The organism is Litorisediminicola beolgyonensis (assembly GCF_042679605.1).
Classification (GTDB): Bacteria; Pseudomonadota; Alphaproteobacteria; order Rhodobacterales; family Rhodobacteraceae; genus Litorisediminicola; species Litorisediminicola beolgyonensis.
The window spans coordinates 1-56696 of record NZ_JBHTMU010000013.1 but is presented as its reverse complement, the minus strand read 5'-3'; the positions used below and the strand labels follow the sequence as shown (position 1 = coordinate 56696).

The following is a 56696-nucleotide window of genomic DNA, read 5'->3' as shown; positions in this document are numbered from 1 at the left end:
GGCGGCGCGCTTGGCGCGTATCAGGCAGGGACGTTCTCGGCGCTCGACGAGACCAAGCTGTCCTTTTCCTGGGTCGCCGGAATTTCCATCGGCGCGATCAACGCGGCGCTGATCTGCGGCAACCGCGCCGAGGACCGCATCCCCGCGCTCGAAGCCTTCTGGAACCGGATCACCGCGAACGTGACCATGTCGGCGCCGTTCTGGACCTCGGCCGGACGCCGCGCGTTCTCGGAGGTGGCGGCGGCCGAGGTGACCCTGGCCGGAGCGCCGGGGTTCTTCCGGCCGCGGATGCCCACGGAGTTCTGGCCCTTCGGCTCTGCTCCGAGCCTCAGTTTCTACGACACCGCCCCCCTCAAGGCGACGCTGGAGGAGCTTGTCGATTTCGATCTGCTCAATTCGGGCGGGCCGCGGCTCTGCGTCGGGGCCACCGACGTGGAGACCGGCAATTTCGTCTATTTCGACAGTCGGAAGACACGGATCGACGCGCGGCACATCATGGCCAGCGGCGCCCTGCCCCCGGGCTTTCCGCCGGTCGAGATCGACGGGCGCCACTACTGGGACGGCGGCCTCGTGTCCAACACGCCGCTGCAATACGTCATGGAAGAGGCCGAGGGCGACCAGCCGCTCTGCGTTTTCCAGGTCGATCTCTTCAACGCGCGCGGCGGTCTGCCGACGGATGTCATCGACGTCCAGCAGCGCGAGAAGGACATCCGCTATTCGAGCCGCACGCGACTGACCACGGACCGTTACCGCGATCTGCACGCGCTGCACCTCGCCGCCGAGCGGCTGGCCGCGAAACTGCCCGATGACCTGAGGGACGATCCGGACCTGGCGCAGCTGCGGCGCGGCACCGGCCCGTCCTGCCCGGTCACGCTGGTGCATCTCATCCACCGCAAACAGGGCTTCGAGGGCAGCGGCAAGGACTACGAGTTCTCGCGCCAGTCGATGGCCGATCACTGGAGCGCGGGCCGCAACGACGTGGCCCGGACGCTGTCTCACACCTCCTGGGGCGCGCGCCAGGTGGGCCGCGACGGCCTGCAGATCTTCGATCTTGGAACACAGGACACACAAGGAGCTACCCGATGAAAATGTCCGATCTCGCCGCTACCGCCTTTGCGATGCCGGTAACCAGCCCGTCCTATCCCAAGGGCCCCTACCGCTTCGTCAATCGCGAGTTCCTGACGATCACCTACCGCACCGACATGGAGGCGCTGCGCGCCGTCGTGCCGGAGCCCCTGGAGATCGCGGAGCCCCTGGTGAAATACGAGTTCATCTGCATGCCCGACAGCACCGGGTTCGGCGACTACACCGAAAGCGGCCAGGTGATCCCGGTGACGCTCGACGGCGTCGCGGGCGGCTATGTCCACTCGATGTTCCTGAACGACGACGCCCCGATCGCGGGCGGCCGCGAGATCTGGGGCTTCCCCAAGAAACTCGCCGATCCCGCGCTCCGGGTCGAGAAGGACACGCTGGTCGGCACGCTCGACGTGGGCTCGGTCCGGGTCGCCACCGGGACGATGGGCTACAAGCACCGCGAACTCGATCACGACACGGTCCTGAAGGGCTTCGACGCGCCGAACTTCATGCTGAAGGTCATCCCGCATGTCGATTGCACCCCGCGGATCTGCGAACTCGTCCGCTACTACACGACCGACGTGACGCTGAAAGGCGCCTGGGGGGGACCGGCTGGTCTGGAACTCCACCAGCATGCGCTGGCCCCGGTCGCCGACCTGCCCGTGCGCGAGGTCGTCTCTGCCGTTCACCTGATGACCGACCTGACCCTGGGTCTGGGCGAGGTCGTCCACGACTACCTCACACCGAAAGGATAACCGGTCATGATCGCTGCATCCCACCCCACCCCGACCGACCCCACTACAGATCACACCCTCTCGACGCGGCTCGTCCATGCCGGACTGGCGCTCGCGGTCGTAACCCAGCTGGTGACGAGCCTCGTTCTCGAACCCGCCGAGGACGGTCATGCCGGGAACCTCTGGTTCGAGGTCCACGAATATGCCGGCCTCAGTGCCTTCGCGCTGATCGTGCTCTTCTGGATCGTCCTGACCGCCCGCAAGCGCGGCACCCCGGCGGGCCTGCTATTCCCGTGGTTCTCTGGCGCGCGCCTCTCGGCCCTCTGGTCCGACATCAAGCGCCATGCCGGGGCGCTCCGGCATCTGCGCCTGCCCGCGCATGAGGGTGAAAGCCCGCTCGCCAGCGCGGTTCACGGTCTGGGCATCCTGCTGATCACGGCGATGGCCGCGTCCGGCACGCTTTACTACCTCATCGGCGACGGAAACCCCGACGCGGGCGGGCTCGTGGGCGTCGCCATGTTTGTCCACCGCGCGCTGGCCAACCTCGCCTGGGCCTACCTCATCGGCCACGTAAGCATGGCCGTGCTCCAGCACCTCTTCACCGATTTCAACCTGCGCCAGATGTGGTCCCTCCACTCGGCGCCCAAGAAGGACATCTCGAAATGACCCTCAAGGACAAAGTCTGCATCATCACCGGCGCGGCCAGCGGCATCGGCCACGGCATCGCCAAACGCTACGTCGCCGACGGCGCGAAGGTCGTCATCGCCGACCTGAAGCTCGACGCGGCCCGGAAAGCGGCGGAGGAACTGACCGCCTAAGGTCCGGGCGAGGCCATGGCCGTCGAGATGAACGTCACCGACGAGGCGCAGGTCAATGACGGTATCGCCAAGGTCGTCGACGCCTGGGGCCGGATCGACGTCCTGGTCTCGAACGCCGGTGTGCAGATCGTCCACCCGCTCGAGCACTTCCCCTTCGACGAGTGGAAAAAGCTGCTCTCGATCCATCTCGATGGCGCGTTCCTGACCTCCAAGGCCGTGATGCCGCACATGCAGAAGGCGGGCTCGGGCGCGATCATCTTCATGGGCTCGGTCCATTCCAAGGAAGCGAGCCCGCTGAAATCCGCCTATGTGACCGCGAAACACGGGCTTCTGGGCCTTGCGCGCGTCATCTCGAAGGAGGGGGCCAAGCACGGCATCCGTGCCAACGTGATCTGTCCCGGCTTCGTCAAGACGCCCCTGGTCGAGAAGCAGATCCCCGAGCAGGCCCGCGATCTCGGCATCTCCGAGGAGGAGGTCGTCAACAAGATCATGCTGGGCGAGACGGTCGACCAGGAGTTCACGACCATCGAGGACGTGGCCGAGGTCGCCCGTGTCTTCGCCGCCTTCCCGACCAATGCGCTGACCGGTCAGTCGCTGGTGGTGAGCCACGGCTGGTACATGAACTGACGCCACCCGCCGAATGTCCAGCCCGACCCGGAAAGGAGACTGAAATGTCCGTCCAGATGTTTTCCCGTCAAACGACCGCCCCGGCGCGCGCCGACCGGTCGACCCGCGAGGAGGCCGGCGCTCAGGCGCCGGGCCGCGCATGACCTCGGTCCTGATGGTCCAGCCGCTCCTGGCGCTGATCGCGGGCATCGTGATCCTGATCGTCCCGCGCATCCTGAACTACGTCATCGCCGCCTACCTGATCCTGATCGGCCTGGCAGGGCTCTTCCCGCATCTCTTCGGGGGCTGACCGCCCCAGACACACGGCGGCGGAGCCCGGACATGCGGCTCCGCCCCGGCAACCAAGGTCCTGCCATGAGACTTCTGAAACCCCTCCTTCTCGTCGCTGCCGTCGCCGCCATCGGAGGCGGATTGTGGCTCTGGTGGCAGCACTAACGCATCCACCCCTCGACCGACGACGCGTATCTCGAGGCCAATGTCCTGACGATCGCCCCGCAAGTCGGAGGCGCGATCGAGACCGTCGCGGTGTCCGAGAACCAGCATGTCGCCGCGGGCGATCTCTTGTTCCAGATCGACACTGCGGATCTGCGCGCCTCCCTCGATGCCGCTCAGGCGCGCTACGACGATGCGGTGCAACAAACCGGCGCGGCGATCACCGACCTGTCGTCGCTCGAGGCACAGGTGACGAGCGCCCGCGCCGCCCTGACCGACGCAGAGGACGCGTTCGAGCGGACCGACAAGCTCTTCTCGCTCGGAGACGTCGCGCAAGCCGCTCTGGACCAGGCGACGGCGGCGCGGGACCAAGCGAGGGCCGCGCTCGACACCGCGCAATCCGAACTGGCCGCCGCGCGCGAGCGCGCAGGCCGTCCCGGCGACGACAACCCGGCCGTGCGCGCGGCACGGGCCGAGCTGACCCTCGCGGAGATCGCGCTCGACAGGACCCGGGTCACGGCGCCGGTCTCGGGCTGGGTCGCCAATCTCGACCTGCGTCCGGGCGCGCTCGTCTCGCCGGACATGCCGGTCTTTTCGCTGGTCGAGGACGGCGATTGGTGGGTCGACGCGAATTTCAAGGAAACCGACCTCGCGCGGCTGCGCCCCGGACAACCGGTCGATATCGCGGTCGACATGTATCCCGGCCTGACGCTCAGCGGCTCGGTGAAAAGCCTCGGCGCGGGCTCGGGAGCGGTGTTCTCGCTCCTGCCGCCGCAGAACGCGAGCGGCAACTGGGTCAAGGTCACCCAGCGCTTTCCCGTGCGCATCAGCCTCGACAGCCGTCCCGACGATGCCGCCATGCAGCTTCGCGTCGGAGCGAGCACGCGCGTCACGGTCGATACCTTTGCCCTGGATACGGACAAATGAGCGTCGCCGCCGCCAGCGAAATCCCGGCGAGGGATGGCGTGCGCTGGACCATCGCTCTGGCCGTCGTCCTGACCGCGGTGCTCGAGGTTCTCGACAGCACCATCGTCAACGTGGCGCTGCCGCAGATCCAGGCCGCTTTCGGCATCACCAACGACCAGACGGTCTGGATTCTGACGAGCTACATCGTCGCCTCGATCGTGGTCATGCCGCTGACCGGCTTCTTCGTGCGCCGGGTCGGGCGGCGGCGGCTGGTCATTTCGGCCATCCTGGGCTTCGCGACCTTCTCGGCGCTCTGCGGCCTGTCCTGGAGCGTCGAAGTCATGGTCGCCTGCCGCTTGGGACAGGGCATCTTCGGCGCTTTCCTGATCCCGCTGTCGCAATCCATCCTCTTCGACAGCTTCCCCAAGGAAAAGCGCGGCCAGGCGATGGCCTTCTTCGGCCTCGGAGTGGTGGTCGCGCCGGTCCTCGGACCCACCATCGGCGCGCTGCTGACCGAGTATTTCTCGTGGCGGGCCGTCTTCTACGTCAACCTGCCCATCGCGGCCTTCGCTCTGACCATGATATCGGGCGAGCTGGCATCCGAGGACACCCGCGCCATCAAGGTCGACTGGACGGGCCTTGCCCTGATGGTGGGCGCAATCGCGTCGCTGCAGCTGATGCTCGATCTCGGCGAAAGCCGGGACTGGTTCGCGTCGAAGCTCATCCAGGTGGCCGCGATCACGCTGATCGCCTGCGGCACCGCCTTCGTGCTGCGCGGGCGCGGCAAGGCGGACAACATCATCGACTTCTCGCTCTTCCGCGACCGGAGCTTTGCCGGGGCGAACGTGGCGATCCTCGGCTTCGGCGTGGCGATGTTCGGCTCCATCGCGATCCTGCCGCTTTTCGTGCAGGGGCTTCTGGGATACCCCGTGCTCGACGCGGGCTTTCTGTTCATCCCGCGCGGCATCGCGGCGGGCGTGTCGATGGTGCTGACAGGCTCGGTTCTGGTCGCGCGGTTCGATCCGCGCAAGCTCTTGATCTGCGGGCTGATCCTGACGGGGACCGGGAACGTCCTTTTGGGCCAGTTGAACCTCAATGCCGGGTTCTGGGATCTCGCCTGGCCCGGCGTGGTGTCGGGTCTCGGAATGGGGCTTTTCTTCGTGCCAATGTCGACGCTCGCCTTCCAGAATATCGGCTCGGACAGGCAGGACGAGGCCTCGGGCATCTACGGCGTGACGCGGTCGCTCGGCTCGTCGGTCGGGATCGCGCTCGTGGGCTGGCAGGTCGCGAGCAGGCTGCAGTTCCACTACGCGACGCTGGCTTCGGGCATCACGCCCTTCGACGCGGCGGCGCGGGACTACCTTGCGCCGCTGGGTCTCACGCCCGGCTCGCCCGAGGGCGCGGTCTATATCGCCGGGCAGATCCAGCAGCAGGCCAGTCTTCTGGCGTTCCAGGATGCCTTCTGGCTGACCGGGATCGCGGCCTTCGCGATGCTGCCGGTGGTGCTGGTCCTGCAACGCCCGTCAGGCCGCTCCGCTCCGGCGGTGGCGCATTGAGCGGGGCGCGTGACGAGGGCTAACCCCGGCGAGGATTTTCACCGCCGAGCAGGCCCGACCGCTGAATGGAAAAGCCGATCACAAGGGCGATGGCATGCCCGAGATCGGCCAGCGGATCCGGCGAGGCGGCATATTTCAGACCGATCAGGGCAAGCACGGCCGCAAGCCACCACCCGGCCCTCGCCCGCGTGCCGATCAGGACTCCGATCAGACCGAAGCCGCCCATCGACATGCCGAGATCCGTCGTGGCGGCCAATGTCGCTAGGACTGGGAGGACGGCGACGGCGGCCAAAAGAACGAGCGTCGCCGTCACGTCGAGCGCGAAGAAGAGCCCAGCCGCGCGCCAGCTGCCGAACCGCCATTCCACAGCACCGATCACGCTGGCCGCAAAGACCAGCTGGCGCAGCGCCATCGACAGATCGTGCGACAGGAAAACCGCCGTCACGAAGCGGAGGAGCTTGCCGTCTTTCAACGCCTCGACGCCAATGCCCCAGTTTGCCAGCAACTCCGGGTCGATATGGCCGGACAACGTGCCCGCCAGGGCGTTGGCCGCAAGCATGAGGCAGAGAAAGACGAGCGTGACCGGCACGCGGCGAAGACACGCGCCCACGGCGCCCGGATCAGGGCGCGACATGGACCGCGAAACTTCCCAGAAGGGCGAAGAGCGCCAGCACGAGCAGCACCAGAAGCACATCGGGCAGCCGGTCCTGACGGTCGATCCGCTTGCGCACATGACGCATCCGCAACCACGCCAGGATCGTTACCGCGCCGCCGGCCGCGAAGAGGAGCCAGGTCGACCAGAACGGCACCGCCCGCTCGCCCAGGCGCGCGGCAGCGAGGCCGAAGCCCACGATGGCGACAGCGGTCCGCACCCAGGCAAGGAACACCTGCTCGTTCGAGGGATGGGAGCCGAAATTGACGATCATCGGTCTCTCCTCATCACGTCATCAGCCCGCGCAGGCCGCCCGAGACAAGCACGTTGACCTCGTAGAGGATCTGCGGCGCCGCCAGTCCGCCCGGGCAGGCCAGGTAGTTGGGCGACCAGACCGGATCGAACTTCTCCTTGAAGGCGCGCAGGCCCTCGAAATGGTAGAAATGCTCGCCATGCTCGTAGATGAATCCGCCGATGCGGTTCCAGAGCGGTGCGAGCTCGCGGTTTTCGACGCCCGCGAAGGGCGCGGCGCCGAGCGAGAACCAGTGGTAACCACTCTCGGACCCCCAGAGCAGCAGCTCGCCGAAAAGCGCGTCCATCGCGAAATGCGGTGCATCGGGGCGGTAGCGCATCAGGTCCATCGACAGCTCCTGCAGGTTCGCGCCCCGGAACAGGTTGGCGAAGGCGACGATCCGCCCCTCGGGGTCGCGCAGCACCGCGGTGTCGAAATTGCGCAGATAGGCGTCAGAGAACGCGCCGAGCGAGAAGCCTTTCTCCTCGCCCTGTTTCTGCGCGAGCCAGGCGTCCGAGACCTCGCGCAGCTCGGGAAGGACCGTGTCAATCTCGGCCGCCGGGATCACCGCGAAGCCGAAGCCGTCGCGCGCCGCGCGGTTGCGCGACTGGCGGAGGCCCTTGCGCTTGGAGCCGTCGAGGGTGAAGCCCCGCAGGTCGACACGCGCGACCTCGCCGATCTTCAGGACCGACAACCCGAGGTCGAGATAGGCGGGCAGAAACGCGGGCGAGACCGAGTAGAACACCACGCGCTTGCCCGCGCGGTAGGCCTGTTCCCGGAGCGCCCAGATCAGCGCCTGCCCGGCCTTGGGATCGCCAATGGGGTCGCCGTTGGCGATGAGCGATTTCCCGGTGTCGGCATAGGCGATGACGGCGGTTTCGTCCTCGGAGACGAGGAACAGCTTGTCGCCGGTCAGGGCGATATTCGCCTCGGCGGTGTCGCTTTCTGCCACCAGACGTCGGACGACCTCGGGGATCGCTTGCGCGTGGCGCTGCGCGGGGCGGTGGCTGATCAGCGAATTGACGAGGACCGCGGCGAGGACGATGGCGCCGACAAGGCTCGCCCTCAGGAACCGCGAAGCGTCGCCGTTCCAGCTGAACTGCCACCAGAGCGCGTTGCGATACGCGACATGATCGTAGGCGAAGAGCCCGATCCAGAAGATCGCCGCGCTCAGAACGAGGATGCTGAGGATCCAGCGCCGGTCGAGCCGGAAGAGAGAGATCTCCTCGGCCCGGTAGAAGGCCGGCCGCAGCAGGCCGAGCGTCACCAGCGTCGCGGCCATGACCCCGGCCTCGACCAGGTCGAGCCCGCGCATCAGCGAGAAAACAAAACCGACGGCAAGAAGCGCGGTCGCCAGAAGCCACGCGCGGTAGAGCTTGCGGTAAAGACCCGCGGCCAGCACGATCAGCAGCGTCCCGATAAGGCTGCCCGCCAGGTGCGACGCCTCGACGACGCCGAGGGGAAAGATTTCGCGCAGGAGCTCGAGTCGGGTGCCCTCTCCGGGCAGGTTGCCGGAGACCAGCAGCACGATCCCGGCGAACATCGCGAGCGCCGCCGCAAGGAGCGGGACCAGGGGCTTCAGAGCGCGCCACAGGAGGCCCGAGGTGGCCCTGAGCCGCACGCGCGACGCCCGCGCCGCGACGATAGCCAGTCCGAGCGCCGCAACCGCGAAAGGCAGAAGCGTGTAGATCAGGCGGTAGAGAAGCAGCGATGCCAGCACGTCCGGACGCCCAGAGGCCCCGAGACCGGCGATGATCGTCGCTTCGAACACGCCCAGCCCGCCCGGCGCGTGGCTGAGGATGCCGAGCCAGACCGCCGCGATGAAGACGGTCGCGAAGAAGGGCACGTTCGGCACGATATCGGGCGGCAACAAGACGTAGAGCGTCAGGGCGGCGCCGGACACGTCCAGAAGGCCCGCCCATGTAAGGCTGGCGGCCTCGGCGGGTCTCGGCAGCGGCACGGAATGGCCGCGGGAGGTCAGGCGCCGCTGGCCCGAGGCCAACCAGAGCATGTAGCCGCCCCACCCGACGAGCATGGCAGCGCCAAGCGCGGTCTCGAGCGCGGGCGCGATGTCGATCACGGCGCTCAGGCCGGTCGGATGCACCGTCAGAAGCACGCCGAAGCCAAGGATGAGCGCCGAGGCGAAGCCCGACCAGGCGATGGCGACGATCCCGGTCACCGAGACCAGGTCGAGACCGAAGGCCGAATAGACCCTGTAGCGCACGGCGGTTCCGGTCAGATAGGACACGCCCAGAAGGCCCGAGATCGCATATCCCGCGGCCCCCGTGACCACCGGCACCAGCGCGGGCATCTTGCCCGACGCGACGACGCGGGCCGCGATCAGATCGTAGAGCGAGATGCCCGCGAAGCTTGCCAAGGTGCAGGCGAGGGCCGCCAGAAGAAGCGCAGGTCGCGCCGTGGCGAGGTCCGCCTTCACGTCCGGCCAGGCCACGTGGCTGGCCATCCTGTGCAGCACGAAGACCGCGAGGGCACCGATGAGAACCGGGATCGCGGTCTTCACGACCGGATGTTCGATCACCTTCAATCCGCGCGACAGGACTGTCGGCAGGCTAGACATGGGCATGGAGGCCGTCCTCGAAAGTCTGAAGTTCGTTTGGCAGCGTCAGGGCCTCTCGCGTGATCGCGGCGAGAGGCGGAGTGGCAAGAACCGGCGAGGCGCTGCGCCCGCCGGTCTTTCGGGCATCCGCGCCGGTCAGTCGGAGAGCTTCGCCGAATTGGCCAGCATCACGAGCGACAGGCCCGTCGAGATCAGGTTCAGCCCCATCATCAGGCCCAGCGTCCAGCTTGCCGTCCAGGGCCAGCCGAAGAGGATCACGAGGCCCGCCGCGAAGGAACAGAGCCCGCTGAAGACGAGCCATCCCCAGTTCGAGACATGGTCGCTGCTGCGGAGGGCGAAGAGGATCGACACGATCCCCTCCACCAGGAAGGACAGCATCATCAGCACCGTCAGCGCGGCGATACCCGCGACCGGGAAGAGGACGAGCGCCACACCAGCGACGAAGAACATTCCGAAGGCCGCAAATCCCAGACGCCATTCCGGCACCGGCCGGATCGACCAGGAGAACCAGAGGCCGACTGCCCCCCAGAGCGTCAGCATCCAGGCCACCAGAAGCTCGGCCCCTATGGTCGCGACATGCGGCAGCAGGGTGGCGAGCGCACCGATCGCGATCAGGAAAACTCCGATCCGCCTCAGATGCGTGCTGCTCGTCCGAACGGCATCCGGGCGTGCGCTGCGTTTGAGAGAGGTGAGATACGTCTGCATGGGAGGCCCTCCGTCAGGTCCGGTCGGCAAGACCGGTCACAGGGGGAACCTAGGCATCCGCATTCGCCCGGGTTTCGCGCGAACCTTACTTCTGTGCAAAGAAAGCTGTTTCGCTGGCAAGGCGTCGGCGTTTCTCCTTAGATAGCGGCAAGGAGGTGGAGCCGATGAAGATCCTGCTCGCCGAAGACGACGCCAAGATCGCCGACTACATCGTCGCCGGCTTGACTGAACACGGCCATTCCGTTGATCACGTCGCCGACGGGCGCGACGCGCTCAGCTTCTGTCTCTACAACGAATGCGACCTCGCGATCCTCGACCGGATGTTGCCGGGGATGGACGGGCTGTCGGTGCTGAAAGCGCTCAGGGCGTCGAAGAAATCGCTGCCGGTTCTGTTTCTGACCGCGCTCGGTCAGGTCGAGGACCGGGTCGAGGGGCTGGCCGCGGGCAGCGACGACTACCTGACGAAGCCCTTCCACTTCTCCGAGCTTGTCGCCCGCATCGACGCCATCGTCCGCCGGAAGAGCGAGACGACCGTCGAGCCGACCCTGACCGTGCATGACCTGACGCTCGACCTTCTGTCGCGGACGGCGCGGCGCCAGGGCAGCGTGATCGAGCTTCACGCCAAGGAGTTCAGCATCCTCGAGATCCTGATGCGCAATTCGGGCCGGGTCGTGACGCGCACGCTGCTGCTCGAGCGGGTCTGGAACTTCAACTTCGAGCCGAGCACCACCGTCGTCGAGACCCATATGAGCCGCCTGCGGGCCAAGGTCGACAAACCCTTCGACACGCCCCTGATCCACACGATCCGAAATACCGGGTACTCGATGCATGGACCGCGGTGACGTCCTTTCGGGCGCCGCGTTCTCCGCCGTCCTGCGATCCGCCTTCGTCTTCATCTTCGTGCTGGTGATCTTCGGCTGGATCACGCTCGCCTATGTCGAGCGCAGCCTGATCGCCGAGCTGGGCGACGACGTGCAGCAGAGGTGGAGCATCCTCGCCACCGATCACGAGAACCAGGGCCACGAGCATGTCGACCGGACCGTCGCCAGTCTCGCGAACCTCGCGGCGGGCGGGCATCATGCGGTGGCGCTGTTCGGAGCGGACCAGGGACGGATCGCCGGAAACATCCTGAGCCGCCCCGCGGGAACGGGCCTGCAGGTCGGTCCGCTGGAGCATGCGGCCGCCTCTCCCGACGATCTGACCCGCGATTATGTCTATGTCTCGGGTCCGCTGGACGACAGCACGCTGGTGGTCGGACAGCGGCTCGACCTGCTCTATCACACCCAGATCCTCGTCTTCCGCGCCCTGACCCTGAGCGGCTTCCTCGTGGTCCTGACGATGCTTTCGGTCGGTTACTACCTGAGCGCCAAGAGCTTGCGGCGCCTCAGGGATATCGAGTTCGCGCTCTCGCAGACCAGCGAAGGCGACACCGAGGTCCGGATCACCGAGAACGGCGGCACGACGCAGATCGACCGGATCGCGCGGCAGATGAACCTGCATCTCGACCGGCTGTCTCGGATGATCGCCACGACCCGCAACACCGCCGCCGCCGCCGCGCATGACCTGAAATCGCCGCTCGGCCGAGCCTACCTGTCGCTCGGCAAGGCGATGGAGCAGGTCGAGGCGGGGCAGGATCCGGTCGAGGCGATGGCGGACACGCAGGACGAGCTCGAGAACATGCGCGTCATCTTCGACGCCTATCTGAGCCTTTCGAGGATCGAGGCGGCTGGAGACGTGCACCTGACCGACCGGGTCGACCTGGCCGAGCTGGTGGCGGATCTGGCCGAGACCTTCGCCCTGATCGCCGAGGATGAGGGGCAGTCCTTGAGCTTCGATGTCGGCGATGATGCGGAGCTGACCGTCGCGGGCGATGCCCAGATGCTGCAGCAGATGGTGGTGAACCTGCTTCAGAACGCCGTGAACCACGGCTCCGCCGGCAATGTCACGCGGGTGACGCTGAGCCGGTCGGGCGCCGATATCCGTCTGTCGGTGGCGGATACCGGCCCGGGCATCCCCGAGGCCTCCCGCGAGCGCGTCTTCGAGCCGTTCCACCGGCTCGATCCCAGCCGGTCGAAGCCGGGAGCGGGCCTCGGCTTGGCTCTGGTGCGCGCGATTGCCGAGAAACATTCGGGCCGGATCGTGCTCAGGGACAATGATCCGGGGCTGGTGGTTGAGGTGACCCTGCCTGCGCCGAGCGGGTCGGCCTGACCTAGGCCGCGAACGCCGTCAGGGGGGGTCCTTCTGCACGGTGTCGTCTTCGTCGCCGTCTTCCGGCGCATCCTGACCGCCATAGTCGAAATCGCTGGGATCGAAGCTCTCTTCGCCCTCGGCAATGCCGGTGACATGCGTGGTCCCGGTCTCCTCGTCGTAGACCAGCCCGTATGTCGCGCTCCCTTCGGACTTGTAGCGCCGGTACTCGTGGATCGCGGCGTAGATGAAGACACCGATGGCCGGTAGCAAGAGCAGGAGAGCGAGCAGTTCGACTCTCATATGACATTCCCTTCGGACGTTTGGACCGAGACATGCCTCAAGCCGCGCAACGAAGACGCGCTGTCGGGCAGGATGATCTGAGCGGATCTCGCACGCGCTGGCGGTTTCGCGCGCCGAGCGTATCACGCGGGCGGGCCGCATGGGAAAGACGTGGACCCGAAGCGCTTCGTGTTCAAGAGCCTGCGCCGGGCAGATCGCCGGTCACGGGGGGCTGAGCGGTTGTCCGAGGGATCCTCTCGGGGTGGTCCATGCAGTGCCGCGACGTCTGAGACCGGTGACAGCCGCCACGCTCCACCCGCCCAAAGAAAAGGCAGCCCGGCGGGACCGGGCTGCGCGTTGGTGTCGGACTGTGCCGAGCTTACTCGGCCGGGATCGGCCGGAACTCGTCGGCGCCTTGGGTCACGGTACTGACGACGAAGATCGACAGCATCGAGATCAGGAAGCCGGGGATGATCTCGTAGACGCCCGGGCCACCGAGGAAGCTGCTGTTCCAGCCGAGGCTGATCCAGAGGATCACGGTCACCGCACCGCTCACAAGACCCGCGACGGCACCTGCGCCGGTCATGCGCGACCAGGTCAGCGACAGGATGATCAGCGGTCCGAAGGCGGCACCGAAGCCCGCCCAGGCGTTCGACACGAGACCGAGCACCTTGCTGTCGGGATCGCCCGCGATGAAGGCGGCGACCACACCGACCGCGACGACCGCGATACGGCCAACGGTCACGAGCGCGCTGCCACTGGCGTCCTTGTTCACGAAGAGCTTGTAGAAGTCTTCGGCAAGCGACGAGGACGAGACCAGAAGCTGGCTCGACACCGTCGACATGATCGCGGCCAGAAGTGCTGCGTAAAGGAAGCCGGTGATCAGCGCCGGGAAGAGGCTCTCGGCGAGGAAGATGAAGATCGTCTCCGAGTCACCGATCGAGATGCCGTTCCGTTCGACATAGGCGCGACCGAAGATACCGACACCGACGGCGCCGATCAGCGAGATCGCCATCCAGACCATCGCGATGTTGCGCGCGGTGGCCACGGCCTCGACCGAGCGGACGGCCATGAAGCGCACGATGATGTGCGGCTGGCCGAAATAGCCGAGACCCCAGGCCATCAGCGACAGCCAGCCGATGAGCGTCATGTCCGGCGTCCACCATCCAAGGGTGAAGCCGTCGACATTGCTCAGCGTCTCACCGGCTTGGGCGAACCCGCCGCCTTCGCCCGCGTAGAGAACGATGGCCGGCATGATGATCAGCGCGAGCATCATGATCACGCCCTGGACGAAATCCGTCAGGCTCACGGCAAGGAAGCCGCCGATCACCGTGTAGGTCAGCACAATACCCAGGGTCAGCCAGACGCCGACCGAGTAGCTGCCGTCAAAGGCCGACGAGAAGAGCTTGCCGCCCGCCACGAGGCCCGACGCGGTGTAGACCGCGAAGAAGACGACAATGATCACCGCCGATACCATCCGGAGCGTTGTCGCCTGGCTCGGGAACCGGTTGGCGAGGAAGGCCGGGATGGTCAGCGCGTTGTCGTAGCGCTCGGTCTGCTCGCGCAGACGCGGGGCCACGACGATCCAGTTGATCAGAGCACCGATGAAGAGACCGATACCGATCCAGGCCTCGACGAGACCCGCGGCGTAGAGCGCGCCGGGAAGGCCCAGAAGGAGCCAGCCGGACATGTCCGAGGCCCCCGCCGAGAGGGCGGCGACCGCCGGTGGCAGGTTGCGCCCGCCGAGCACGTAATCCTCTGAGTTCGAAGTCGATTTTCGCCAAGCGTAAAAGCCGATGCCCAGCATGAGGGCGAAATAGGCAAGGAGACTGATCCATATGCCGATAGCCATGAAGTCCTATCCTTTCTGAAACGAGTCTTGAAAGTGATCGCGTCTGCCGCCGGTCAGGCGACGTCGGCCAGAAGGCTGGCGTTGCCGCCAGCTGCGGTCGTGTCGATACAGACGTGCCGTTCGGCGTAGTATCGCGCGGGCGCGATCACCTCGGTTTCGAGCTGGACGATACGGCCATCCCGCGCGGCGAGAGCCACGCGCAGGCTGCGGGTCCAGTCCGTCGCCCCCGCGGCGGCGACTGTGACAAGCGGGTCGATCTGCGACAGGTCGCCCGGTGCGACGGTGCCGTCGATGCCCTTGATCGGCGCTCCGGCCTTGGCGAGGTCCTTGACCGCCTCCTCGGCTCCGGGTGCGACGACCACGACGGGACATCCCGCCGCCAGGGCCTGAACGGCCTGGGCGAGCGCGGTCTCCGTCTCCGGCCCGAGGCACAGGATCGTGCCCTTGGGCGGCATCGACAGGCGGTTCGATTCGCCCGTCGGTCCGGGAAGATCGAAGGGGCCGTTATCGCAGGCGGCCGCGGCATTGATCGCGCGCCGCACCACGCCGCCCGAGCCTTGCGTCGCCCGGCGCAGAACCTGCACGCGGTCCACCCGCGCGGCCCAGCCGGTCGCGTCGAAGGATTGCAGAGCCTTGCTGACGGCACCCGCATCGACGGTCTTGGCGTCCGGCGCCGGGTGTTCGCTCGGGTCTTCGGTCCGGCGGAAACGGTTGACGTAGTTCGGGCCACCCGCCTTCGGGCCGGTGCCCGAGAGGCCTTCGCCGCCGAAGGGCTGGCTGCCGACGATGGCGCCGATCTGGTTGCGGTTCACATAGGTGTTGCCGACCTTGATGCGGTCGACGATGTGCTGGACCCGGTCGTCGATCCGCGTGTGCACGCCGAAGGTCAGACCGAAGCCCTTGTCGTTGATCGCGTCGATGGTCTTGTCGAGATCCTTGGCCTTGAAGGTCGCGACATGCAGCACCGGGCCGAACACCTCGCGCTCGAGATCCTCGATCCCGTCGAGCTCGACCAGCGCGGCGCCGACGAACTGGCCGCCCTCGGGCGCGTCGATCTGCTTGAGAAGACGACCTTTCTTCTTCTGCTCCTCGACATAGCCGGCGATGTCGGCCTTGGCGTCCGCGTCGATGACGGGCGCCACGTCGGTGTCGACCGACCACGGATCGCCGGTCACCAGCGCATCCATCGCGCCCTTGATCATCTCGACCACGCGGTCGCGCGTGTCTTCCTGGATGTAGAGCATCCGCAGTGCCGAGCAGCGCTGGCCCGCCGACTGGAAGGACGAGGCGACGATGTCATCCACGGCCTGCTCGGGCAGCGCCGTCGAATCCATGATCATCGCGTTGAGACCGCCCGTCTCGGCGATCAGGATCGCGTCCGGACCGGCGTTCTCCGACAGCGCCTTGTTGATGCGCTGCGCGGTCTCGGTCGAGCCGGTGAAACAGACACCGGCGATGCGCGGATCGGAGGTCAGCGGACCGCCGACGGTCGGGCCGTCACCCGGCAGGAGCTGGAAGGCGGCCTTGGGCACGCCTGCCTCCCGGAAGAGCTCGGCGGCGCGGGTGGCGATGAGCGAGGTCTGCTCGGCGGGCTTGGCGAGAACCGCGTTCCCGGCCGCCAGCGCGGCGGCAATCTGGCCGGTGAAGATCGCCAGCGGGAAGTTCCACGGGCTGATGCAGACGAAGACACCGCGGCCCGGAGCCGGGTCGGCATCGTCGAGACGCTCGGCCTCGGCGGCGTAGTAGCGCAGGAAGTCGACCGCCTCGCGGACCTCGGCGATGCCGTCGAGCAGGATCTTCCCGGCCTCGCGGCTGGCGATCGCGCAGAACTCGGCGATGTGGTCCTCGTAGAGATCGGCGATCCGGCGCAGGATGTCCGCGCGCTCGGAGACCGGCATGGCGTTCCATTCCTCGAAGCCCGCCTGGGCCGCGTCCTGGGCGCGGGCGACCTCGTCCTCGGTGGCGTCATGGGCGGTGCCCACGACGGAGCCATCGGCGGGCGAGAGCACGTCCTTGGCCGGACCGCTGGGCGCGGCGTCGTCGGCTGTCACGGGGCGCGCGGTCCACTTGGTCTCGGCGAAGGCGTCGCGCGCCTTCAGGAGCGGGCCGACGCTGGCGGGCTCTTCCATGCGGAAGCCCTTGGAGTTCTTCCGGCGCGGCGCGAAGAGATCGCCGGGCAGACGGATATCGGGGTTCTGGATCGGATCGTTGACCAGCGCGCGCGACACCGGATCTGCCGCGATCGCTTCGGCCGAGATCTCCTCGTCGACGATCTGGTTCACGAAGCTGGAGTTGGCGCCGTTTTCCAGAAGACGCCGCACCAGATAGGCCAGCAGGTCCTTGTGCGGACCGCAGGGCGCGTAGATGCGGCAGCGGGTGCCCGCGGATTTGCGCACGATCTCGTGGAGGGATTCCCCCATGCCGTGCAGGCGCTGGAACTCGAAGCTGTCGCGGTCATTGCCCGCGAGGTCCAGCACGGTCGCGCAGGTATGCGCGTTATGCGTCGCAAACTGCGGGTAGATCCGGTCGCGCATGTCGAGCAGCATCTTCGCGCAGGCCATGTAGCTCACGTCGGTGTTCACCTTGCGGGTGAAGACCGGGAAGTTCGCGACGCCAAGCTCCTGCGCCAGCTTGATCTCGGTGTCCCAGTAGGCACCTTTCACCAGGCGCACCATGATCTTGCGGTCGAGCCGTTCGGCCATGTCGTAGAGGTGGCGCAGCACGAAAGGCGCGCGTTTGCCATAGGCCTGCACGACGATGCCGAACCCGTCCCAGCCCTTGAGGCTCTCGTCGCTCAGAACCGCTTCGATGACGTCGAGCGACAGGTCCAGGCGGTCCTGTTCCTCGGCGTCGATGTTGAAACCGACCTGCGCCTTCGCGGCCATCTGCGCCAGCTCGAGACAGCGCGGCACGACCTGTTCGGCCACCGCCTTGCGATGGGTCGACTGGTAGCGCGGCGACAAGGCCGAGAGCTTGACCGAGATGCCCGGATTGTCGCGCACGTCACCCTTCGCGACACCGGCGATCTTCTTGATCGCATGCGCGTAGCTGTTGAAGAAATGCTCGGCATCGGCGTTGGTTCGCGCGGCCTCGCCCAGCATGTCGTAGGAGTAGGTGTAGCCCTTCTTCCTCAGGCTTTCGGCCTTGCGCAGGCCTTCCTCGATGGATTCGCCCAGCACAAACTGCTGGCCCATGATCTTCATCGCCTGGCCGACGGCGCGGCGCACGACCGGCTCGCCCAGGCGCTTGATCAGGCGGCGGGCACGGGCGGCGGGTTGCGAGGGATCGTCCTTGAGAACGCGGCCGGTCAGCATCAGCGCCCAGGTCGACGCGTTGACCATCGGCGACGAGGAACGTCCGAGATGCGAGCTCCAGTCCGAGGGTGCGATCTTGTCTTCGATCAGGTCATCGATGGTCTCGGCGTCGGGAACGCGCAGCAGCGCTTCGGCGAGACACATGAGGCCGACGCCTTCGTCGGTCGACAGACCGTATTCGTCGAGAAAGGATTCCATCATCGTCGGATCGGCGTCGTTGCGGACCCGGGTGATGATCTGCGCGGCTTCGGAGGTAATGGCCTGGCGGCGATCTTCGGGAAGTTCGAGGGAGTCGATCAGCGAATGGACGGTCTCCGCCTCGTCGATCGTATATGCGTCGCGGATCGCAATGCGGGTTTCGGATTGCGCGTCCTGGAATTGCTGTTTTTCGAACGTCATTTTCCCTCCAACGAAGTCTGTTGTAGCGTTTTTGTCACTGTTCGGGCTGATGCCGACTTACAAATGGAACAACTCCGCGCCGTTATCGTTCCGAACAGTTTCCGAGATCCGGCGATGTGTAGATGTGAGTCCGTCGTTGCGCTGAGCGGTCTGGCCAGAGCCTGTCGAGACATCGAATCATCGTGATCAAACAGATTTGTTTCCCTTGCGGCAAGGCGATGATGCCGGCGAAATCAACGATGTTTCACCAGCGTTTTCTCGACAATATCTTTCTGTCGCGCTAGGGTTTCCCTATGGAAAACACACGAAAACGGCGCATCGTCTCGTCCCGTCATCTTGCCGAAGGCGAGGGCTGGGAAGCCTCGGAGTTCGAATACGGATTGATCATCGCCTTCAACGCCTTTTCGCGCTGGATGGTGAAATGCATGGCCGCCGTCGGCCATACCGAGATGAGCCCGCTCGAAATCCTGGTGCTCCACAACGTCAATCACCGCGACCGCGAAAAACGGCTGAGCGACATCTGCTTTCTTCTCAATATCGAAGACATGCACACGGTGAATTACGCCCTCCGCAAGCTCTCGAAAGCGGGCCTCGTCGCATCCGAGAAACGCGGCAAGGAGGTGTTCTACCGCACCTCGCCAGAGGGCGCGGATCTCTGCCAGGCCTATCGCGAGGTGCGGCAGGGCTGCCTGCTCGAAGGGCTCGCGCGGATGGACCTGTCGGGCGAGGATCTGCGCGAGATCGGGGCGCATCTCCGGGCGCTCTCCGGGCAATACGACCAGGCCAGCCGCGCGGCCTCGTCGCTCTGAGGGACGGCCCTCATCCGCTCATCGCGTCCGGCAGGAAGGTCACGAGCCCCGGGAAGAGGGTGATCAGCACCACCGCGAGGAGCAGCAGGAAGAAGAACGGCAGCGCCGCCTTGGCGATCCGCAGGATGTCGATCCCGGTCAGCCCCTGGATAACGAAAAGGTTGAAGCCCACGGGCGGGGTGATCTGGCTCATCTCCACCACCAGGACGAGGTAGATGCCGAACCAGATCGGGTCGATCCCGACCGCCATCACCATCGGCATGATGATCGAGGTGGTCAGCACCACCACCGAGATCCCGTCGAGAAACAGCCCCAACACGATGAAGAAGAGTGTCAGCACGATCAGGAGCACGGTGGGCGACAGACCCATCTCGCCGATCCAGGCGGCCAGGTTGCGAGGCAGGCCGGTGAAGCCCATCGCCACGGCAAGAAACGCCGCCCCGAGCAGGATGAAGGCAATCATGCAGGAGGTCCGCGCCGCCGACAGCAGCGCATCGAGGAAATCGCGGCGCGAGAAGCTGCCCGAGAGGACCGCGAGCAGGATCGACAGGAGAACGCCCAGCGCCGCCGCGTCGGTCGGCGACGCGATCCCGGTATAGATCGCCCCGATCACCCCGACGATCAGGAGCGCGACCGGGATCAGGCCCCGCGCCTCCCAGAGCTTCTCTTTCAGAGACATCGCCATGTCGGGTTTCGGGATCAATCCGGGGTTCATCCAGGCCCGGACCGCGACATAGCCGCCGAAGAGCCCGACCAGGAGGATGCCGGGCACGAGCCCCGCGATGAAGAGCCGCGCGATGGATTGCTCGGTCGCGACGCCGTAGACGATCAGGATGATCGACGGCGGGATCAGGAGGCCGAGCGTCGCCGACCCGGCCAGCGTGCCGAGGATCAGGCTCTCGGGATAGCCGCGCGATTTGAGCTCGGGGATCGACATCTTGCCGATGGTCGCAGCTGTCGCCGCCGACGAGCCCGAGACCGCCGCGAAGATCGCGCAGCCCAGCACGTTGACGTGCAACAGCCGCCCCGGCAGGCGTCCGAGCCACGGCGCGAGACCGTTGAACATGTCCTCGCTCAGGCGCGAGCGCAGCAGGATCTCCCCCATCAGGATGAAGAGCGGCAGCGCGGTCAGGGACCAGGAATGGCTGTGCCCCCAGAAGGTCGTGGCCATCACGAGGCCGACGGGCGCATTGGAAAATAGCGTCAGCGCGACGACCGCCACGCCCGCGAGGGCCAAGGCGATCCAGAGCCCTCCGGCGAGAAAGACGAAGAGAACCGCGAGCAGGAAAAGACCGGTGACGGGATCGGACATCTCAGGCCTCCTCGGACGCGGCGATCACCGGCGTGCCTTGCCGGTAGGTCTGGACGAGACTGTCGACGATGGCGACGAGCAACAGGATCAGGCCAAACGCCATGACCGATTGCGGCAGCCAGAGCGGGATCGGCACGATCCCGGGCGACACGTCGTTGTAGTGCCAGCTCTCCAGAACCAGCGCGACGGTGAAGTAGCAGGCGAAGCCGACCAGCGCCGCCGCGACGGCCAGGGCGCAAAGCTCGGCCCAGAGCTGCCAGCGCAGCGACAGGCGCGACGTGATCAGCGAGACCTTGATATGCCCGCCCGAGCGGAAGGTGTAGGGCATCGCGAGAAAGGTCGCCGCCGCGAGCATGAAGCCCGAGAAATCCGCGTAGGAGGGGATGGTCGAGGGCAGCGGCAGGCCCAGCACGCGCGTCGTGAAGTTCAGGAGAACCTGCGCGCTGACGAGGACGGCGATGGCGAGGATCACGAATGCGGCGATCCAGCCCGCGCCCAGATAGATCCGGTCGAGGAGATCTCTCATCGGAAACCCTTTCGATGTCGAACGGTTGATCAGGCCGCGCGCGGCCGACGGTCTTGGGGATGTCGGTGCAGCGGCGCCCTTGTCCGGACGCCACTGCCGGGAGCCATCACTCCTGGTAGGTGCTCATCACCGAGAGCGCCGCGTCCGACGCGCTCTCGCGCCATGTCGCCAGCATCTCCTCGCCGATGGCCTCGAGACCGGCTTTCAGCTCGTCGCTCGGCTCGTAGATGGTCATGCCGTTCTCGGCCAGAACCGCGGTCTGTGCCTCGGCCTCGGCCTTCGACATCTCCCAGCCGCGCGCCTCGGCGGCCTCGGCGGCCTCCATCACGGCGGTCTGGACCTCTTCGGGCAGACGGCGGAAGGAGCGCTCGTTCACCACGACGATGTTCTTCGGCACCCAGGCGTTGATCGGGCTGTAATGGGTGACGAAATCCCAGGCGGTAGAGTTCGCGCCCGTCGAGGGCGAGGTGATCATCGCCTCGACCTGTCCGGTCGCGAAGGCCTGCGGGATGTCCGGGGCTTCGACCTGCACCGGCGCGGCGCCCGCCAGCGCGGCGAATTCCTCGAGCGCGGCGTTATAGGCACGGAAGCGCAGACCCGAGAGGTCCTCGACCGTCTTGATCTCACCATTGGTGTAGAGCCCCTGCGCCGGCCACGGCACCGAGAAGAGCGGCACGAGACCCTGCTCGGCCAGAAGCTCGGTCACGACCGGCTCCTGCGCCTCCCAGAGCTTGGCGGCATCCTCGTAGCTGGTGGCGACGAAGGGCTGGCTGTCGAGCCCGTAGGCCGCGTCCTCGTTCACAAGGCGCGACAGGAAGAACTCGCCGATCGGCACCTGGTCGGAGCGCACGGTGTTCTTGATCTCCGCATGCGGAAAGAGCGAGCCGGCCGAATGCACCGTGATCTCGAGCGCGCCATCGGTGGCCGCGGCCACCTCTTCGGCGAACTGCGCGATATTCTGGGTGTGGAAGGTCGCGTCGCCATAGGGCGTCGGCATGTCCCAGGACTCGGCGGATACCGAGCCCGCGACACCGGCGGTCATGAGAGCGGCAAGCGCAAACTGTTTCATCTCTGTCATCTCCTCTGTTGAACTGCGACCGCCGCACCCTGAGATGCGACGGGACAGGCGTTTATGATTTTACGCTTACAATTTGTCAGCGTTTTACGCACAAATCAACCGATTCATCGACGCGGCCTCTGACCATGCCGAGGCGCGCCCGATTCTGAGGCAGGTGCGATGGCCCGTGATGCGGCCGCCGACGCGCGCCGAGGAGAGCTTTAGGGAAAGGATGTGCGTCGGGAGTGGAGAAAATCCACTCCCCTGCCCCGGGCGCGCCTTTGACGCGGCGCGAGGGCGATCCGCTCAAGGGTGATCGTCGTGCCGGTCGGAGAGCGCGCGGGCCTGGTCGCCCGCCGGGTCGTCGTATTGTCCGCTCCGCAGCGTCCAGACGAAACCCGCGAGGCCCAGAAGGCCCAAGGTCACGGAGACCGGGATCAGGAAGACGAGGACGTTCATGTCGACCTCCGCGCGGCATTGAGCGAGACGGTGAGCGACGAGGCCGACATCGCAAGCGCCGCCAGAAGCGGCGTAGCGAACCCCGCCAGCGCGACCGGGATCGAGATGGCGTTGTAGAGCGCCGCGAGACCCAGGTTCTGCCGCATCCGCGCGACCGCGGTGCGGGCCGAACGCAGGGCCAGGGGCACGCCAGTCAGATCGCCCGACAAGAGCACCACATCCGCCGCGCTGCGCGCCGCGTCGAGCGCGGTGCCCGGGGCGATCCCGGCATGGGCGACAGACAGGCACCCCGTGTCGTTCAACCCGTCGCCGACCATCAGAACGTGGCGCCCCTCGGCCTGGCGCGCTTCGACCCAGGCGACCTTGTCCTCGGGGCGGAGACCGGCTTCGGCGCGGTCGATACCCAGCGCGCTTGCGATATGCGCCACCGCCTCGGAGGTGTCTCCGGAGAGGAGCGCGACCTCGTAGCCCGCTGCTCGCAACTGAGCGATGGTATCAGCGGCCTCCGGCCTCAGGGTTTCCTGCAGCTCGAACCGGAGCGGCGGTTCGCCCTCGCAAGAAAGCCACGTGCCGCCGGTCTCGCCCGGCACCGCCCAAGGCGCGCGTCCGAGACGCAGGCGCGCGCCGTCATGATAGCCCTCGATCCCCAGACCGGCGACCTCGGTCACGGCCTCGACCGGCAGGGGTGCGATGCCGCGCGCGACGGCGGCGTCCCGGATCGCGGTGGCAACCGGATGGCGGGAGGCCGAGGCGAGACCCGCGGCAAGGGCGAGCGCATGGTCGGGGGGTGTCCCGGCCAGCGTGGCGCGGCTCGATGTCAGCGTCCCGGTCTTGTCGAAGACCACGATGTCGATCTCGGCCAGACGCTCGAGCGCGGTGCGCGAGGTCACGAGTAGCCCCGCCCGGAAGAGCCGCGCCGTGGTCACGGTCGAGACCGCGGGGATCGCGAGACCGAGCGCGCAAGGGCAGGTGATCACCAGAACCGAGATCGCGACGTCGAGCGCCCGCCAACCATCGCCGGTGAGCCACAGCCAGCCGAGAAACGCCGCAGCGCCCAAAAGATGCACCACCGGCGCGTAGAGCCGCGCGGCGCGGTCGGCGAGGCTCTTGTGGCGGAACTTCTGGCTTTCCGCCGTGGCCACAAGCGCCGCCATGCGCGCCAGCCCCGTATCCTCGCCCGCGCGCAGGACGCGCACGGTGAGAGTGCCGGTGAGGCAGGTCTCGCCCGCCGACACGGACTCGCCCGGACCCGCGGCTTCGGGACGGCTCTCGCCTGTGAGCGCGGAGCGGTCGAGATCGGTCAGGCCGGTCTCGATGATGCCATCGGCGGGCAGCCGGTCGCCCGGGCGCACCCGGATCAGGTCGCCCGCGCGTAAGTTAGCCGCGTCCACGACGGTCTCGGTGCCACCGTCCAGTCGCACCGCTTGCGGCGCTTCGAGCGCCGCCAACTCCGCCGCCGCCGAGCGCGCGGCCCGGCGTCCGGCCTGATCGAGATACCGCCCGACCAGCAGGAAGAAGGTCAGCGCCAGCGCCGCGTCGAACCAGCCCTCCTCGGCTCCGAGACCGAAGGCGGTTGCGGTCGAACTGGCGGCGGCAAGGGCGATGGCCAGCGAGATCGGCACGTCCATGTTGAGCGCGCCCGCGCCGAGGGCCCGAAACGCCGAGACGAAGAACGGCCGCGCCGAGAACGCGATGGCGGGCACGGCGATGGCGGCGGAGACCAGGTGGAAGAGCTGCGCCGTCGTCTCCATCGCGCCGGACCAGACCGCGACCGACAGGAGCATCACGTTCATCATCGCGAACCCGGCCACGCCGATCCGCGTCAGGAGATCGCGCTGGCCCTCCTCTTGCGACCCGAGCCGTCCGGCGTCGAGGCGCTGCGCCCGCTGCCCGACCGACGCGAGCGCGTCGATCAGGGTCGCATCAGCGACGCCCGGGGCGTCAATCTGCACGCGCTTCAGTGTCAGGTTCACACGCGCCGACCGCACTCCGGGAAGCGCGCCCAGCGCGTCCTCGACCTTGGCGATGCAGGCGGCGCAGTGGATATCCGGCAGATGCAGCGCGCGGCTCGGGCCAGTGGCGGTCTCCGGGGACACCTCGGCCTCGGGGAGACCGGCGCAGGCGGGACAGGCGGCGGTCATCGCGGCACCTCGATCACGGCGCGATATTCGAAGGGCGTGCCGTCGCGTGCCTCGGCGGTCACGTCGAGCCGCCAGAGCCCCGGCGCGAGATCGAGCATCGCCGAGCGGTCGGGACCAAGCGCGACAGGCAGATCGTCGCGCTCTTCGGTGGGGCGCCCGACATGCAGCTCCAGCCGTTCGACCGGCGCGAGCTGTCCCGAGCGGTCGGTCAGGGCCAGCGTCAGGCGCCCGTCGCGATACTCGGCCGCGACGCTCCAGCCCAGGGCCTCCTGCGCCTCGCGGCGGGCGTCGAACTCCTGCGAGGCGATGTAGGAGTTCGGCACCTCCAGCCCCGGGAAGGTCGAGACCGCGTTGACCGCCAGCGCGATGTTGACCGCGATGATGATGCCGAACCCGAAAACGAAGACGGCGGCGACATGGCGTCCGGTGAGCTCGGTCATTTGTTGGCCTTTCCGTTGAAGGTGGTGTCGACATAGGCGCGCTCGCCGCTCTCCAGGTCCTCGACCCAGAGCCGCAGCTCGGTCCTCTCGGCCGCCGCCGCCGGGTTGTCCGGATCGGCGGTCAGGTAGACGCGGTTCAGGTGCTGCGTGTCGGCGGGCACCGGCACGATCTGGCCCGACTGCCCCTCGACCTCAAGCGCGAGACCCGCGGCGAGCGAGGTCGACAGAAGGAAGCTCCGCGCCTCGCCATGCTTGTTCCGGAGCCGCACGTCATAGGCGTTGCGCACCGAGCCGTCGGAGAGCGTGATGAAGGTCGGATTACGCACCGGCGCGACGGTCATGTCGATCTCGGGCCGGATGAAGAGCGCGAAGACCAGCGCCAGACCGATCGCGGACCAGAGCCCGAGATAGATCAGGTTCCGCAACCGCATCGCATGTTTCCACGCCGGGATCGGCGCGCCGCCCGCGGCCTCGCGCGGGGCGTCCGACAGCGCGACATAGTCGATGAGCCCGCGCGGGCGGTCGATCTTCTCCATCACCTGATCGCAGGCGTCGATGCAGAGCGCGCAAGTGATGCAGGCCAGCTGCTGCCCGTCGCGGATGTCGATGCCCATCGGGCAGACATTGACGCAGGCATTGCAGTCGATGCAGTCGCCCGGGCCTTCGCTCCGCATGCCGGTGGTGGTGTCGGGCACGCCCGGCATGGCGATCCTGGGCGCGCGGCCGCCGATCTGAGGCCCCGCGACCCTGAGCTCCGCGACGTCCTCGCGGCGCTTGAGACCCTTGCCGCGCGGCTCGCCCCGCCAGTCGCGATAGGCGACGGTCAGGGTGCCGTCATCCATCATCGCGCCCTGGATGCGCGGCCAGGGGCACATGTAGATGCAGACCTGTTCGCGCATGAAGCCGCCGAAGATGAAGGTCGTCATGGTGAGGACGAAGATCGTCGCATAGGCGACGCCCGGCGCCGAGGCCGTCACCAGATCCCGCGCCAGGGTCGGCGCATCGGTGAAATAGAAGACCCACGCGCCGCCGGTTGCGACCGAGATCGCGAGCCACGCAGCCCAGGTCGTGAGTTTCAGGCGGATCTTGTGGGCGGACCACGGCGCCTGATGCAGCCGCAGCCGGGCGTTCCTGTCGCCCTGAACCTTGCGCTCGACCAGGAGAAACAGATCGGTCCAGACCGTCTGCGGGCAGGCATAGCCGCACCAGACCCGTCCGAGCGCGGCGGTGAAAAGAAAGAGCCCGAGCCCCGCCATGATCAGGAGACCCGCGACGAAGTAGAACTCGTGCGGCCAGATCTCGATCCAGAAGAAATAGAAGCGCCGGTTGGCGAGATCGACGAGAACCGCCTGGTCGGGCAGGTTCGGACCCCGATCCCAGCGGATCCACGGGGTCAGATAATAGACCGCGAGCGTGACCGCCATGATCGCCCATTTGAGGCGGCGGTACCAGCCGGAGACCCGACGCGGAAAGATCGGGACGCGCGCGGCGTAAAGGGAAGGAGAGGTATCGGACATAGCACACCGGACAGAGAGGTCTGGGCTCGTGATGCCGCATCGCGGCGTCGGATGCCTTGACGTGGATCAACCGGTCCGCGCACAGGCACGGCGACCGGAACGGAGTGGCCCGCGCGCATGACTGGCCCAGCGCGCGGGCCTTGGGGGGAACGGGCGGCGGCTGTCCCTTCCGCCACCCGCCGAGGCCTGAGGCCTCACTCCCCGGCGGCGGTCTCCTCTCCGCCACCGAGCCCGTGCACATAGGTCGCGAGCGCGCGCACCTCCGGCTCGCCCAACCGCGCGCCCCAGGGCGGCATGACGCCGTAGGGGCCTTCGGAAATGGTCTTCACGAGCCGTGCGTCGGAATTGCCGTAGAGCCAGATCGCGTCGGTCAGGTTCGGCGCGCCCATGCTGCGGTCGCCCTTGGCATCATCGCCATGACAGGAGGCGCAGTTATTGGCGAAGATCTCTCCGCCCGGACCGGACAGCGGGTCGACCCCGTCGGGCAGCGCCTGGACATGGGAGACCAGCGTGGCGATCTCCTCGCGACCGAGGATCTCTCCGAAGCCCGGCATCTGCGAGAAACGCGCATCCGGATCCTCTTCGTTCCGGATGCCGTGGCGGATCGTGTAGGCGATCTCCTCGATCGAACCGCCCCAGAGCCATTCATCATCGAGGAGGTTCGGATAGCCGACCGCGCCTGCCGCCCCGGAGCCGTGGCATTGCGAGCAATTCGTGCGGAAGAGCGCGGCGCCCGCGTTGACCGCGAAGCCCTGCAGGTCCGGCGCGGCGGAGATCTCGGTCAGCGGCGTCTCTTCGAGCGCGGTCCAGAGCGGTGCCTGCGCGGCCTCGACCTGGGCGATCTCTTCGGCGACATCGCCGCGCTGGGACCAGCCGAGCACGCCGCCCGTGGCCGAGTTGACCAGCGGCCAGGCCGGGTAGAGCAGCACGTAGACCAGCGCGAAGACGATGGTCGCGTAGAAGGTCCAGAGCCACCAGCGCGGCAGCGGGTTGTTCAGTTCCTCGATCCCGTCCCAGACATGGCCGGTGGTCTCGGTTCCCGTGACGGGGTCGATGCGGCGGTCGCTCATCGCGCATCCTCCTTGGAAAATGTGTCGCGCCCGGTCTCGGGCTCTTCGCGGAAGATCGCGCGCGCGGCGTCCTCGTGCAGCGACCGTGCGCCGGGGCGGAAGACCCAGAGGCAGGTGGCCACGAAGAATGTCGTCAGCGCCAGGAGCACCCAGCTGTCCGCGAACTCGCGCAGTATGGTGTAGGTATCGTGCATGACGGCCCCCTCAGCGGCTGGCTTCGGCGGTGAAGGTCGAGAAATCGACCAGCGTGCCGAGCATCTGGAGATAGGCGATGAGCGCATCCATTTCGGTCAGCTCGGGCTGGCCGTCGAAATTGCGCACCACCGCGCCGGGATAGCGTTCGAGCAGACCGTCGGTGTCTCCGAAGGGATCGACTTGGACCTCGATGTCCGAGCGCGCGACCGAGATCATCTCGTCGGTATAGGGCACGCCGACCATCGCGTTGGTCTCGAGGAGATCGCCGATATGCTCGGTCTTGAGCTTGGTCCGCAGCAGGTAGTCGTATTTCGGCATGACGCTTTCGGGCACCACCGATTGCGGGTTGATGAAGTGATCGACATGCCATTCGTCCGAGTAGCGCCCGCCGACCCGGGCGAGGTCCGGCCCGGTCCGCTTGGAACCCCACTGGAACGGATGGTCGTACATCGACTCGGCCGCGAGGCTGTAATGGCCGTAGCGCTCCACCTCGTCGCGCATCGGGCGGATCATCTGGCTGTGACAGACATAGCAGCCTTCGCGGATGTAGATGTTGCGGCCCTCGAGCTCGAGCGGAGAGTAGGGGCGCACGCCCTCGACCTCTTCGATGGTGTTCTCGAGCCAGAACAGCGGGGCGATCTCGATGATGCCGCCGATGGTCACCACCAGGAACGAGGAGACCAGGAGGAGCGTGGCGTTGCGTTCGAGGATGGCGTGACGGTCGAGGAGTTTCTTGGTTTTCGTCGTCATGGGATCACTCCGCGGGAACGTGGGCGGCGCTGACGCGGGACTGCGGCGACCGGATGGTCATCCACATGTTCCACACCATGATCAGCGCGCCGGAGAGGTAGAGGACACCGCCGAGGCCGCGCACCACGTACATCGGGAACTTGGCGGCAACGGTGTCGGCGAAGGAATTCACGAGGAAGCCCTGCGCGTCGACTTCGCGCCACATCAGCCCCTCCATGATCCCGGTCACCCACATCGAGGCGGCGTAGAGAACGATGCCGAGCGTCGCGAGCCAGAAGTGCCAGTTGATCGCGGCCATCGAGTGCATCTGCGTCCGGCCCCAGAGCTTCGGGACGAGGAAGTAGAGGCAGCCGAAGGTGATCAGGCCGTTCCAGCCGAGCGCGCCGGAATGCACGTGGCCGATGGTCCAGTCGGTGTAATGCGAGAGCGAGTTGACCGCGCGGATCGACATCATCGGGCCTTCGAAGGTCGACATGCCGTAGAAGGCGAGGCTCGCGACGAACATCCGGATGATCGGGTCGGTGCGGATCTTGTCCCAGGCGCCCTCGAGCGTCATCAGGCCGTTGATCATCCCGCCCCAGCTGGGCATCCAGAGCATGATCGAGAACACCATCCCGAGCGTCGACGCCCAGTCGGGCAGCGCGGTGTAGTGCAGGTGGTGCGGACCGGCCCAGATATAGAGGAAGATCAGCGCCCAGAAGTGGATGATCGACAGCTTGTAGCTGTAGACCGGGCGCCCGGCCTGCTTGGGCACGAAGTAATACATCATGCCGAGGAAGCCCGCGGTCAGGAAGAAGCCCACGGCGTTATGGCCGTACCACCACTGGGTCATCGCGTCCTGCACGCCCGCGAAGAGCTGCACCGATTTCGAGCCCCAGATCGAGACCGGTATGGCGAGGTTGTTGACCACGTGCAGCATCGCCACGGTGACGATGAAGGCGAGGAAGAACCAGTTGGCGACGTAGATATGCTTCTCGCGCCGCTTCAGGATCGTGCCGAGGAACACCGCGAGATAGACGACCCAGACGATGGTCAGCCAGATATCCACGTACCATTCCGGCTCGGCATATTCCTTGGATTGCGTGGCCCCCAAAAGGTAGCCGGTCGCCGCCAGCACGATGAAGAGCTGGTAGCCCCAGAACACGAACCATCCCGCGTTGCCGCCCCAGAGCCGCGCGGCGGAGGTCCGCTGCACCACGTAGAAGGAGGTCGCGATCAGCGCGTTGCCCCCGAAGGCGAAGATCACCGCCGAGGTGTGCAGGGGCCTCAGCCGTCCGAAATTCGCATAACCCTCGGACCAGTCGAAATTCAGCTCCGGAAAAGCGAGTTGGAAGGCGATGAAGGTGCCGACGAGGAACCCGGCGACGCCCCAGAAGGCGGTTGCGATGACGCCCGCGCGGATTGGCCCGTCGAGATACTCGTTCGGGTCGGCGAGCGCGCGCGGCTCGTCGAGACGTCGAAGCTCCCAGATGAAAAGACCGGCGGCGATGATCATCACCAGCGCGGCGTGAACCGAATAAGCGAGATCGCGCCCCCAATCGGCGGCGATCGCCGCGATCAGGGCGATCAGCGCGAACGCGATGAGCCTGACATAACCCATAATGCCTCCTGCGAATCAGTCATGGCCCGGACTGGGCCTCGACCGCGTCTCTCACGCGCGCTCCGCAGTCGCCTTGACATGGATCAAGCGACAGGCGGTTCGGAGCTTTTCCGAACCGGGTGAAACGTCAGGAAAATCAGGGGCTTGCTCGCACGCCTCCGCGGCACCTCGCCGCAGTGCAGCAGAGCGACTCCGTCAGAGGTGAAAAGCGATCAGGCGATCAGGCCGCCATCGTCGTCATCCGCGGCCTCGAGCGCGAGCGCTTCGAAATCGGGGATGCGAATCTCCCGGTTGGACGGGGTTTCGATCAGCCCGTCTCGGCGCAGAGCGGTCATCTGGCGGCTCGTCGTCTCGATCGTGAGGCCCAGGTGATCGGCCATCGCCTCGCGCGAGAGCGGCAGGTGCAGGACCGTGGCACCCTGCGGCACCATCTTGCCTGACGACACGGCCTGCCGACGAGCCAGGCTGACGAGGAAAGCGGCGACCTTCTCGCGCGCGGTCAGGCGGCCCAGCACCACCGCCCAGTCGCGCGCGGCGTCGAGCTCGTCGAGCGTCATCGACAAGAGACGCGTCGCGATATGGGGCGTGCTGGCGACCAGCGTCTCGAAGGTCTGGCGCTCGAACCGGCAGATCGTGACCTCGCTCAGGGTCTCGATATCGAAGACCGAGGTCGCGCGGCCGGGACGGCCGATGAAATCCGAGGGCAGGAGGATGCCGACGGTCTGCCTGCGCCCGTCCTCGAGCGTGCGGGACATGGTCGCACAGCCCGACACGATGGAGGAGAGGTGGGTCAACGGCTGTCCCGCTTCCGCGAGCAAGGCGCCGGCAGCGACTGTGCGGTAGGACTTGACCTTTTCCAGCATCGCCAGCTCTGCCGCATCGCAGGTGGCGCAGACCGCATTGTGCCGGATCGGACAGTCGCCGCAGGAGAGGAGGGTCGGCGATTTGATCATGCCGCGATTTTAGACGCGCGCTTGATTTCGATCAATGCGATTGCGCGGCGCTGCGGCAAGGTGGCGACATGAGACAGAACGCCCTCCGCAGCGCCCTCCTGACCGAGCGCGTGCCCCGCTACACAAGTTACCCTCCGGCCAACCGCTTCACCGCTGCGGTGGGGCCGGAATTGAGCGCTCAGTGGATGGAGGCGCTTCCGCCCGGCAGCGAGATCTCGCTCTATGCGCATGTCCCGTTTTGCCGGAGGCTCTGCTGGTTCTGCGCCTGCCGCACGCAAGGCACGAGCAGCCTCGCGCCGCTCGACCGCTATCTCGACACGCTCGAGATCGAGATCGACGCACTGCGCGGGCGGCTCCCCTCGGACCTGCATGTCAGCAGCCTGCACCTGGGCGGCGGCACGCCGACGCTCCTGCCCGCCGACCGGATCGACCGGCTGTCGGAGATGCTGCGCCGGGCCTTCGCCATCGACCACCGCACCGAGGTCTCGGTCGAGATCGACCCGACCGAATGCGACGAGCGGCGGATCGAGGCGCTCCTGCGCTTGGGCCTCACCCGTGCCTCCATCGGCGTGCAGGATTTCGACCCGATGGTGCAGGACGCGATCGGGCGCCGCCAGGACGAAGAGGAGACCGCGTCCGTCGTCCGTGCGCTCCGCGCACGCTTCGTGGACAGCGTCAATCTCGACCTGCTCTACGGGCTGCCCTACCAGACCCTGCCCCGGCTGCGGCGCACGCTCGATGCGGTGCTGCGGCTGCGCCCCGACCGGATCGCGCTTTACGGCTACGCGCATGTTCCGTGGATGGCCAAGCGCCAGACCCTGATTTCGGAAAGCGCCCTGCCCTCGCCCGAGGACCGGCTGGCTCTCTCGGCCTTTGCCGCAGAACGCCTGCAAGAGGCCGGATACACCGCCATCGGCATCGACCATTTCGCGCTCCCGAGCGACAGCATGGCACGGGCCGCGCGCGAGCGGCGGCTCAAGCGAAACTTCCAGGGCTATACCACCGACCGCGCCCCGGTGCTGATCGCGCTCGGGCCCTCGTCGATCTCGCGGTACCCGCAGGGCTTTGCCCAGAACGCGTCGAGCACGGCGGAATGGCAGAAGGCGGTGGCCGAGGGACGGCCCGCCACGCGGCGCGGCTACGCGCTGACCGAGGCCGACCAGGCCGTATCCCGGATCGTCGAGGACCTCATGTGCTACGGCGAGACCGATCTGGCGACAATCCCCGATCCCGGTATGCGCGGCGAAATGCGGCTGCGCGCCGCCGATGCGATCCTCGCCCTGCCGGAGCTCGCAACGCTCGAGGGCGATCACCTGAAGCTCCTCGATCCGCGTCTGGCGCGTCTTCTGGCGGCGCGGCTCGACCCGGATCTGCAGACCGGCGAGAGGCAGTTCAGCCAGGCCAGCTAGGCGTCCACCGGCACCACGTCGACGCTATGCGTGCTGTCATGCCCGCCCGCCGAACGCAGCGTGCCCTTGATCGGCGAAACATCGGCGTAGTCGCGCCCGTAGGCCACGACGATATGATCGTCGCCGACGAGAATATCGTTCGTCGGGTCGTATTCGACCCAGCCAAGCTCGCTCCCGCACCAGGCCCGCACCCAGGCATGCATGGCATCCGCCCCTTCGAGGCGCGGCTGTCCGGGCGGCGGCGAGGTGCGCAGGAAGCCCGAGACATAGCCCGCCGGGATCCCGAGACCGCGCAGGCAGGCGATCATCACATGCGCGAAGTCCTGGCAGACGCCGCGCCGGTTGTGGAACGCCTCGCCGGGAGAGGTCAGCACATCGGTCGCTTCCGCGTCGAAGCTCATCTCGCGGTGCAACGCCTGCCCGATGGCCCGGGTGATCTGAAGAACGCTCATACTCGGCGAGAGCTGCGCCTCGCCGAACCGGGTGATCGCGGTGCTCGGCGAGACCCGGGGCGACGGTCCGAGGAAGTGATGCGGCGCGTCGGGCGCGACGCTGCGATGCGCCTCGATCTCGCGCGCAAGCCCGGCGCGGTCCTGCGACAGGTCCATCGGTTCGGGCGGCATCCGCCGCGAGACCTGCGCCTTGAGCGTCAGCGTCAGCTCCTGGATCGGCTTGTGAAAGGATACGAGCGTCGCCCTGTTTCCGAAGAAATCCTGCCCCTCCCGCCGTTCCTGCGGCGTGGGCTCGATGCTCAGAAGCCCCGCGATCACCTCCTGTCGCCCGGGCAGCGTCGGGGGTGTCAGGTGCAGAAGCGACCGCGCATGGTCGGAGGCCTGGTCGTAGCGATACTCGATCCGGAGGGTGACGTCGTAACGCATGGCGGCCTACCGCAGATATTCGGAGGAGACGAGGTTTGAGAGGTCGGCGAGATCCCCTCGGAAGGCCTGCAGAGCCTCGGCGGTGATCTCCCCGGGACGCGCCACCGCGAAGCGGGTCTGCAAGGGCAGGAGCGCGCGGGTGACCTCGGACGGGCCCCTCTCGAAACTCTGTCCCGGCATCTCGGCGGCCAGCGTGACCATGTGATCGAGCTGGAACAGGATCGAGCGCGGGTTGCGCGGATCGCAGGCCAGAAGATCGATCGTGCTCTCCGGCGTCGGCATGGTGCGATAGCGGCGGCGATGCGACATGACGCTGTCGCCGATCTCGACCGCAAGATCGACCGCGCCCTGCGGGGCATCGGGATCGGTGAAGGTCGCGAGCACCGCCGCGATGGCATCCGCCTGTTCCAGCCCCCGCGCGAAACTCAGGAAGCGCCAGCCGTGGAAGCGGTACATGTTCTCGTGGATCAGCCCCGAGAACCCCGTGACCTTGCGCAGAAGCACGCCCATCGCGCGGGCGCAATCGTCCCCGGCAATGGCGTTGCGCTCCATCTGCGACACGGTCCGCGCAAGGTCCTGCAGCGCAAGCCAGCCATCGGTCGCGAACCGGTCGCGCAGCTTGCTCGCGCAGAGCGTCGCCGAGGTCATGATCGCCGACAGCGCGGAGGGCACGGTCTCGGTGACGTCGAGCCCGAACTCGGACATGTAGCCAGCCAGGAACTCGAGCCGCGGATCCTCCGGATCGCCGGTCTCGGCGAGGCGAAGATGATAGGCGCGGACCAGCCGGATGCCCATCTCGGCACGCTCCGTGTAGCGCCCGAGCCAGTAGAGGTTCTCGGCCGCGCGCGAGGGCAGCGTCTCGGCATCCAGGGGCTGCCCGGCTTCGCCCGCGAAAAGCGTCTCGGCCGGGACAGGCGCGTCGTCGAGGACCCAGACATCGGCGACGCCGCCACCCTGCTGCATGGCGAGCGCGGTCGCGTCGTCCGACCCGCCGATCCGGGCATAGCCGCCGGGCATGAAGACCCAGCCCTCGGGCGTGCGCGCGGCGGTCACCCGCACCGTCATCGGGCGCGGCACCAGCCGTCCGGCCTTGTAGACCGGCGAGGTCGAGAGCGTCACCGCCTCCTGTCCGACGAGATGAGCGCCTTCGCTGTCGATCCACGCCTCGACCGAGATGCGCGCACCGGACCGGAACGAGCCGCCGACGGCGGTGGTCGCGCGGATGTCGAAGGGCAGGTCCTGATCGACAGCGCCGCCGATCATCATCCGCTTGACGTTCTCCTTGACGTAGTCGCGCTCGCCCGGCTGGCCGCACCACCATGTCGCGATGTTCGGCAGCTTGAGCGGCGCGCCGGTCAGGACCTCGGAGATCCTCGGCAGGAACGCCATCATCGCCCGCATCTCCAAGACCCCGGTGCCGAGCGCGTTGATCATGTTCAGATTGCCCTGCCGGAGCGCGCTGATCAGCGCGGGCGTGCCCAGCTGGCTGTCCTCGCGCAGCTCCAGCGGGTCCATGTATTCGGAATCGACGCGCCGCCAGAGCGCCGAGAGCGGCTGCAGCCCCTCGACCGTGCGCACCATGACCTGCCCGTTCTGGACCAGCATGTCCTCGCCTTCGAGCAGGAGCAGACCGAGATAGCGCGCGATATAGGTATGCTCGTAGTAGCTGGCGTTGTTCGGACCCGGCGTCAGGATCGCCGCCCGGTTCGGTCCCGGCCCCGAAAGCCCCTCGATCGCGTCGCGGAACGATCGGAAGAAGGCCGCGAGCCGGTGGATGCGGTTGCGCGGCGCGAACTCGTTGAAGACCCGCATCGTCGCCATGCGGTTCTCGAGCGCGAAGCCCGCGCCCGAGGGCGCCTGCGCCCGGTCGCCCAAGACGAACCAGGAGCCGTCGGGATTGCGGCTGATCTCGAAGGCCAGCAGATGGAGGAAATGGCCCGAGGCGGGCCTGACGCCGACCATCGGACGCAGCCAGCCCGGCGCGCGGGCGATCAGCTCGGCGGGGAGATGGCCGCCCGAGACCAGCGCGCCCGGTCCATAGAGATCGGCCACCACCGCCTCGAGCAGATCGGCGCGCTGCGCGAGACCCGCGCAAATCTCGGCCCATTCCTTGGCGTGGATGATGACCGGGACCGGGCTCAGCGGCCAGTCGCGCTCGGGCGCGGGGCTGGTCGCGTAATGGCGGAAATAGACCCCGGCATCGCTGAGGTAATTGGTGCCGCGCGCGAACGCCGCCTCGATGCCGGTCGGCCCGTGCCGCGACAGATGCTCGACAAAGGCGCACCAGGCCGGGCGCATCCGCCCCTCGGCATCGAAGAGCTCGTCAGCGACACCCGGACGCGGGCGATAGCCCGCCAGGAGGTCGGAGGTTGCCTCGGGTCTGGGTGCGCTGTCCTGGGACATCAGATCAGTCCGGGCGGACGCCGGAGATCGAGCGTCATCGGGAACTCGGGATGCGGCGGTTCCGGGGCAGGACGGTAGCTGCCCGGCGCGTGGCCATGCGGTTCGAACCGCGCGAGGCGACGCGCCTCGGCCTCGTTGCCGTTGACCGGAAAGGTCTCGTAATTGCGCCCACCGGGATGGGCGACGTGATAGGTGCAGCCGCCGATCGCCCGACCGGTCCAGTCGTCATAGATGTCGAAGCGCAGCGGCGCATGGACCGGCAGGACCGGGTGCAGCGCCTCGGGCGGCTGCCACGCCTTGAAGCGCACGCCGCCCACCGCCTCGCCGGAGGTGCCGGTGGCCGCCAGGGGCACAGGGCGCTGGTTGCACATGACCCGGTAGCGCTCGGGATAGAGCGTGGTGAGTTTGGCCTGGAGCCGCTCGACCGAGCTGTCGGTATAGCGCACCGTGCCGCCGATGGCGCCGGTCTCGCCCAGCACGTGCCAGGGCTCCAGCGCCTGCTTGAGTTCGAGCTTGACGCCCTCGACCTCGACCTCGCCACAGAACGGGAAGCGGAACTCGGCCTGCGCCTCGTACCAGACCGGGTCGATGTCGTAGCCTTGCAGGCGGAGATCGGCGAGGAGGTCGAGGAAATCCTGCCAGATGAACTCGGGCAGCATGAAGCGGTCATGCAGCACCGTGCCCCAGCGCACCGGCCGCCCCTGCATCGGCGCTTTCCAGCACCGCGCGATGATCGCCCGCAGGAGAAGTTGCTGGGCGAGGTTCATCCGCGGATGCGGCGGCATCTCGAAACCGCGGAACTCGACCAGGCCCAGCCGCCCGGTCGGCCCGTCGGGGGAATAGAGCTTGTCGATGCAGATCTCGGCGCGATGGGTGTTGCCGGTCACGTCGGTCAGCATGTTGCGGAAAAGCCGGTCGACGAGCCAGGGCAAGGGCGGCAGGCCCTCACCCGGCGCGGGCACCTGCGCCAGCGCCATCTCAAGCTCGTAGAGCGTGTCGTGCCGTGCCTCGTCGATCCGGGGCGCCTGGCTTGTCGGGCCGATGAAGAGCCCCGAGAAGAGATACGAGAGCGACGGGTGCCGCTGCCAGGTCAGGATCAGCGATTTCAGGAGATCGGGGCGCCGCAGGAACGGGCTGTCATTGGGCGTCGCGCCGCCCACGACCACGTGGTTGCCGCCGCCGGTGCCGGTATGGCGGCCGTCGATCATGAACTTGTCGGCCCCGAGCCGCGACTGGCGGGCCTCTTCGTAGATCGCCTCGGTCGTGGCGACGCAATCCTCCCAGCTATGGGCGGGATGGATGTTGACCTCGATCACGCCGGGATCGGGCGCGACGCGGATCACGTTCAGGCGCGGATCATGCGGCGGCGCGTAGCCCTCGATATGGACCTTGAGGCCCAGCGCCTTGGCCGAGGCCTCGGCGGCGGCGACGATCTCGAGGTAATCCTCGAGCGCCTCGACCGGCGGCATGAAGACGCAGAGCCGTCCGTCGCGCGGCTCGACCGACAGCGCGGTGCGCACCGCGCCGGTGCCGAGCTCCTGCTCGATCACGTCCTGCACCTCCGTGTTGGGCACCGGGGCCGACACCGGCTGCGTGCGCCCGGTCTCGGGGTCGGGACCGGCATGGTAGTCGGGGAGCGGATCGCGCGGCTCGGTCGGATCGACGATGTAGCTGTAGGGATATTGCGAGGGCGGCACGTAAGGCAGCTTGCCGAGCGGCAGGCGGAAGCCCACGGGGCTGTCGCCGGGGATCAGGAACAGATGCCCGCGCCGCAGCTTCCAGCGCTCGGAGATCCAGCGCTTGCCCGACGCCCGCGCTTGCCAGCGCTGGATCGGCAGGATGTAGCCCGCAGGCTCCGTCAGACTGCGTCCGAAGACCCGCGCGATGCGGTTGCGCTCTTCGGGATCCTTGAGCTTGGAGTTCTCGGGCGTGACGTTCTCGGGCAGGTTCGCTTCCTTCACGATCCATTCCGCCGGATCCTCGAAGGCCGGGACGACCATCTCGGCCCCGACCCCGAGCCGGTCGGCGATGCCGCCCAGAAGCTCTTCGGCCTCCTCCGGCCCCGCGCCGGTGTCGTCGCCTTCCTGCGCGATCAGGCTCTCGTCCGACCAGACCGGCTTGCCGTCCTCGCGCCAGTAGAGCGAGAAGGTCCAGCGCGGCAGGCTCTCGCCTGGATACCACTTGCCCTGCCCGTAATGCAGGAAGCCGCCCGGCGCGAAGCGGTCGCGCAGCCGCCGGATCAGTTCGTCGGCCAAACCGCGCTTCATCGGCCCGACCGCGGCGGTGTTCCACTCGGCGCTCTCGAAATCGTCGATCGACACGAAGGTCGGCTCGCCCCCCATGGTCAGCCGCACGTCGCCCTCGGCGAGATCGGCATCGACCTGCCGCCCGAGCGCGTTCAGCCGCTCCCAGGCCTCGTCCGAGAAGGGCTTGGTGATCCGGGGATGCTCCGAGACCCGGCGCACCTGCATGTCGAACTCGAAGGACACCTCGGGCGCGCCGACGCTGGAATAGCCGCCCGAAATCGGCGCGGCGTTGCGGTAATGAGGGGTCGCGGCGAGCGGGATGTGGCTTTCGCCGGTCAGAAGCCCGCTGGTGGGATCGAGCCCGATCCAACCCGCGCCGGGCAGGTAGACCTCGACCCAGGCGTGCAGATCGGTGAAATCGACCTCGGTGCCGGACGGGCCGTCGAGCGATTTCACGTCCGGCTTGAGCTGGATCAGGTAGCCCGACACGAAGCGCGCGGCGAAACCCAGATGCCGCAGCACCTGCACCAGAAGCCAGCTCGAATCCCGGCAGGAGCCGCGCAGCGCGGTCAGCGTCTCTTCCGGCGTCTGCACCCCCGGCTCCATGCGGATGGTGTAATCGACCACCTCCGAGACCCGCTGGTTCAGCGCCACGAGGAAATTCACCGTCCCGGTGATGTCGCGGGGAAGCTCGGCCATGAAGGCCGCGAGCTTCGGCCCCGCCGCTTCGGGCGTGCGGTAGATCTGCAGATCCTCGCGCATCTCCTCGGGATAGTCGAAGGGCCATTCCTCGGCCTCTTCCTCGACGAAGAAATCGAAGGGGTTGTAGACCGACATGTCGGCGGTCAGGTCGACCTCGATCTTCAGCTCGGTCACCGGTTCGGGAAAGACGAACCGCGCCAGCCAGTTGCCGTAGGGGTCCTGCTGGTGATTAACGAAATGCCCGCCCGGCGACACCCGCAGCGAATGCGAGATCACCCGGGTGCGGCTTTGCGGTGCGGGCCTGAGCCGGATGATCTGCGGCGACAAGGTCACCGGTCGATCATAGGTGTAATGGGTCAGGTGATAGATGCTCGCGTGAATTGCCATGTCCGCCGTGGGATCCCTGTTCCTCTGGGTTTTGTAGATGTATCCGGCATCCGGAGAGCCGCGCATAGCAAAGACTGCCCGAACGGCGTCCGACGCTCAAATTTTGACCGCTTGCCGGTGCGCGCGTGAGCGCCCGGGGCCTCAGGCGGCGAGATAGGCGTCGCGGATCTCGGGATGCGCGGCGAGATCGGCCAGCGTGCCGAAGAACATCTGGCTGCCGCTCTCGATGATCACCGCCCGGTCCGACACGGCCTGCGCGAAATGCAGGTTCTGCTCCGACAGAAGCACGGTCAGCCCTTCGCGCTTGAGCTTCTTGATGACCATGGCCATCTGCTCGACGATCACCGGCGCGACCCCCTCCGAGGGCTCGTCCAGCAGAACGAACAGCGGGTTGCCCATCAGCGTGCGCGCGATGGTCAGCATCTGCTGCTCGCCGCCCGAGAGCGCCTTGCCCCGGTTGTCGCGACGTTCGGCGAGGTTCGGGAAGAGATCGAAGAGCATCTCCTCGGTCCAGGTGACTGCCCCCTCGCGCGGAGGCTGCTGGCCGACGAGAAGGTTCTCGGAGACGGTCAGGTCGGAGAAGATCCGCCGCTCCTCGGGCACATAGCCGATCCCGAGCTTGGCGACCCGGTGCGGCGGCAGGCCGGTGATTTTCTCGCCGCGGAACAGGATCTCGCCCGAGGCGGGCCGGACGAGCTGCATGATCGACTTGAGCGTCGTGGTCTTGCCCGCGCCGTTCCGGCCCAGAAGCGCCACCACCTCGCCATGCGGCACCTCGAAGCTCAGATCGTGCAGCACATGCGCCTTGCCGTAGAGCGAGTTGATCTTGCGGACCTCAAGCATCCGCGGCCTCCTCTGCGCCGAAGACCGTGCCGCCGCCCAGATAGACCTCCTGCACCAAGGGGTTCGCCCGGATCTCGGCGGCGGTGCCCTCGGCGATCAGCGCGCCGCGGTTGAGCACCATGATCCGGTGCGAATGGGCAAAGACGACATCCATGTCATGCTCGGTGAAAAGCACGCTGACCCCCTGCTCGGCGACGATATCGGCGGTGAGCTGCATCAGCGCGATCCGCTCGCGCGGGGCCATCCCGGCGGTCGGTTCGTCCATCAGGAGGAGCATCGGGTCATGCGCCAGCGCGATGGCAAGCTCCATGCGCTTCAGATCGCCATAGGCCAGGACCGCGCAGTGACGTTCGGCCTGATCGGCCATGCCGACGGTTTCGAGAAGCGCCAGCGCCTCGTCCCGGTGGCGGCGGGTGGCGTAGGGCAGGACGCGGAAGATCTCGCCATGATGCGACATCAGCGCGACCTGCACGTTCTCGATCACCGTCATCGACTGGTAGGTCGCGGTGATCTGGAAGGTCCGCCCGACGCCCTTGCGCCAGATCGCGCGGGGCTTCAGCCCGGTGATGTCCTCGCCCGCCAGAAGCACGCGGCCCCGCGTCGGCTTCAACTGCCCCATCAGCATGTTGAAACAGGTGCTCTTGCCCGCGCCGTTGGGCCCGATCAGCGCCAGAAGCTCGCCGCGCTTGAGCTGGAAGGACACGTCGTCCACCGCCCGGATCGCGCCGAACTCGCGGGTGAGGCCCCGGGTCTCGAGAAGCACGTCGCTCATCGCCGCTCTCCCTGCATCAGGCCCAGCCGCTCGGCGCCCTTGCGGAGCGAGCCGACGATGCCCTCGGGCGCGACGATCACCACGAAGATGATCAGAAGGCCCATGACCAGCCGCCAGTATTCGAAGCGCAGGAGCACCTCTTCCACCGATTTGAAGAAGCCCGCGCCGACCACGCCGCCCGAGAGCGTCTTCACACCGCCCAGAAAGACCACGATCAGCGCGTCGAAGCTCTTGGCGATCTCCAGCTCGTTCGGAAAGACGCTGCCCTTCGAGAAGACGAAGAGCGCGCCCGCGAGGCCGCCCATGAAGCCCGCGAAGCCGAAGGCCAGAAGCCGCACCTTCTGGGTGTCGATGCCCATCGCCTCGGCCTGTCTCTGGCTGTCTCGGGCGGCGCGCAGCGCGTAGCCGAAGGGCGAATGCGCGACGTGGCGGAGCGCGATGATGCCGCCGACCGACAGCGCGAGCGCAAGGTAGAAATAGACCGTGGTGTCATTCAGCCAGTCCGCGGGCCAGATGTTGACGAGCCCGTCATCGCCGCCGGTGACGTCTCCCCACTGGTAGACGAGGCTCCAGATGAGCTGCGCGAAGGCGAGCGTCAGCATCGCGAAATAGACGCCGGTGAGTCTCAGGCAGACCCAGCCGATGGCGAGCGCCGCCAGACCCGCGCCGAGCGGGGCCAGAAGGAATGCCAGCTCCATCGGCGCTTCGGCATGGGTGACGAGAAGCGCCGCCACATAGGCGCCGCCGCCGTAATAGGCCGCATGACCGAAGCTCACGAGACCGCCGATCCCCAGAAGGAAATGCAGCGAGGCCGCGAAGAGGCAGAAGACGAGGATGTCGGTGACGAGCACCTGGCTGAAGGACGACCCGTAAAGGGGCAGAGCCGCCAGCACCGCGAGACCCGCGGCCACGATCGCCCGGACCCGCCCCGAGGCGGGCTTGATCGGGCGTTCCGGCTCGCCGACCTGGCCATGTTCGCCCGCCACCTCCTCGCGTCCGAAAAGACCGTAGGGCCGGATCATCAGGACGACGATCATCACGAGGAACATAAGGACCAGCGTCGATTGCGGCAGGTAGGTCACGCCGAAGACGTTGAGGACCGAGATGATCACCGCGGCGAGGTAGGCACCCGGCAGCGAGCCCATGCCCCCGATGACGACCACCACGAAGACCGGGGTCAGAATGGTGAAATCCATCAGAAGATCCGCGCCGCCCTTGGGCAGCTGCAGCGCGCCACCAAGGCCCGCCAGGGCCGAGCCAAGAGCGAAGACGCCGGTGAAGAGCCATGCTTGGTTGACGCCCAGCGCCCCCACCATCTCGCGATCCTGGGTCGCGGCGCGCACCAACACGCCGAAGCGCGTGCGGGTGATCAGGTACCAGAGCCCCAGCGCGATGAAGGGGGTGATGACCAGAAGCACGATATCGTATTTCGGGATCGGCTCTCCCATGATCCGGAACACGCCGCGGAGCCCCGGCGCGCGCGGCCCGAGCAGATCCTCCGGCCCCCAGATGATCAGCGCCAGATCCTGCACCACGAGGATCACGCCGAAGGTCGCGACAAGCTGGAAGAGCTCGGGCGCGCTGTAGACCGGGCGCAGCACCAGCATCTCGATGGCGACGCCAATGAGGCCGACGGCCACCGCAGCAAGGAGGATCGCGCCCCAGAAGCCTATCGAGCCGGGCAGCACCTGCATCAGCGAATAGCCGATATAGGCGCCCAGCATGTAGAGGCTGCCATGGGCGAAGTTGACGATCCGCGTGACGCCGAAGATCAGCGACAGCCCGCAGGCGACGAGGAACAGCGAGCTTGCGTTCGCCAGCCCTGTCAGGATCTGGGCGATGAAAAATTCCATATCCGGGTCCGGGAGAGCGTGTCGCGCCAGCGGCGGCGGGGGTCAGTCCCCGCCGCCACTCGGGCTCATGTCATCATTCGGCAGGCCGCAGAGCCTGCACTTCTTCGTCCGACGGCAGGTAGTCGGCGCCATCCTTGTAGACCCAGTCCACCATCACGCCCTGGCCGTCGCGCACCGTCGTGGTGCCGACATAGGCGCCCGCCGTCGACTGGTTGTCGATCGCGCGATAGGTGATCTCGCCCATCGGCGTCTCCACGGTCAGGCCCTCGAAGGCCTCCCGCAGCGCCTCGGTCTCGGTCGAGCCCGCGGCTTCGAGCGCGGCGGCGATGGATTGCACCGTCATGTAGCCGACGAGCGACCCGATCCGCGGGTGATCGTCATAGGCGGCCTGGTAGGCAGAGACGAACGCGCCCGCCGGGCCGTCGGTCAGGTCGTACCAGGGATAGCCGGTGACGACCCAGCCCTCGGGCGCTTCCTCGCCGAGCGGGTCCATGTATTCCGGCTCGCCCGAGAGCAGGCCGTAGACCTGGCGACCGTCGAAGAGACCGCGGTCGGTGCCCTCGCGCACGAACTTGGCGAGGTCGGGGCCGAAGGTGACGTTGTAGATCGCGTCGGGCTTGGCACGCTCCAGGGCCTGGACCTCGGCGCCCGCGTCGATCTTGAAGACGCCCGGCCATTGCTCGGCCACGAACTCCACCTCGGGCTTCAGCCGCTGCAGGTTCTCCTTGAATGCCGCGACCGCGTCCTTGCCATAGGCATAGTTCGGGGCGATCGTCGCGTATTTCACCGCGTCGGTCTTGGCCGCTTCCTCGGCCAGCATCGCCGCCTGCATGTAGGTCGAGGCGCGCAGGCGGAAGGTGTAGGGATTGCCGGACCCCCAGACGAGGCTGTCGGCGAGCGGCTCGGAAGCGAGGTAGACATAGCCCTTTTCCGCCGCCAGCGACGAGATCGCGAGACCCACATTCGACAGGATCGTGCCGGTGATCATCGCGGTGCCTTCGCGGGTCATCAGCTCTTCGGCGATCTTGATCGCCTCGCCCGGCTCGCCCTGGTCGTCGCGGAAGACGAACTCGAGCTCCTGCCCGAGCACGCCGCCATCTCCGTTGATCTCCTCGAGCGCCAGCTCGATGCCCTGCTTGTAGGGCTCGGCGAAGGCGGCCATGCGCTTGTAATGGTTGATCTCGCCGATCTTGATGCTCTCCGCCACGGCCGCGCCGAGCGGCAGCGCCGCAAGCACGAGCCCCGTGGCCAAGGTCTTGAAAATGCTGGTCTGTGCCATCGTCGTCTCCCGTTGGTCGTTCTGTCAGTCGTGATGCACGAATGCGGGGCTGATCGCCATGCCCAGATCGTCCATCTGCTCGGCCGCGATCAGGTCGCGAATGCGCTTGCGATAGACGAGCGGCCCCTTGTCGATGGCGATCTTCACCGGCTTGCGGCTCTGCGGCCGCTGCTCGGCCTCGTGGATGGCCTCGAGGATCGCCTTGTCCTCGTCGAAGGCGACGCGGAACATCGCATCCATCTTCTCCGAGGCCGCCTCGTCGCCGACCGCCGTGTTCCTGAGATGCATCCAGTGATCGACGGTCAGGTGCTCGTTCACCGGTGTCACGAAATGGATCGCGAAGATGCGCACGCCCGCACCCCGATCCTCTTCCGCGCAGTTCTTCTCGGTGGCGATGCTGCCGAAATCGATCACCGCGGTCGAGGGCAGGTGCAGATCGTAGTAATGCCAGCGGTCCACATTGCCGGTGAAGCCGCCGAACGCCTTGAAGAAGCCGATGGGTTCGGCATCGCGGATCCAGCGCCAGGCGCGGATCACCTCGCCGGTTGTCGAGACATGGACCGGCACGTTCTCGGACGCGGCATTGCCGAGCGTCGTGGGATGCACGAAGCTCACATGCGCCGGGTCGACGAGGTTCTCGGCCACGTTCAAATAATGCGAGCGGATCTCGAGGTGGCCGCCGTGATGAGCGTGCCAGCCGCTGTCCGACATCTCGGGGATCTCGAAGATCGCCGCGGGATCGGCCAGGGTCGGGTCGCCCATCCATACCCAGACCACGCCGTGACGCTCCTCGACCGGGAAGGCCCGGACGTTCGCGCTTTTGGGGGTGTTGTCCTGACCGGGCACGCGCACGCAGGTGCCCGAGCCGTCGAAAGTCATGCCGTGGTAGCCGCACTGGATCGTGTCGCCGATCCTGCGGCCCTTGGACAGCGGCAGAAGCCGGTGCGGGCAGCGATCCTCCAGCGCCGACAATCCACCATCGGAGCGGCGAAAGAGGACAAGCCGCTGGCCGGTGATCTCGAGCGCGGCAAGCGTCTCGTCGAACTCGCTCGACCAGCCGGCGACATACCAGGCGTTGAGCACGAAACTCATCGGCGGTTCTTCCCCCTTGGTCCCGGAACCGATCTTCATTGGCGTCGCGAATTCATTCGTTGTCAAATGAATTTCGACCTCATCGCCGGATCCACGACATCGAGACTAAGCGACAGGCGCCGCGAAGGCCAATTCCTGCGCAGCCTCCGGGATCGGATTCTTCTTGACCGCCCCCGGAAACATTGTTCGCATACAAACGGTATCGCGACAGTCGACAGAACCCCGGAGGGCGCATGGGCAAGCTGGTCATCAAGAACATCGGTCAGATTCTCTCGGGCAAGTTCGAAGACCCGATCTACGAGGGCGACTGTCTCGTCGCCGTGGACGGCAAGATCGCGGGCTGGGGGCGCGAGGCCGATCTCGACTGCGAGGGCGCCGAGACGGTGGTCGACGCGCATGGCGTGACGCTGGCCCCCGGTCTCATCGACAGCCACGTCCACCCCGTCGTCGGCGATTACACGCCCCGCCAGCAGCAGCTGCACTGGATCGATTCCACCCTGCATGGCGGCGTGACCACGATGATCTCCGCCGGCGAGGTCCACATGCCCGGCCGCCCCAAGGACATCATCGGCCTCAAGGCCATGTCGATCGCCGCCCAGCGCTGGTACGAGAACTTCCGCCCCTCGGGCGTCAAGGTCCATGCCGGGGCTCCGGTCATCGAACAGGGCATGGTCGAGGAGGACTTCGCCGAAATGGCCCGGGCCGGGGTGAAATATTTGGGCGAGGTCGGGCTCGGCACCGTGAAGGACGGCAAGACCGCGAACCAGATGGTCGGCTGGGCCCGGAAATACGGCATGCAGTCGACGATCCACACCGGCGGCCCGTCGATCCCCGGCTCCGGCCTCATCGACGCCGACATGGTGATCGAGACCGGAACGGACGTGATCGGCCATATCAACGGCGGCCATTCCGCCCTGCCCGACGACCAGATCATCTGCCTCTGCGAGACCTGCACCTCCGCCTTCGAGATCGTCCATAACGGCAACGAGCGCGCGGCGGTGCTGACCGTGAACACCGCGCGCGAACTCGGCAAGCTCGACCAGGTGATCCTCGGGACCGACGGGCCCGCGGGATCGGGCGTGCAGCCCCTGGGCATCCTGCGGATGATCGCTATGCTCTCGGCCTTCGGAGGCGTCCCGGCGGCGCAGGCCTTCTGCTTCGGCAACGGCAACACCGCGCGCCAGCGCAAGCTCGATGTGGGATTGATCGAAGCGGGCTATTCCGCCGATTTCGTCCTGCTCGACCAGGCGCAGCACGCGCCGGGCAAGGATCTTCTGGAATCGGTCGAGCTCGGCAACCTGCCGGGCGTGGGCATGACCATCATCGACGGGGTGATCCGATCCGAGCGCTCGCGCAACACGCCGCCCGCCCAGCGCCTGCCCGAACGCATCCTCTAATAGCGCAGCCTGATCCGGCTCAGGTGATCTTGCGCAGAAGCGCGATCAGCGCGGTGCGCTCGGCGGCGTCGAGCGGCGCGAGCGTGGCCTCGGTGATCTCGGTCCCGACCCGCTCCAGCGTCGCGATGAGGTCGCGCCCCTCCTGCGACAGCGAGATCAGCGAGCGCCGCTTGTCGCCCGGATCGGGCCGCGTCTCGATCAGGCTCTTGTCGCGCAGCCGGTCGACCACGCCCTTGATCGTGGCGATGTCTATGGCCGCCAGCCGTCCGAGCTGGTTCTGCGACACCTCGCCCGCCTCATGGAGGCGCAGGAGCGTCGAGAACTGCGTCGGCGTCAGGTCCTGCGCGATGGTCTTCTGAAAGATCGCCGCGTGGCGCTGGCTGGCGAGCCGCAGGAGATATCCGACCTGATCGTCGAGCGTGTAGCGCGTGCTCAAGGTGCCGGTCTCAGCGGAGGCCATCCTTCCCCTCGGCCTCCTCCGCCTTGAGCCCGCCGACGCGCGGCAGGGGACGACCGCTATCGGTCACGGCCACGGCCACGAGTATCTCGTTCGCCCGCGGCGCATCGCTCATCTGCACCTCCATCCCGTCGAAATGGCTGCGCACATAGGCCGCGTCCTTGTGGCCCAAAGGCACGTCAAGCACCTGCCCCGGGCCGCCCATCTTCTTGGACGAGGGCACCAGCGCCGCGCCTTTCTCGACCTCCTTGCGGAGCGGCGCGCCGAGCTTCGGATGCAGGATCGCGGCGGCGTGCTCCAGCTCGCCATTCTCGCCCACCATCGCCGATTTGCCGTAGCTCTCGGCCTCGGCGGGCGTGATCCCCAGCGCCTCGACGCAGCGGCGGCCAAGAAGCGCGCCCAGCTCCGCGCCGATTTCCATCAGCTCGGACAGGTCTTCCTGGTAGACGCCCGCGAAGGGGTTCTCGATCACCGCGACCGCCACGGCCTTGCGCGTCGGCGGCGCGATCTCGCGGCCCATCTCGCGATGCGTTTCCTCGATGCTGACGGCGATCTTGCGGATCCTGGCGCTCATCTCAGCCCATCCTCTCCCTTGATGTCCTTGGCCGCGAGGCCGCCTGCCCGGTCATGCACCCGCGCGCCCGTCGACATGACCAGCGCCAGCGCCATCTCGCCCGCGCGCGGCGCGTCCGGCGTGCCGACCTCCATCGCGTCGAAATGGCTGCGCACATAGGAGGCGTTGATATGGGTGATCGGCACGTCGAGCCGGGTGCCCGGCCCGCCGACCTTCTTGGTCGAGGGCACGATGGCCTTTGAGTCGTGCAGCAGCTCGCGCATCGCGTAGCCGCCGGGAGCGTGCCAGAGCGCGCCATGCTCAAGCTCGCCATCGGTGCCGACGATAGCGCCCTTGCCGTAGCCCTGGACCTGGTCGGCCCCGCCCAGAAGCTCCACGAGTTTCCGGGCCATGGTCAGCCCGAGCGGCTTCAAGGGCTCCATGAACCACTGGATGTCCGGCTCGTATCGGCCCGCGAACGGGTTGGCGACGATCGCCAGCGCCGAGGCCCGGCGCAGCGGCGTCTCGGGCGGCGGGCCGCCTTCGTGAAAGATCTCTTCGACCGAGTAAATCATCCGGCGCAATTGCACGTCAGGCATGGGTGAGCGTCTCCAGAGGGCAGTCGATGGGGCCAAGCATACGGGCCTCGCCCTGAAGGAACAGGGCCGCGCCGAAAATCTTGCCACGCGCGCGGAAATCGCTGGCGCGGCGCAGACCGCCAAGGAGGGCCGTGTCGCGGTCGGCGCGCGCGAGCGCCCCGCAGGCGGTGACGACCGCGCGCGTCCCGAGATCGCTGTCGTCGCGGACCGCGTTCGCCGGTCGTCGGGTGATCGCGGGGTGACCCGGCAGGTCCACCGCGTTGGCAATGAGGGTCGCGGCGGCATCGGCTTCGGACGCGGTGGCGGCGAGAACCGTCACGCTGTCGGCGATCCCGAGGCTGAGGCTGCGCCCGTGCCGCCCCGAGGTCGCGATGCCGCGCACCGGGTCGTTCGCCGTGATCGTCACCCGTCCGAACGCCTGACCGTCCGGCCCGGCGATCTGGGCGGTGTAGGTCTCGCCCTCCGCGAGATGCAGCGCGATGTCGCCGCCATTGTTGACATAGGCCCGCCGGAGCGGCGCGGCGGCGCGCATCGCGTCGAGCACCGTCTCGGCCACCGACCCCGCCACCGCCGCCATCGGCGTCAGAAACTCACGCGCGGCCAGTGTCCGTGCGGCGCGCACCATCCGGCGTGCCGTCTCTTCCCGAGGGTCGGTCATCGCGGGCGAGACCGGTTGCCGCAAAAGCTCGAGCGCGCCGACCAGCTCCTCGAGCACCGTCTCGAACCGACGCGCCGCCGCCCGGAACGCCGCCTCGCGCCCGCCTTCGGCACCGATCACCAGGTCGATGGGCCCGTGCTGAAGATGCAGCCGCCCACCGGGCAGCATCGCGGCGACCGGCCCGCTCATTCCTCCGCCGCTCCCGACCAGCGGTAATGCTTGTGCGCGCGCGGATCGTGCGAGCGCGCGTTCGGGGACACCTTCCGCGCCCCGCCCGAGGCGATCTCGGACACCGGCCGGATCGCGTCCACATGCCCGCCGAGCGCGGCGTAGTCCGAGGCCCGGAGCGTGAACTCGATGGGCGCCACAAGGGCCGGGGTCGGCACATAGCCGAAGGACATGGTCGGCATGTCCATCACATCGGCCATCACGGTGATGCCGCCGCCGGGCCAGACATAGGCCTCGGCCCCGCCGCAGGACACATGGGTGAGCGATTCCTTCACCGACCGCGTCAGGCGCACCGGGTTTTCCGTGACGCCCGCCCGCAAACTGCCGCCCGCTCCACCCATGAAAAGCACCGAGCAGATCGACGGCTCGCAATTCTCGGCGATGAGATCGGCCGAGGATTTCAGCGCCTCGGGGATCGGTCGCGGCTGCGGAACCAACTCCTCGTCGAGCTCGAAATAGGCGCATTGCTCGCCGGTCGTGGAGACCATGAAGAGCCGCAGACCCGGCCAGGCGATCTTGGGATTGAACGGCCCCAGGATCGAGAGCGGCTCGTCGATATCGGTGCCGCCCCAGCCGCTGCCGGGATTGGCGACCTGGAAATAGCGCCCCGGCGTCGAGCGCCGCCCGAGCGTCTTGATCCCGGTCGGCGGAATGTCGAGCTGTTTGCCCGCCTCGTGCTCGCTCAGAACCCCGGTGATGTGGTCGTCCACCACCACCACCTCGTCGGCATGGCCGAGCCACTGCTTGGCGAACATGCCGATGGTCGCCGAGCCGCAGCCGACCCGCATCAGTCGCTCGGTCTCGCCGTCGATCACCGGCGGCTGACCCGCCTGCACGATCAGCCGCGTCCCGTGATCGCCGATCACCATCTCGACCGGCTCGCGATTGCAGAGCTGCATGAGCGCGTCGCAGGTGACGCGGCCCTCTTTCTTGCTGCCGCCGGTCAGATGCTCGACGCCGCCCAGGGACAACATCTTCGAGCCGTATTCCGAGGTCGTCACATGCCCGATCGGCTCGCCGTCGGCAAAGACGACATCGCGCTCGTCTCCGATATGGCGGTCGGTGTCGATCTTCACCTTCACGCCGCAATAGGAAAAGATCCCCTCGGTGACGACGGTGACCATGTCGACGCCCGCCACCTCTTGGCTGACGATGAAGGGCGCGGGCTTGTAGTCGGGATAGGTCGTGCCCGCACCGACCGCGGTCACGAAGGGCCGGTCGCCACGGATGATGTCGCCATCCCAGTCGTCGGGAACGGCATCCTTCAGGAACGGCACGAGCTGGCTTTCGCCGCCCTCGATCACGGTCAGGGGATCGAGCCGCACCAGTGTGCCGCCGTGATTGGCGTAGCGGTCGCAGGCCCCCGACCGGCCATCGGCGATGTAGCACATCACCGGGCAGGCATCGCAGCGGATCTTCGCGTCCTTGGGGTCGCCATCAGCCATGACCGGCCTCCTTCAATGCCGCGCGCAGCCGCGCGGGCGTGACCGGCACCTGTCTCAGTTCCGCCCCGGTCGCATGCCGGATCGCGTTCAGGATCGCCGGAGCGGTGGGGATCAGCGCATGCTCGCCCAGCCCCTTCGCGCCATAGGGTCCGTGGGCGTCGGGCTCCTCGACGATCAGCGTCTCGATAGGCGGCACGTCACCGATGGTCGGGATGAGGTAGTCATGCAGGTTCTCGGTGCGGCCGGGTAGATATTCTTCCATCAGCGCCATACCGAGGCCTTGCGCCACGCCGCCATGAACCTGCCCCTCGACCAGCATCGGGTTGATCGCGCGGCCCACGTCATGCGCCGCGACCAGCTTCACCGGCTCCACCGTGCCGAGCGCGAGGTCGACCTCGACCACGGCGAGATGCGCGGCATATCCGAACTGCGCGTAAGGCGCCCCCTGCCCGTTCGCGTCGAGCGGACGGGTCGGCGGATCGTAGCTTTCCTCGGCCGCGAAGACGTAGCCGCGCGCGTCGGGCGCGATCTTCGCAAGCTCCAGAACATGGGTGCCCGCCCCATCGGTCGCGTGGATGAGACCCGGCTCGACGGCAAGCGTCGCGCCTTCGCCTGCGTTCATCCGGGCGAGGATCGCGGCGCGCAGCGCCTCGCCGCTGCGCTTGGCGGCATTGCCCGACACGAAGGTCTGGCGCGAAGCCGAGGTCTTGCCCGCATCGGGCGTCAGCTTGGTATCGCCGCCGACAAGCGACACCTGATCCACGGGAACGCCCAAGGCGGTCGCGAAGATCTGGCTGATGACGGTGTTCGACCCCTGCCCGATATCGACCGCGCCCTGATGCAGAACGATGCCGCCATCGGCGCGGATGCCCGAGCGCATGATCGAGGGGTTCGGCATCGAGGTGTTGCCGCAGCCATACCAGCCAGCCGCCAGCCCGACCCCGCGCTTCCGGCCGTCATGTGCTTCGTTGAACGCCTCCGCTGCGGCCCGCTCACTCTCCCACGAGCCTCTCAGCGCTTCGAGACAGGCGCCGATCCCGACGCCCTGCTCGAAGACCTGCCCGCAGACCGTCGGCGTGCCGTTTCGCAGCGCGTTTCTCAGCCGGAACTCCAGCGGGTCGATGCCCAGCCGGTCGGCCAGCAGATCGAACAGCACCTCCTGCGCGATGGCCGATTGCGGCACGCCGAAGCCGCGAAAGGCCCCGGCGGGCGGGTTGTTGGTGTAGATGCCCCGTGCCTTGGCGCGGTAGGCCGGGACCGAATAGGGGCCCGAAGCATGGACCGGCACGCGGTTCGCCACTGTCGGCCCCCAGCTGGCATAGGCTCCGGTGTCGAAGCGCCCCTCGAAAACCATGCCGGTGATCCGCCCGTCACGGCGCGCGCCGATCCTGAGCGCGATCTCGGAGGGGTGGCGCTTGGTGGTGCTCTGCATCGTCTCGACGCGCGAATAGGTCAGCCGCACCGGCTGCCCGGTCTTCAGCGCGGCGAGCGCGAGAAAGGGCTGAACGCTGAGATCGAGCTTCGAGCCGAACCCGCCGCCCACGCCCGTCGGCACGATCCGGATCGTGTCGGGATCGCGCCCGAGGATCGGTGCCAGGCCGTCGCGATCCATGACCGGCGCCTGGGTGCAGGCATGGATCACCAGCTCCTCACCGTCGAGATAGGCATAGCCAGCCTCGGGCTCGATATAGCCATGCTCGACGAAACCGCTGCGGAAGCGTCCCTCGACCGTCACCTCGGCGGCGGCCAGCCCGCTCTCGGCATCGCCATGGGCGACGAAACCCTCGCACATCAGGTTCCCGGGGTGGGCGTCGTGGAGCCGCGCCGCCTCTGCCGCCTCGGCCTCTTCGGGGGTCGCGGCCACGGCCAAGGGCTCCCACTCGACCGGGAGCGTGGACGGATCGAGCGCCGCGATGGCCTCGGGCGTGCCGACAAGCGCGGCGACCGCTTCGCCCCGGAAGCGGGTCTCGGCCTCGGCGAAGACCGGCTGGTCGATGAAACCGGGGATCACCCCGAACCGGTTCGCCCCCGGCACGTCCGACGCGGTCAGCACCGCGACCAGACCCGGCGTCTCGGCGACGACGGCCTCGAGATCGCCCAGCGTGACCCTTGCCCGCGGATAGGGCGACCGGATCACCCGAAGCTCCAGGGTGCCGGGCGGCGCGACATCGTCTCCGAACCGCTCGCGTCCCGAGACCTTGTCCGCCCCGTCGCGCCTCCGGATCGGCTGTCCGACCTCGCCCGGCCCGTCGACAGTTTCCGAGGGCACGCCCCGGACCGCGTCGATGATCTTGCGATAGCCGGTGCAGCGGCAGAGCACCCCGCCCAGCGCGTCCTTGACCTGCGTCTCGTCCGGCGCCTCGACTCGACGCAGCAGCGCGGTCGCCGCGACCATCATGCCGGGTGTGCAGATCCCGCATTGCGCCGCGCCGTGATCCTGGAAGCGTTCGCCCAGCGCGCGCGTGACCGGATCCGAGGCCGCCAGCCCCCCAACCGTCTCGATCTTTCGGCCCTCGGCCTGATGCGCGGGCATCAGGCAGGCGCAGACCGGCGCGCCGTCGACCAGAACCGTGCAGGCCCCGCAATCCCCGGCATTGCATCCGATCTTCACGTCCCGGCAGCCGAGATCTTCGCGCAGCACCCGCGAGAGGCGCGTGCCCGGGATCGGCGCGGTCTCGACCTCGCGGCCATCCAGCGTGAGCCGCAGCGTCGCGATCTTGGACATCTCAGTCATTGGCAGCAGCCCTTCGAATGGCCCGACGAATTTGCTCCAGCACGACCTCGAGACGATAGAGCGCGGTGCCGCGGACATCGTCGATGGGCGCGAGTTCCGGGATCAGCTCCGCGCCGATTTCAAGCGCGTCGATATCCGAACCCTCAAGCGCGGCCTCGAGCGTCGAGAGCCGCTGCGCCACGGCGGAGCAGGCCCCCGTCGCCACCCGGAGGTCGGTGATCGTCCGGTCGCGCCGGAGGACCACGAGCGCCGCGGTCATCGCGATGGAGATCACCATGTAGCGGCGGCTTCCGAGCTTCTCGAAGGCCGAACCCGCGCCGTCCGGGAGCGGCGGGACGATCACCGCGGTCACGATCTCATCCGCGTCGCGCGCCGTCGCGCGCACCCCGGTGATGAAGCGCGACACCGGCACCCGGCGGACACCGCGCGCTGCGCTGGCCAGTTCGACCTCGGCATTGAGGATCAGGAGCGGCGGCACGCCGTCGGCGGCGGGAGAGGCGTTGCAGAGATTGCCCGCGATGGTTCCGGCGTTCTGGATCTGGAGGCTCCCGACCTCGCGCGCCGCTTGCCTCAGCGCATCGAAAGCCGGGGGCAGGTCGGCATGGACCAGCGCCGACCAGGTCGTCGCCGCGCCGATCCGCAGCGCGCCGTCCTGCCGCGAGATGCCGGTGAGGTCCTCGATCCGGGTCAGGTCGATCAGCCGCCCCGCGAGCCCCGAGGCGCCCGAGGCCGGATAGAGGTCGGTGCCACCGGCGACGATCAGCGCCCCGGGTTCGGCGACGAGGTCGAGCGCCGAGGCCAGGTCGGTCGGGCACAGATAGGACATGGCGACCCCCGAAGTTCATTCGTATGCGAATGGTATGGCCGGGGAGAAAATTCTGTCAACGGCGGAGTGCGCCGCATCTGCGCTCAGACCGGGAAACGGTTCTCGGTGACGATCCGCCAGATGCGGCGATTGACGTCGAGGATCGCCTGGATCGCCTGCTCGACACCGTTGAGCGCCTCGGCGTCGATGGCAAGCTCTTCGCCCAGCTGCAGCCGGGTCTTGCGGTCGGCGATCCGCATCATGATCGACTTCGCCTGCCCGCTATCGGCATCGAAGGCGTAGATGCAGTGGTTGTAGCGGTTGCGAAGCCCCGCCTGCGCGGCCAGCGCCCTTGTGGCGCCGACGATCTCGGTGCGGAGCGTCTCGGGACAGCCGTCGCGCTTGGCCAGGCGGTCCACGAGGTCGATCCGCGCCCGCATCGTGTTCAGCGTCAAAAACACGATGGTCGCCTCTTCCTTGCCGGTCTTCAGAAGACCCGCGATCAGGTGGACAAGGAGGCTCTCGGTATTGGTGAAGGTGTAGTTCAACCGCCCGAGCGCCGCGAGGAAGCGCTCGAACTCGGGGCTCGGCAGGGCGGCGGGCGCGTTCATCGGCCCGGCGCCATCAGAAGCCGCGCCGCCTCGGTCCGGTTGCGGACACCGAGCTTCTTGATGATGTGATGCATGTGCAGCTTGACCGTATGCTCGGACAGGTCGAGCGCATCGGCGATGATCTTGTTCTGGCGCCCATGCGCGGCGAGCGACAGCACCTCGAACTCGCGCGCGGTCAGCTTTTCGCGGATCGCGGCATCGGGCGAGGGACGGCCGGTCTCGGGGGTCGAGAGACCGAGCCGGCAGATCGCCTCGGCCGGGATATAGGGCTGACCGAGCAGGAACAGCTTCAAAAGCGAGATCCAGACATCGGTGCGGATCGCCATCGGCAGGAAGCTCGCCCCGGCGCTGGCGCCATTGGTGAAGCGCGTCTCGAAGAGCGCGTCGAGGTCGCTCTCGTCATCGTAGCAATGGGCGAAGATCACCTTGGTCGAGGTGAGGTCCAGATCCTCGCGGAGGCTCTGCTCGTCGCGCGAGACGCCGGGCGCGACCAGAACCACCCGGATCGCGCCGGTATCGGCGGGGCGCGTCCCGTCATCCACCCGCAGGAGCGGGGCGTCGGGAAAGGCCTGGCCGATCGTCATGATCAAAAGCTCGGAGAAGTAGTCGCTGGGCCCGATCAGAAGCAGCGCGCAGGGCGGCTCTGACGGTTGGGCGCGGCCACTTTGAGGGCCGCCGAGGGGCGGCCTTTGGGGGGCTCGAACATACATTTCAAAATATCTCGCTCAAAAAAGAAACGTTACCGCCCGAAAAGCACCACACCTCGCTTCAGGCACGATCAGGGTAGTGCAGGTTCCGGGACTTGGGAACTCACCGAAAGATGTACACGCTCTGGCGTTCACCCAGCGTCAACCGAACGGCGCCATCGACAACCTATCGTCAAACATCTGGGAACGCGGGGCTTTCCCGGAGCCTTCGCGAACCGCCGACGGCCCGAAAACAGGGTTAACAAAAGATTAACCCGGCGCCGGACAACACCCCGGATCCCACCCCGCCCGACGCCATTTTTTCGCCACATTCGCTTCGGCTGACCCAACGGAACCCACCGATTCGGTCGATGCGAAGGCCTGTCACCCCCGCCCTAGGGTGAGGCCGCGGCACGCCCATTGAGCGGCTGGAGAGGTCTAGCCCTCCCGAGGCTCAATGAGCGAGCGGGACGCCCCCTTGTCCCGTTTTCAACCCAACCGCATTCGCGCCGACCGATTTAGAGATGAGCTTCGGCGGCACGGTGCCTCAATTTGGAGACCACCCATGTCCGGAAACCGGAACAGCAATTGGATTCTGCCGCCGCATTCGCATGACGACGCGCAGAGCCAATCCGAGCATCAGACCCAGAAACAGGCCGAGATGCAGGGCCAGAAGCAGTTCGAGATGCAGGGCCAGAAACAGTCCGAGACGCAGGAACAGAGCTCGGATCAGGGACAGCACCAGTCCCAGGCCTCCGAGGCCTATGTCAAGGCGGCCAGCCACAACGCCAATGACAACGGCAACACGAACGGCAACCAGAACGGCAACGCCAACAGCAACACCAACGACACCTCGACAAACGTGCACAACGCCTCGTCGACCTCGAACAACAGCGACACGCACACCAAGACGGTGAACGACAGCTCGGTCAGCAATGACAGCGACACCGACGTGGACGTGGATGTCGATGTGGGCCTCGACCTGAGCGCCACGCTGGAAGAGCTGCAGCCGGAGAGCGACGAGGATTTCTTCGACATCGATCTCTCGCATGGCTCGATCGGCGACATCCTCGCGGCGCAGGGCGACCTGAACCCCGGCGATGACATCAGCATGGGTGACATCCTCACCAATGCGCTGAACGGCCCGGGCAACGATGTCGGCACCGTCAACGTCATGAGCAACGCGCTCTCCGACGACGACATGCTGGATCGCCCCTCGGTCAGCAACGATGCCAACTTCTCGAACACCGGCACCGCGACCGCGGGCACCGCGACGTCCGATGACGGCATCAACGCCGATGGCGGCGCGGGCAGCGCCGGTGGTGGCGCGATCAGCCTTGGCGGCTTCGCGGCCGGTGGCCACGCCTCTTCGGGCAACGGCACCTCCGGCGATGGCGGCGAGGCGACCGGAGCCGCGGGCGG

At 67.3% G+C, this 56696-nt stretch carries 47 protein-coding genes and 2 pseudogenes (1 of these 49 running past the window's edge); 13 read left to right on the top strand and 36 right to left on the bottom strand.

Annotated elements, in window-relative coordinates:
* From ACFQ4E_RS09195 to ACFQ4E_RS09165, 7 genes and pseudogenes are all read left to right on the top strand, one after another.
* Positions 1-1086, top strand: the 3' portion of a protein-coding gene (locus ACFQ4E_RS09195) for a DUF3734 domain-containing protein (RefSeq protein WP_386802806.1). Its footprint begins 39 nt before the window's first position; the window shows 1086 of its 1125 coding nt (coding positions 40-1125); its start codon lies off the left edge, out of view; its stop codon occupies positions 1084-1086.
* Positions 1083-1829, top strand: coding sequence for an acetoacetate decarboxylase (locus tag ACFQ4E_RS09190; protein ID WP_386802804.1), 747 nt, complete (start codon positions 1083-1085; stop codon positions 1827-1829). Before ACFQ4E_RS09195 ends, ACFQ4E_RS09190 begins: the two co-directional genes overlap by 4 nt.
* Positions 1830-1835: 6 nt before the next feature.
* A complete protein-coding gene (locus ACFQ4E_RS09185) occupies positions 1836-2474 on the top strand; it encodes a cytochrome b/b6 domain-containing protein (protein WP_386802802.1) in 639 nt (212 codons plus the stop codon).
* Positions 2471-3253, top strand: a pseudogene (locus ACFQ4E_RS09180) (3-hydroxybutyrate dehydrogenase). Before ACFQ4E_RS09185 ends, ACFQ4E_RS09180 begins: the two are co-directional and overlap by 4 nt.
* Positions 3254-3392: 139 nt before the next feature.
* On the top strand, positions 3393-3542 hold the full coding sequence (locus ACFQ4E_RS09175) for a DUF3096 domain-containing protein (RefSeq protein WP_386802800.1): 150 nt from the start codon (positions 3393-3395) through the stop codon (positions 3540-3542).
* Positions 3543-3691: 149 nt separating this feature from the next.
* Complete coding sequence (locus ACFQ4E_RS09170) at positions 3692-4612, top strand: HlyD family secretion protein (RefSeq protein WP_386802878.1); 921 nt, start codon at positions 3692-3694, stop codon at positions 4610-4612.
* Entirely contained in the window at positions 4609-6147 is a 1539-nt protein-coding gene (locus ACFQ4E_RS09165) for a DHA2 family efflux MFS transporter permease subunit (protein ID WP_386802798.1), read from the top strand. Before ACFQ4E_RS09170 ends, ACFQ4E_RS09165 begins: the two co-directional genes overlap by 4 nt.
* A 19-nt stretch (positions 6148-6166) precedes the next feature.
* On the opposite strand, the gene ACFQ4E_RS09160 is transcribed toward ACFQ4E_RS09165, so the two are convergent.
* From ACFQ4E_RS09160 to ACFQ4E_RS09145, 4 genes are all read right to left on the bottom strand, one after another.
* The gene (locus ACFQ4E_RS09160) at positions 6167-6781 is read right to left on the bottom strand and encodes a rhomboid-like protein (RefSeq protein WP_386802796.1); all 615 of its coding nucleotides are present in this window, start codon (positions 6779-6781) and stop codon (positions 6167-6169) included.
* Complete coding sequence (locus ACFQ4E_RS09155; RefSeq protein ID WP_386802794.1) at positions 6768-7073, bottom strand: DUF202 domain-containing protein; 306 nt, start codon at positions 7071-7073, stop codon at positions 6768-6770. The genes ACFQ4E_RS09160 and ACFQ4E_RS09155 overlap by 14 nt, the downstream gene beginning before the upstream one ends.
* 13 nt (positions 7074-7086) lie before the next feature.
* Positions 7087-9675 carry a bifunctional lysylphosphatidylglycerol flippase/synthetase MprF gene (gene mprF / locus ACFQ4E_RS09150; protein ID WP_386802792.1) on the bottom strand — a complete coding sequence of 863 codons (2589 nt, stop codon included), beginning with the start codon at positions 9673-9675 and terminating at the stop codon, positions 7087-7089.
* 129 nt (positions 9676-9804) lie between these two features.
* Positions 9805-10374 carry an HdeD family acid-resistance protein gene (locus ACFQ4E_RS09145; RefSeq protein ID WP_386802790.1) on the bottom strand — a complete coding sequence of 190 codons (570 nt, stop codon included), beginning with the start codon at positions 10372-10374 and terminating at the stop codon, positions 9805-9807.
* 164 nt (positions 10375-10538) lie between these two features.
* Between ACFQ4E_RS09145 and ACFQ4E_RS09140 the strand changes: the two genes are divergently transcribed.
* Both ACFQ4E_RS09140 and ACFQ4E_RS09135 read left to right on the top strand, forming a co-directional pair.
* Complete coding sequence (locus ACFQ4E_RS09140) at positions 10539-11216, top strand: response regulator (protein ID WP_386802788.1); 678 nt, start codon at positions 10539-10541, stop codon at positions 11214-11216.
* Complete coding sequence (locus tag ACFQ4E_RS09135; protein ID WP_386802786.1) at positions 11203-12582, top strand: sensor histidine kinase; 1380 nt, start codon at positions 11203-11205, stop codon at positions 12580-12582. Before ACFQ4E_RS09140 ends, ACFQ4E_RS09135 begins: the two co-directional genes overlap by 14 nt.
* A gap of 18 nt (positions 12583-12600) precedes the next feature.
* On the opposite strand, the gene ACFQ4E_RS09130 is transcribed toward ACFQ4E_RS09135, so the two are convergent.
* The 3 genes from ACFQ4E_RS09130 to putA form a co-directional block, all read right to left on the bottom strand.
* Complete coding sequence (locus ACFQ4E_RS09130) at positions 12601-12864, bottom strand: hypothetical protein (protein WP_386802784.1); 264 nt, start codon at positions 12862-12864, stop codon at positions 12601-12603.
* 358 nt (positions 12865-13222) lie between these two features.
* Positions 13223-14695 carry a sodium/proline symporter PutP gene (gene putP / locus ACFQ4E_RS09125; RefSeq protein ID WP_386802782.1) on the bottom strand — a complete coding sequence of 491 codons (1473 nt, stop codon included), beginning with the start codon at positions 14693-14695 and terminating at the stop codon, positions 13223-13225.
* A 53-nt stretch (positions 14696-14748) separates the two neighbouring features.
* The gene (putA, locus tag ACFQ4E_RS09120; RefSeq protein WP_386802780.1) at positions 14749-18408 is read right to left on the bottom strand and encodes a bifunctional proline dehydrogenase/L-glutamate gamma-semialdehyde dehydrogenase PutA; all 3660 of its coding nucleotides are present in this window, start codon (positions 18406-18408) and stop codon (positions 14749-14751) included.
* Between the two features lie 293 nt (positions 18409-18701).
* On the opposite strand from putA, the gene ACFQ4E_RS09115 reads away from it, so the two are divergent.
* Complete coding sequence (locus ACFQ4E_RS09115) at positions 18702-19217, top strand: winged helix DNA-binding protein (RefSeq protein ID WP_386802778.1); 516 nt, start codon at positions 18702-18704, stop codon at positions 19215-19217.
* 10 nt (positions 19218-19227) lie between these two features.
* Here the strand turns inward: ACFQ4E_RS09115 and ACFQ4E_RS09110 are convergent, their stop codons facing one another.
* The 12 genes from ACFQ4E_RS09110 to fnrL all read right to left on the bottom strand — a co-directional run bounded on the left by ACFQ4E_RS09110 (position 19228) and on the right by fnrL (position 31237).
* The gene (locus ACFQ4E_RS09110; RefSeq protein WP_386802776.1) at positions 19228-20529 is read right to left on the bottom strand and encodes a TRAP transporter large permease; all 1302 of its coding nucleotides are present in this window, start codon (positions 20527-20529) and stop codon (positions 19228-19230) included.
* A gap of 1 nt (position 20530) precedes the next feature.
* Positions 20531-21055 carry a TRAP transporter small permease gene (locus tag ACFQ4E_RS09105; protein WP_386802774.1) on the bottom strand — a complete coding sequence of 175 codons (525 nt, stop codon included), beginning with the start codon at positions 21053-21055 and terminating at the stop codon, positions 20531-20533.
* Between the two features lie 106 nt (positions 21056-21161).
* A complete protein-coding gene (locus ACFQ4E_RS09100; RefSeq protein WP_386802771.1) occupies positions 21162-22124 on the bottom strand; it encodes a TRAP transporter substrate-binding protein in 963 nt (320 codons plus the stop codon).
* Positions 22125-22418: 294 nt separating this feature from the next.
* Positions 22419-22571 carry a cbb3-type cytochrome oxidase assembly protein CcoS gene (gene ccoS, locus ACFQ4E_RS09095; protein ID WP_386802769.1) on the bottom strand — a complete coding sequence of 51 codons (153 nt, stop codon included), beginning with the start codon at positions 22569-22571 and terminating at the stop codon, positions 22419-22421.
* The gene (locus ACFQ4E_RS09090) at positions 22568-24712 is read right to left on the bottom strand and encodes a heavy metal translocating P-type ATPase (RefSeq protein ID WP_386802767.1); all 2145 of its coding nucleotides are present in this window, start codon (positions 24710-24712) and stop codon (positions 22568-22570) included. The genes ccoS and ACFQ4E_RS09090 overlap by 4 nt, the downstream gene beginning before the upstream one ends.
* Positions 24709-25152, bottom strand: a complete 444-nt coding sequence (locus ACFQ4E_RS09085) for a FixH family protein (RefSeq protein ID WP_386802765.1) — start codon at positions 25150-25152, stop codon at positions 24709-24711. The genes ACFQ4E_RS09090 and ACFQ4E_RS09085 overlap by 4 nt, the downstream gene beginning before the upstream one ends.
* Positions 25149-26669 (bottom strand): cytochrome c oxidase accessory protein CcoG, encoded by a 1521-nt coding sequence (gene ccoG / locus ACFQ4E_RS09080; protein ID WP_386802764.1) that lies wholly within the window; start codon positions 26667-26669, stop codon positions 25149-25151. The genes ACFQ4E_RS09085 and ccoG overlap by 4 nt, the downstream gene beginning before the upstream one ends.
* A 194-nt stretch (positions 26670-26863) precedes the next feature.
* A complete protein-coding gene (gene ccoP / locus ACFQ4E_RS09075) occupies positions 26864-27739 on the bottom strand; it encodes a cytochrome-c oxidase, cbb3-type subunit III (RefSeq protein WP_386802761.1) in 876 nt (291 codons plus the stop codon).
* Complete coding sequence (locus tag ACFQ4E_RS09070; RefSeq protein WP_386802759.1) at positions 27736-27933, bottom strand: cbb3-type cytochrome c oxidase subunit 3; 198 nt, start codon at positions 27931-27933, stop codon at positions 27736-27738. The genes ccoP and ACFQ4E_RS09070 overlap by 4 nt, the downstream gene beginning before the upstream one ends.
* Positions 27934-27943: 10 nt before the next feature.
* On the bottom strand, positions 27944-28684 hold the full coding sequence (gene ccoO / locus ACFQ4E_RS09065) for a cytochrome-c oxidase, cbb3-type subunit II (RefSeq protein ID WP_386802757.1): 741 nt from the start codon (positions 28682-28684) through the stop codon (positions 27944-27946).
* Between the two features lie 4 nt (positions 28685-28688).
* Entirely contained in the window at positions 28689-30284 is a 1596-nt protein-coding gene (gene ccoN, locus ACFQ4E_RS09060) for a cytochrome-c oxidase, cbb3-type subunit I (RefSeq protein ID WP_386802755.1), read from the bottom strand.
* Positions 30285-30496: 212 nt separating this feature from the next.
* Positions 30497-31237 (bottom strand): transcriptional regulator FnrL, encoded by a 741-nt coding sequence (gene fnrL, locus ACFQ4E_RS09055; protein WP_386802753.1) that lies wholly within the window; start codon positions 31235-31237, stop codon positions 30497-30499.
* 68 nt (positions 31238-31305) lie between these two features.
* Here fnrL and hemN point away from each other — a divergent pair, with 68 nt between their 5' ends.
* Positions 31306-32646 carry an oxygen-independent coproporphyrinogen III oxidase gene (gene hemN / locus ACFQ4E_RS09050; RefSeq protein ID WP_386802751.1) on the top strand — a complete coding sequence of 447 codons (1341 nt, stop codon included), beginning with the start codon at positions 31306-31308 and terminating at the stop codon, positions 32644-32646.
* Here the strand turns inward: hemN and ACFQ4E_RS09045 are convergent.
* The 8 genes from ACFQ4E_RS09045 to ACFQ4E_RS09010 all read right to left on the bottom strand — a co-directional run bounded on the left by ACFQ4E_RS09045 (position 32643) and on the right by ACFQ4E_RS09010 (position 45101).
* A complete protein-coding gene (locus ACFQ4E_RS09045) occupies positions 32643-33524 on the bottom strand; it encodes a transglutaminase family protein (protein WP_386802749.1) in 882 nt (293 codons plus the stop codon). The two genes, hemN and ACFQ4E_RS09045, sit on opposite strands and share 4 nt — an antisense overlap.
* A 6-nt stretch (positions 33525-33530) precedes the next feature.
* A complete protein-coding gene (locus ACFQ4E_RS09040; RefSeq protein WP_386802748.1) occupies positions 33531-35927 on the bottom strand; it encodes a circularly permuted type 2 ATP-grasp protein in 2397 nt (798 codons plus the stop codon).
* Positions 35927-39262 (bottom strand): transglutaminase family protein, encoded by a 3336-nt coding sequence (locus tag ACFQ4E_RS09035; protein WP_386802746.1) that lies wholly within the window; start codon positions 39260-39262, stop codon positions 35927-35929. Before ACFQ4E_RS09035 ends, ACFQ4E_RS09040 begins: the two co-directional genes overlap by 1 nt.
* Before the next feature lie 141 nt (positions 39263-39403).
* Positions 39404-40105: an ABC transporter ATP-binding protein gene (locus ACFQ4E_RS09030; RefSeq protein WP_386802744.1), complete on the bottom strand. Its 702-nt coding sequence runs from the start codon at positions 40103-40105 to the stop codon at positions 39404-39406.
* Entirely contained in the window at positions 40098-40877 is a 780-nt protein-coding gene (locus ACFQ4E_RS09025; protein WP_386802743.1) for an ABC transporter ATP-binding protein, read from the bottom strand. Before ACFQ4E_RS09025 ends, ACFQ4E_RS09030 begins: the two co-directional genes overlap by 8 nt.
* Positions 40874-42730, bottom strand: a complete 1857-nt coding sequence (locus tag ACFQ4E_RS09020) for an ABC transporter permease (RefSeq protein WP_386802742.1) — start codon at positions 42728-42730, stop codon at positions 40874-40876. The genes ACFQ4E_RS09025 and ACFQ4E_RS09020 overlap by 4 nt, the downstream gene beginning before the upstream one ends.
* A gap of 73 nt (positions 42731-42803) precedes the next feature.
* Entirely contained in the window at positions 42804-44009 is a 1206-nt protein-coding gene (locus ACFQ4E_RS09015) for an ABC transporter substrate-binding protein (protein ID WP_386802740.1), read from the bottom strand.
* Between the two features lie 24 nt (positions 44010-44033).
* On the bottom strand, positions 44034-45101 hold the full coding sequence (locus ACFQ4E_RS09010; RefSeq protein WP_386802739.1) for an aromatic ring-hydroxylating dioxygenase subunit alpha: 1068 nt from the start codon (positions 45099-45101) through the stop codon (positions 44034-44036).
* Between the two features lie 233 nt (positions 45102-45334).
* Here ACFQ4E_RS09010 and ACFQ4E_RS09005 point away from each other — a divergent pair, with 233 nt between their 5' ends.
* Positions 45335-46498: an amidohydrolase family protein gene (locus ACFQ4E_RS09005; RefSeq protein WP_386802736.1), complete on the top strand. Its 1164-nt coding sequence runs from the start codon at positions 45335-45337 to the stop codon at positions 46496-46498.
* Between the two features lie 19 nt (positions 46499-46517).
* Here the strand turns inward: ACFQ4E_RS09005 and ACFQ4E_RS09000 are convergent, their stop codons facing one another.
* The 9 genes from ACFQ4E_RS09000 to ACFQ4E_RS08960 form a co-directional block, all read right to left on the bottom strand.
* Entirely contained in the window at positions 46518-46958 is a 441-nt protein-coding gene (locus tag ACFQ4E_RS09000; protein WP_386802735.1) for a MarR family winged helix-turn-helix transcriptional regulator, read from the bottom strand.
* Complete coding sequence (locus tag ACFQ4E_RS08995; RefSeq protein WP_386802733.1) at positions 46945-47529, bottom strand: amino acid synthesis family protein; 585 nt, start codon at positions 47527-47529, stop codon at positions 46945-46947. Before ACFQ4E_RS08995 ends, ACFQ4E_RS09000 begins: the two co-directional genes overlap by 14 nt.
* Positions 47526-48107: an amino acid synthesis family protein gene (locus ACFQ4E_RS08990; protein WP_386802731.1), complete on the bottom strand. Its 582-nt coding sequence runs from the start codon at positions 48105-48107 to the stop codon at positions 47526-47528. Before ACFQ4E_RS08990 ends, ACFQ4E_RS08995 begins: the two co-directional genes overlap by 4 nt.
* Positions 48100-48954, bottom strand: a complete 855-nt coding sequence (locus tag ACFQ4E_RS08985; protein WP_386802729.1) for a UPF0280 family protein — start codon at positions 48952-48954, stop codon at positions 48100-48102. The genes ACFQ4E_RS08990 and ACFQ4E_RS08985 overlap by 8 nt, the downstream gene beginning before the upstream one ends.
* Complete coding sequence (locus ACFQ4E_RS08980; protein WP_386802727.1) at positions 48951-50438, bottom strand: 6-hydroxynicotinate reductase; 1488 nt, start codon at positions 50436-50438, stop codon at positions 48951-48953. The genes ACFQ4E_RS08985 and ACFQ4E_RS08980 overlap by 4 nt, the downstream gene beginning before the upstream one ends.
* The gene (locus ACFQ4E_RS08975) at positions 50431-53172 is read right to left on the bottom strand and encodes a molybdopterin-dependent oxidoreductase (protein WP_386802725.1); all 2742 of its coding nucleotides are present in this window, start codon (positions 53170-53172) and stop codon (positions 50431-50433) included. The genes ACFQ4E_RS08980 and ACFQ4E_RS08975 overlap by 8 nt, the downstream gene beginning before the upstream one ends.
* Positions 53165-53998, bottom strand: coding sequence for an FAD binding domain-containing protein (locus tag ACFQ4E_RS08970; RefSeq protein WP_386802723.1), 834 nt, complete (start codon positions 53996-53998; stop codon positions 53165-53167). Before ACFQ4E_RS08970 ends, ACFQ4E_RS08975 begins: the two co-directional genes overlap by 8 nt.
* A gap of 83 nt (positions 53999-54081) precedes the next feature.
* The gene (locus ACFQ4E_RS08965; protein WP_386802721.1) at positions 54082-54588 is read right to left on the bottom strand and encodes a hypothetical protein; all 507 of its coding nucleotides are present in this window, start codon (positions 54586-54588) and stop codon (positions 54082-54084) included.
* A complete protein-coding gene (locus ACFQ4E_RS08960; RefSeq protein ID WP_386802719.1) occupies positions 54585-55172 on the bottom strand; it encodes a response regulator transcription factor in 588 nt (195 codons plus the stop codon). The genes ACFQ4E_RS08965 and ACFQ4E_RS08960 overlap by 4 nt, the downstream gene beginning before the upstream one ends.
* A gap of 667 nt (positions 55173-55839) precedes the next feature.
* Here ACFQ4E_RS08960 and ACFQ4E_RS08955 point away from each other — a divergent pair.
* Positions 55840-56696, top strand: a pseudogene (locus ACFQ4E_RS08955) (hypothetical protein); the annotation flags it as partial.

Coding starts and splice junctions, on each gene's coding strand:
- putA (WP_386802780.1), bottom strand. CDS start 18,408: ATGACGTTCGAAAAACAGCAATTCCAGGACGCGCAATCCGAAACCCGC.
- hemN (WP_386802751.1), top strand. CDS start 31,306: ATGAGACAGAACGCCCTCCGCAGCGCCCTCCTGACCGAGCGCGTGCCC.
- ACFQ4E_RS08975 (WP_386802725.1), bottom strand. CDS start 53,172: ATGACTGAGATGTCCAAGATCGCGACGCTGCGGCTCACGCTGGATGGC.
- ACFQ4E_RS09115 (WP_386802778.1), top strand. CDS start 18,702: ATGGAAAACACACGAAAACGGCGCATCGTCTCGTCCCGTCATCTTGCC.
- ACFQ4E_RS09005 (WP_386802736.1), top strand. CDS start 45,335: ATGGGCAAGCTGGTCATCAAGAACATCGGTCAGATTCTCTCGGGCAAG.
- ACFQ4E_RS09140 (WP_386802788.1), top strand. CDS start 10,539: ATGAAGATCCTGCTCGCCGAAGACGACGCCAAGATCGCCGACTACATC.
- ACFQ4E_RS08990 (WP_386802731.1), bottom strand. CDS start 48,107: ATGCCTGACGTGCAATTGCGCCGGATGATTTACTCGGTCGAAGAGATC.
- ACFQ4E_RS08970 (WP_386802723.1), bottom strand. CDS start 53,998: ATGTCCTATCTGTGCCCGACCGACCTGGCCTCGGCGCTCGACCTCGTC.
- ACFQ4E_RS09045 (WP_386802749.1), bottom strand. CDS start 33,524: ATGCGTTACGACGTCACCCTCCGGATCGAGTATCGCTACGACCAGGCC.
- ACFQ4E_RS09010 (WP_386802739.1), bottom strand. CDS start 45,101: ATGAGTTTCGTGCTCAACGCCTGGTATGTCGCCGGCTGGTCGAGCGAG.
- ACFQ4E_RS08985 (WP_386802729.1), bottom strand. CDS start 48,954: ATGAGCGGGCCGGTCGCCGCGATGCTGCCCGGTGGGCGGCTGCATCTT.
- ACFQ4E_RS09040 (WP_386802748.1), bottom strand. CDS start 35,927: ATGTCCCAGGACAGCGCACCCAGACCCGAGGCAACCTCCGACCTCCTG.
- putP (WP_386802782.1), bottom strand. CDS start 14,695: ATGGCTATCGGCATATGGATCAGTCTCCTTGCCTATTTCGCCCTCATG.
- ccoP (WP_386802761.1), bottom strand. CDS start 27,739: ATGAGCGACCGCCGCATCGACCCCGTCACGGGAACCGAGACCACCGGC.
- ACFQ4E_RS09130 (WP_386802784.1), bottom strand. CDS start 12,864: ATGAGAGTCGAACTGCTCGCTCTCCTGCTCTTGCTACCGGCCATCGGT.
- ACFQ4E_RS09025 (WP_386802743.1), bottom strand. CDS start 40,877: ATGAGCGACGTGCTTCTCGAGACCCGGGGCCTCACCCGCGAGTTCGGC.
- ccoN (WP_386802755.1), bottom strand. CDS start 30,284: ATGGGTTATGTCAGGCTCATCGCGTTCGCGCTGATCGCCCTGATCGCG.
- ACFQ4E_RS09035 (WP_386802746.1), bottom strand. CDS start 39,262: ATGGCAATTCACGCGAGCATCTATCACCTGACCCATTACACCTATGAT.
- ccoS (WP_386802769.1), bottom strand. CDS start 22,571: ATGAACGTCCTCGTCTTCCTGATCCCGGTCTCCGTGACCTTGGGCCTT.
- ACFQ4E_RS09030 (WP_386802744.1), bottom strand. CDS start 40,105: ATGCTTGAGGTCCGCAAGATCAACTCGCTCTACGGCAAGGCGCATGTG.
- ACFQ4E_RS09110 (WP_386802776.1), bottom strand. CDS start 20,529: ATGTCCGATCCCGTCACCGGTCTTTTCCTGCTCGCGGTTCTCTTCGTC.
- ACFQ4E_RS08960 (WP_386802719.1), bottom strand. CDS start 55,172: ATGACGATCGGCCAGGCCTTTCCCGACGCCCCGCTCCTGCGGGTGGAT.
- ccoG (WP_386802764.1), bottom strand. CDS start 26,669: ATGTCCGATACCTCTCCTTCCCTTTACGCCGCGCGCGTCCCGATCTTT.
- ACFQ4E_RS09105 (WP_386802774.1), bottom strand. CDS start 21,055: ATGAGAGATCTCCTCGACCGGATCTATCTGGGCGCGGGCTGGATCGCC.
- ACFQ4E_RS09020 (WP_386802742.1), bottom strand. CDS start 42,730: ATGGAATTTTTCATCGCCCAGATCCTGACAGGGCTGGCGAACGCAAGC.
- ACFQ4E_RS08965 (WP_386802721.1), bottom strand. CDS start 54,588: ATGAACGCGCCCGCCGCCCTGCCGAGCCCCGAGTTCGAGCGCTTCCTC.
- ACFQ4E_RS09160 (WP_386802796.1), bottom strand. CDS start 6,781: ATGTCGCGCCCTGATCCGGGCGCCGTGGGCGCGTGTCTTCGCCGCGTG.
- fnrL (WP_386802753.1), bottom strand. CDS start 31,237: ATGATCAAATCGCCGACCCTCCTCTCCTGCGGCGACTGTCCGATCCGG.
- ACFQ4E_RS09100 (WP_386802771.1), bottom strand. CDS start 22,124: ATGAAACAGTTTGCGCTTGCCGCTCTCATGACCGCCGGTGTCGCGGGC.
- ACFQ4E_RS09190 (WP_386802804.1), top strand. CDS start 1,083: ATGAAAATGTCCGATCTCGCCGCTACCGCCTTTGCGATGCCGGTAACC.
- ACFQ4E_RS09135 (WP_386802786.1), top strand. CDS start 11,203: ATGGACCGCGGTGACGTCCTTTCGGGCGCCGCGTTCTCCGCCGTCCTG.
- ACFQ4E_RS09090 (WP_386802767.1), bottom strand. CDS start 24,712: ATGACCGCCGCCTGTCCCGCCTGCGCCGGTCTCCCCGAGGCCGAGGTG.
- ACFQ4E_RS08980 (WP_386802727.1), bottom strand. CDS start 50,438: ATGGCTGATGGCGACCCCAAGGACGCGAAGATCCGCTGCGATGCCTGC.
- ACFQ4E_RS09165 (WP_386802798.1), top strand. CDS start 4,609: ATGAGCGTCGCCGCCGCCAGCGAAATCCCGGCGAGGGATGGCGTGCGC.
- ACFQ4E_RS09185 (WP_386802802.1), top strand. CDS start 1,836: ATGATCGCTGCATCCCACCCCACCCCGACCGACCCCACTACAGATCAC.
- ACFQ4E_RS09085 (WP_386802765.1), bottom strand. CDS start 25,152: ATGACCGAGCTCACCGGACGCCATGTCGCCGCCGTCTTCGTTTTCGGG.
- ACFQ4E_RS09015 (WP_386802740.1), bottom strand. CDS start 44,009: ATGGCACAGACCAGCATTTTCAAGACCTTGGCCACGGGGCTCGTGCTT.
- ACFQ4E_RS09000 (WP_386802735.1), bottom strand. CDS start 46,958: ATGGCCTCCGCTGAGACCGGCACCTTGAGCACGCGCTACACGCTCGAC.
- ACFQ4E_RS09175 (WP_386802800.1), top strand. CDS start 3,393: ATGACCTCGGTCCTGATGGTCCAGCCGCTCCTGGCGCTGATCGCGGGC.
- ACFQ4E_RS08995 (WP_386802733.1), bottom strand. CDS start 47,529: ATGAGCGCCAGGATCCGCAAGATCGCCGTCAGCATCGAGGAAACGCAT.
- ACFQ4E_RS09145 (WP_386802790.1), bottom strand. CDS start 10,374: ATGCAGACGTATCTCACCTCTCTCAAACGCAGCGCACGCCCGGATGCC.
- mprF (WP_386802792.1), bottom strand. CDS start 9,675: ATGCCCATGTCTAGCCTGCCGACAGTCCTGTCGCGCGGATTGAAGGTG.
- ACFQ4E_RS09155 (WP_386802794.1), bottom strand. CDS start 7,073: ATGATCGTCAATTTCGGCTCCCATCCCTCGAACGAGCAGGTGTTCCTT.
- ccoO (WP_386802757.1), bottom strand. CDS start 28,684: ATGACGACGAAAACCAAGAAACTCCTCGACCGTCACGCCATCCTCGAA.
- ACFQ4E_RS09070 (WP_386802759.1), bottom strand. CDS start 27,933: ATGCACGATACCTACACCATACTGCGCGAGTTCGCGGACAGCTGGGTG.